Below are 57,671 nucleotides of genomic sequence, written 5' to 3' on the forward strand. Positions count from 1 at the left end.
CAGCACCGCGACCCGGTCCCCCTTGCCCACACCGCTGGCAAGAAGGGCGTTGGCGAGACGGTTCATCCGGGCGTTGAAGTCGCCCCAGGATACCACCTCCCCGGCGCATACGAGCGCAGGGGAGGCTGGGCGATTGCGCGCGTGACTCGCCCAGATCTCGGGTAGAACGGTATCCGCAATATCAAATGACGTCATTGACCTGACTCTCCCAACTGGTTCGGGAGCCCGCTTCTTGCAGGTCACCCGGCGGAACCGTGTCCGGTCCCTTTTGCGCGTGCATCCCGGTCAGGGAAGCGTGCATTCGAAACTTGCCGCAGCTTGCGGATCGCCCGATCCGAGATAGCGTGGGTAGGCGGGATAGCGGCACAGCGGGCGGCTGCGCCCGCTGGTTTCGGAGGCGCCGTCGGTGCCGATCGGGTCCTGTGGGGCGATGCCCTGTTCGACCCAACGATCAAGCGCGCCCAGGGCATCCCACTTGAGCGTGAACGTGCCATGTCCATGACCGAATCCCGGCACGAGGTAGTAGCGCACGAAGTTGTCCAGACTGGTGCCATAACGGCCCTCGAGACTCTGGAAATAGGCGCTGGTCTCGGCGGGGGGTACGGCCATGTCGGTGCTGCCCTGCACCAGCATCAGCTTGCCCTTTCGGGTACCCTTCGCATCCTTTCCATCTGGGCCCCGGAAGGCGTCGATGTCGGGATTCTTCGCATCCCAGATCCTGGAAAGCTCCTGGATCCGTTGCGACCAGCGGGCCTCGTCGAAATCCTCCACGCGGGCAGAGGGATCGCGGGTAATGAAGTAGCGGATCACGCCGGAATTGAAGCCGTAGTAGGCCGTCTTCGTCCCGTCCTTGCCGCTCTGGTCCATGTAGAAGCCGCCGAGATCGCCGCCCTCGAAAACCGGGAATGGCCCCATTTGGGAGATCCCCTGGGCGAAGGCAAAATCGAAGTGAACGGGGTTTGCCGCCACGCGCAGCGCCTCGATCTGGCCCGATGAAAGGCAGGGCGTGCCCCCTGCCCCTCCGTCCGGGCACAGCAACCGGGTCACGTCAAACGCCTTGGCGCACGCCTTCGTATTCCCCACGATGCCGTCCTCGAGCCCGTCAAGGCCGTCGCAACTGCGCAGCACCGCACCTTTGAGCAGGGCCTGCTGCGCGCTGTCGAGCGCGTGGCCGGGGCTGCCGTAAGCCGCCTGCCACAGCCGCTGCCAGACAGGCGTCAGCAACTGCGCGGGGTAATAGGCAACGATCCCATCGTAGTCCGATCCGTACCGCTGCGCGGCGACGAGGGCCTCGTGCCCGCCCTTCGAGCCGCCGATGAAATAGGTTCGTGCTGGTGCCTTGCCATAATAGAGTTCGGCAATCGCGCGGGCCGCATCGCGCGCGCGCTTGACGCTCTCGCCCAGGTAGTTGCGCATCGCGGTCTCGTTCATGCCGAAACTACCGTCGAAACCCGAAGCCCCGGTATGGCCCCCGTCGCTTCCATAGGTCAGATAGCCTGCAGCAAGCGGGGCCGCGTCTTCGGGACCGTTGGCGATGGCCCCTTGCGCGCCGACCAGTGTGCCATCGAAACCGCCGCCGCCGAACTGCACGGCCTTGCCGTTCCAGCCCTCGGGCAGATTGACGCGGAAACGCACAGGCGGATCGCCGTCTCGGACCGAAACGACGGCGCCGGTTACCTCGCAGAACGGCCGGGTGCCCTCTTCGATGCGGCGCGCTTCCACGATTTTGATTCCGCGCGAGGGCAGCGCGATGGCCTGCGCTCCAGGCGCGCGATCCCGCAGGGATGCGCAATCCGAGACGGTACGAGCCGACGGCGCCCCCCTGCCCAGCGCGACGCCGTCATCCGTCGCCGAAGGCGCGGACGTTGCGCAGCCTGCCAGTGCACCTGCTGCGAACAGGGCCGGCAGGCCTCGCGCCATGACAGGCAGAGGCCGCGCCAGATTTGCGGACCTGGGAAGGTTGCGCATCATGCGCCTCACGCCGATGCCCGGCGGCGGACGATGGTGCGCGGTACGGTGTATTCCACAAGCCCTTCACGCCCGCCCTCGGTGCCGACACCCGACTGCTTCCACCCGCCGAACGAGGCGAAGGGGGAAAGGTACTGCGTCTCGTTGATCCATACCGTACCGCTCTGGATCCGCGCGGCAACGGCCGCGGCGGCCTCCTCGTCGCTGCCCCATATCGAACAGCCAAGGCCGTATTCACTGGCGTTGGCGCGCGCGATTGCCTCCTCGACATCCTCGTAGACGAGGATTGGCAGAACCGGGCCGAACTGCTCTTCCTGGACGATCCGAGCCTCTTCGGGCGGGTTGTCGATCAGCGTCACGGGAACGAAATAGCCGTTGGCCGGGACGTCGCCGGCCGCCTCGAATAGGAAGCTGTGCCCTTGCGCCCGGCTGTCCTCGAGTAGGTCCCGGACCCGATCGAACTGCGGCTTGTTGTTGAGCGGACCGAGCCCTACGCCCTGCTCGGTGCCATCGCCGAGACGCACCGTCCTGGCATAGGCAACGAGGGCCTCCTTGAGGCGCGGGTAGACGCTGCGGTGGACGTAAAGGCGCTTGGTGGCGATGCAGATCTGTCCGTTGTTGCGAAACGCGGCCCAGAACAGGTCCGGGGCGATGCGTTCGACATCGGCGTCGGGCAGGACGATTGCGGCATCGTTCCCACCCAGTTCGAGCGTCACGCGCTTAAGCGTCGCGGCGGAGGAGCCCATCACCCGTCGTCCCGTCGCCGTGGAGCCGGTAAAGCTGATCTTGTCGACCCCCGGATGCGCGGTCATGGCCGGACCGAGGCGGTCCTCGCCGCAGATCACGTTGAGCACCCCGTCGGGCAGTATCCCGCGCGAAAGCTCGGCCATGCGCAAGGTCGTGAGAGGCGTAAAGGGCGAGGGCTTGAGCACCATCGTATTGCCCGTGACGAGGGCCGGACCGATCTTGAACATCGCCAGGAGCAGTGGGAAATTCCACGGCACGATCGCGCCGACCACTCCCAGCGGCACGCGCTGGGTCACACTGAGGCGGGTTTCGGTGTCCTCGTTGACTTCTTCGGGCAGGTCGAGCGCGCAGACCCCCTTGAGCCAGCCCGCGCAGCCCATGACCTCGCGCTCTGCCTCGTGGAGGGGCTTGCCCTGTTCCTGTGTGAGCAATCGCGCCAGCGGCGCGGTCTGGGCAAGAATCGCTTCGGCGAAAGCTACCAGACGGGCACGACGTTCGTTCAGGTCGAGCGCCGACCAGGCGGGGAAGGCGGCACGTGCAGCGGCGATGGCCTCGTCGAGCTGTTCGTCGCTGCAATCGGGCACCCGGGCGATTTCTTCGCCGGTCGCGGGGTTCGTCACCCCGCAGGTGCCCTGCCCCGTTGCCACGCGCTTCCCGTCGATCAGCATCGCGTAGTCGCTTTCCGAATTCATGGTCCTCGCCCTTTTCTTCGCGTTTCCCGTGTTTAAGCCTCCTCCCATCCCGGCATGCCCCCTCCCAAAGGAGGGGCAAGCGCGGCAAGTGAAGCGATAGGCCTTTTCGTCAGCAAGATGGGGCATTCATGCCCGACACCAAGGAGAGGTTCATGGAAACGCGCGCAGCGGTGCTCGAAAGAGCAGGTGACGAATTCGTCCTTCAGGACGTGATGGTGGAAGAGCCACGCGCCGACGAGGTCGTGGTCAGGATCGAGGGTGTGGGGCTGTGCCACTCGGACATCGTTTTCGCCGAAGGTCACAGGCCCTACCCCATGCCCGCCGTGCTCGGCCACGAAGGTGCCGGAATCGTCGTTTCCATCGGCAGCGAGGTCACCGATTTCGCTCCCGGCGACGCCGTGATCCTGGGCTTCTCGAGCTGCGAGGCCTGCCCCCGCTGCGACGAAGGCCTGCCCGGTTACTGCGCGGATTTTGCCCCGCTCAACTTCATTGGCTCGCGGCGCGACGGGACCACGGCCTACCGGCGAGGGGATACCAAGGTCGCCTCGCACTTCTTCGGCCAATCCTCGTTCGCGCGCCACGCGGTCACGCGTGCGGGTAACCTTGTAAAGGTACCCGAAACATCGCTCGACCTGTCGCTCCTTGGTCCGCTGGGCTGCGGAATCCAGACCGGTGCAGGCGCAGTCATGCGCGCATTGGCGTGCGCGGCGGGTTCAAGCCTCGTCGTCGTGGGCGGCGGTTCGGTCGGGCTCTCTGCGCTGATGGCGGGATCGGTGCAGGGCTGCGCGAAGATCGTCCTGGTCGAACCGATGGCAGAGCGGCGTGCGCTCGCAATGGAACTGGGGGCCAGCGCGACGATCGACCCGCTTGCCGGGCCCCTCACCGAGCAGATCCTCGCACTCCTTCCGGGCGGCGCCGACTACATCGTGGATACCACCGGCCGTCCCGACGTGGCCACAGGCGCGCTCGATTCGCTTGCCGTGCACGGCACGCTGGCGCTTCTGGGGGTTCCCCACGATGCCGCCGCGACCATCCCCCTGCCGCTCTCGCGCACAATGCTGCGCGGGCACCGCGTGATCGGCGTGGTCGAAGGCGACAGTGACCAGAAGACCTTCATCCCGGAACTGATCGCACTGCGCGAGGCGGGACGCTTTCCCTTTGATCGACTGATCCGCACTTTCCCCCTGTCACAGATCAATGAGGCGATCGCCGCACAGGCCCGAGGTGAATGTATCAAAGTCGTGCTGCTGCCCGATGCCGATTGCGCCGAAGAAAGTTGACGCGATGAAACTCTTCCATTCCAATTTCACCCGCTCCTTCCGCGCCCTCTGGGCGCTGGAGGAAGTGGGCGTGGCATACGAGCTGGTCACGATGCCCTTCCCGCCCCGCGCGACGACGCCTTCCTTCAAGGAGGAAAATCCGCTGGGCACGATCCCACTGCTGGTGGACGGTGCGACACGGATGACCGAATCCGCGGCGATCTGCCAATATCTGGCCGAGCGGCATCCCGACGCGGGACTGGCCGTGGCGCCGCATGACCCGCGCTATGGAGACTATCTCAACGCACTCCACCACGGCGAGGCAACGCTCACCTTCCCCCAGGCCGTCTACCTTCGCTATTCGCGCTTCGAACCGGCCGAGCGCCGCCTCCCGCAGGCCGCCGAAGACTACCGTCTGTTCTTCCGCTCGCGCCTGCGCTGGCTCGATGGACAGTTGCAGCGGGGAGCCCATGCTGCCGGTGCGGATTTCACGATTGCCGACATCTCGACGGGTTATGCCCTCATGCTGGCACGCCGGATCGGCATCGATGAGGTCCTCAGCCCTGCCCAGGTTGACTATCTTGAGCGTTTGACCGCACGGGACGCCTTCCAGCGCGCGCTGGCACGCCAGGAAACCGAATAGCCCACCATCCCAGTTCCGGCTTCACGTCGAGAGCCGGCACAGAACGATAGAACGAAGGCCGCAGCTGAGTAGCTCCGGCCTTCGCTCTGTGCGCCACAGCCCTGCCGGGCGTGAGCGCGGTTCAGACAAACGCGAACGTGTTGATCCCATCCTCACAGGTGACGCGGATCGTGCGCCCGAGGGGATCGCTTTCGTGGGCTACGTGCGCCGCGTCGCGCCGGTCGGTGGGGCTACGCGCGATAAGGCGTGCGCCCTCCGCGGTCCGCGCAACGACGACGGCATAGGCTGGACCTTCGCGATCGTGCTGAACCGTATAGGTTTCGACCTGCGCGTCACCGGCGTAGGTTTCCAGGGGGACGAGCCCAGGCACCGCATCTAGGTCCGCCTGGAGCTCCCTGCTGTCCTGCGCCAGCCACCCGCGCGGTTCGGTGCTGTAGATCCCGGCGCTGTATTTGGACAGGTAACCACCGTTCGCACCGACAAGCGCGGCACATCCGGGCGCGCGGCGTGCGAAGGCCACGGCTTCGGCAATGGCGTGCAGCGAATAGCCGTTGCCCGGCCCTCCGAAGAACGGCAGACCCCCGGTCAAAGTGAGCCCACGAGGGTCGTCAGGGGCAAGGCCCAGCCCGTCGAGAGCGGCGTTGGACACGGCGATCGGGAAGCAGCTGTAGAAATCGAAGCCCGCCACCTCTCCGACTGCAATTCCCGCCTGCGCGAGTGCAGTGCGGCAGGCCGCAACGGCCGAGGGGGCCGCGCCCATGTCGGGACGGCTCAACAGGGATTTTTCCACCCCGCGGGCATGGCCGTGAAGATAGACCATCGCCTCCTCGCGCACGCCCATTGCACGCGCGGCACCGCGCGAAGCCAAGAGCAGCGCCGCCCCCTGATTGACGAGATCGCGGGCCACGAGTTGCAGCGTGTAGGGATCGGCGATCCAGCGGTTGTGCGCGTGCGCTTCGCCAAGGCGGGCCGCATCGACATGGCCGACGACCGCTGCGGAATACGGATTCGCGCGCGCAACCGGGACGAACGGGGCAAAGAGCCCGGCCATCGCGGTGGCATAGTCCCCCCGGCTCTCCCCACGCGCCGCGCGCCGCGCGTTCTCAGCAAGGGCGTAGGCAAGCGTCGGGCTCGCCACACCATGACGCGCGGCCAGCGGATCGCGCCAGCCCTCCAGCCCCGCGCCGCGATCCTCCACCTCCCCTTCCGGAGCCTCCGTAAAGTCGAGCTGCGCCCCGGTCTTCCGGGCATGTCGCGCGGTCGAGATCGCCTCTCCCCCCGCGAGCAGAACGAGATCGGCCTGCCCCCCCGCGATTTCCGCGCAGAATTCGCCGACGAGGTCCTGGGGCGTGTTGCCGCCCGCCTTTTCCCAAACCGCCCGGGCCGGGTTCGCTCCGAGACGCTGCGCAACCGAGCGCGGATAATTCGACGACTTGCCGAAGGGGGCCGGCAGGCCGAGCGTATCCTCGAAGGTGCGCGTGGTCGCGATCACATCAAGGCGCGCCGCGAGCGCCGGGTCGAGACCGGCATCCGCAAAGGCCAGTCGCGCGGCCTCGGCGGCGAGATCGACGCCGGACCAGGCATGGTAATCAGGTGCCTCGATGCGATCGACGCTCTGTCCCGCGCCGATGAGAACGGGCGTCCGATCATCGAGCCGAGCGGTGGTCGACGCCATGTCAGCGCCCCTTCCAGACCGGCGCGCGCTTCTCGGCGAAGGCCAGCGCGCCCTCGCGCGCGTCCTCGCTGGTCCGGATCGCCGCCATCTCACGGTGGGAAAGGGCCCAGTCCGCGGCCTCGTCCGGCACTCCCTCCGGCATGTAGCCGCGGGCGATGCGCTTCGTGGCCTGCACCGCCAGCGGCGCGTTCGCCGCAATGCGGCGGGCGATCGCAAGAGCTTCGCCCATTACCTCCTCACGCGCAACGACCCGGTTGACGAGGCCAAGGTCGCGCGCCCGGTACGCGTCAATGGTGTCCCCCGTCAGCAGCAATTCCATGGCCGCCTTCGAACCGATCGCGCGCGGCAGACGGAAGGCGCCGCCGGCGGCCGCCAGAATACCGCGCTTCACTTCGGGCAGACCGAAATTCGCGGTCTCGGCGGCCACTGCGATGTCGCAGGCCAGCACGATCTCCGTTCCTCCCCCCACCGCGAAGCCATTGACCGCGGCAATGAGCGGTTTGGACAGCGGATGCGAAACGATCCCGGCAAACCCCCAGGCCTCACGCTCGCCGGGCGGGACGGGCCGCTCGCCGCGCGCCGCCGCTTTGAGGTCCATGCCCGCGCAGAAGGCACGCTCACCCGAGCCGGTCAGCACGATACAGCGCACTTCGGGATCGGCTTCGGCTGCCTCGAGTGCTTCCCCGACCTGCAAGGCGACATCGGCCGTGATCGCGTTCATTGCCTGTGGGCGGTTGAGAGTAACGACCATGACATTCGCCTCGCGCGCGACGAGGACCTCGCACGAGGATGGCGGTAGGGTGGACATGCGGGAGTTCCTTCCGGGGGATTGGCGGTTGGCCGACGGGCCGTTCAGATAAGACCGAACCGGCGCGCCACGGTAATGGCCCCAGTCCGGTTTCGGACGCCGAGCTTCCCGTAGACGTTCTTGATGTGCCACTTGAGTGTGCACAGCGAGACGTCGAGCCGATCGGCGATGTCACGGGCGATCATCCCGCTGTCGAGCGCCATCAGCACTTCGGCCTCGCGCGCAGTCAGCTTTTCGAGCGGGGCCGCTTCGGCATCTTCGGGCGGGGTCATGCCCATGCGCGCCATTACGTTGGCCATGAAATGACGCGACTGGGTGCTGATCTGATCGTCGACGACCATGTGCGCGATCATCGCGCGCAGCGCCCATTCAAGATCGAGCACGGTGCGCAGCAATTGGCCTGACGCCGCCACCGCGATGGCACGCGAGAAGCAGCGCCGCGCGGTTCCCAGTTCGCCCAGCGCCCATTCGCAGGCGGCGCGCAGCAACATCAGCGACGTCATCCAGCGGCGTTGCCCATGGAGTTCGGCGAAATCGATCAGGGGCAGAAGCAATTCGCGGGCCCCGGCCGCATCCCCGTGCGCGAAACGGAGCCAGGCTTCGACGGCCTGGAAATCGAGTTCCATGCGCGCATCCATCCGGTTAGCCATCGCATCGCGGACCGCATCGAAACGCGTGCTGGCTTCTTCCACGCGGCCTGCACGGATCAACATCCGGACCCCGAGCAGCTGGCCCATATGCGAATAGAACCAGCCATGGATGCCGTCCTGGTGCACCGATAGGAGCGCGGCGTTGATGCCCTGGCTGTGCTCGACAGATGCCGTCATCGCCTCCTGCGCAGCGATGTGCAGGCGCGGCAGACCATAGCTGCTGGTCGCATAGCCGTGGTCAAGCCCATCTTTCACCGCCTCGAAATTGTCGAGTTCGAGCTGGACCGTCGCAGAAATCAGCCCAAGCATCTTGGCCACGGTCGAATTGCGTCCGCACGCGCTCTGGGCATGGCTCTCGGCCCGCTCGATAATGTCGAGCGCCAGTTGCGCCCGCCCGCCATCCAGCTCGGTCAGCGCCTCGATCCCCATGGCCCAGACGTTGCCCGCCTCGTTGGCGGACTGGGTCGAATAGTGACGCGCCATGAGCAACATGCGGCGACAGGCGCGTTCGTCGAAGGCATAGCCGTGGGCAAGGGCGTACATGATCGCGACGCCCGCGGCCTGCAGCGCATCGTCGTTGGCCCAGCGGTCGAGCCAGTCCTGGGAGAGTTGGCGGGTCTGCTCCGCGTCCCCGCGTCGCGCCGCCACGGTGATGCGCAGGCGTTCGGCGAAGGCCATCGCGGCATCGTCGCCTTCGGCCAGTTGCGGCACGATCCGTTCGAGCCGTGCCTCGGCCTCGTCGAGCCGCATCGAGAAGGCCAGCGCGCGCACGTACCACAGTTGCAGCTCGTGCCCGAGGTACCCGCCCTTATGCTCCACGCTTTCCAGCCAGCCCAGCATCTTGGGACTATCCCCCTGCTGGCGCCGGATGCGTGGGGCGTGGAGAGCCAGAAGCCGTGCGGCCTCCTCGGCGAGATCCATCCGCAGGAGATAGTCGATCGCGACATCTTCCAGGCCCTGCGCCTCGTGCCAGCTGATCGTGGCCAGAAGCGCCTGCGCGTCGTCCTCAGGCGCGACCGGGTGGACGCGGTTGAAGTGGCGCCGCAACGCCGGAGGCAGCTTCAGGAACCCATCCCGCTCACTTGGCACAAAGAGCATGAACTCGTCGCGACAGCGCAGAAAATCGGCGGCTCCCCGTGTGCTGAAGGCCACTTCGACAAGATCCTTGGAAAGCAGGTCGAAGACCGCGCACCGCGACAGGAACGCCACGAGGTCAGCCGGAAGCACATCGTCGACGAAGGTGCGGAAGAAACCGCGCGCCGCCGCACCCTGCAGCAAGGGAGCGGCAGGATCGGCCCCGCGATCGCGCGATCGCAGGATCTCGACACCGGCAAGCGCCGCTGCGGGCCAACCAGCGGTGTCCTGGTGCAGACGGCGGGCGAGATCGTCGCTTCCCGAAACACGCCCCTCCAGCAAAGCGGACGTTTCGCCAAGTCCGAGGCGCATATCCTCCACCCCGACAACCTGCGCCTTGCCGCTCATCTGCAACGAGAGCCAGTCGATCGGAGGCAGGTTGCGGCTCGCAAGCACGACACGTTCGCCAGTCTCGCCCTCGCCAATCAACGTGTGGACGCGTGCGGCGTCAAGATAGGCGCCATCGTCCACGATGCGGACGCCGGGCCCCCGGCTGACGGGCCCCTCGATCCGCATGCCCAGGCTATCGGCGAACGATTGAAGCAACGCCGATTTGCCATAGCCCGCCGGGGCCGCAACGACGACCAGGCGCGCGCGCGCCGCCATCAACTTGTCCAAGGCGCTCTGGCTGGACGCAGGGCGCAGTTCCGCCTCGATCCGCATCTGACTCTCCCGTTCTTGTTCTCTGGCGATGCATCTGAAACCAGGTAATCATGAATTGCAAGCAACCACCCCTCCCAAAGGAGGGGGCAGGCGGTGTGAAGAGCGGCGATCAGGTCACTCAAGACTGTGCGAGCCACCAGCACGCACCGATGGGGATGAGGAAAGACCGCGCCGCGAAGCACCTTCGCCGGCCCTTCCCGACCGCCTCGTTCCATCGCCGCTGGCCGAAGCACCCGGGCCCATGCCCAAAGACATTACAGCAGAGAAGCGGATCGAAAGGACCGGCTCGGACATGAAGCAAAAAGCGATTCTCGAGGGGATCCGGATCACGGACATGACGAGCGTGATCTTCGGCCCTTATTGCACGCAGATCCTGGCTGACCTCGGCGCCGACGTAATCAAGGTCGAACCACGCGGCGGCGATGCCTCGCGCAACATCGGCAAGTCGTCGCACACCAAACTCATGGGCGGATTGCACTTGCGCATGAACCGGGGCAAGCGGTCAGTCGACTGGGACATCAAGACGCCGAAGGGACGCCATGCACTCGAACGCCTGATATCGACGAGCGACGTGCTGATCCACAACATTCGTCCCGACGCCACCGAACGCGCGCAGCTCGATTACGAAACCGTGCGCGCGCTGCGTCCGGACATCGTCTACGTGCAATGCACCGGCTTCGATACGCGTGGCCCGAGTTCCGGTCAGCCGGCCTATGACGACATCATCCAGGCGGCCTCGGGCATCGCCTCGCTGCTGCCGATGGTGGACGCCAATCCCGCGCCTCGCTTCGTACCGATGGCCATGGCCGACAAGGTATCGGGCCTGCATGGCGCTTATGCCGTCCTCGCCGCGATCATCCACCGGCTGCGCACCGGTGAGGGCCAGATGGTGGAGGTTCCGATGCTGGAATCGCTGGTCAGCTTCAACCTGCTGGATCACCTCTACGAGGAGACCTTTGTGCCGCCGATCGGCCCGATCGGCTACACCCGCCAGCTCGATCCGACCCGACAGCCCTTGCCCACCAAGGATGGCTACATCGTCGTCGCCCCCTATCAGGACAACCGCTGGATCCGTGTCTTCGAACTTCTCGATATGTCCGAGATTCTCGAGGAACCGGGACTTACCGACCTCATGTCACGACGTGAAAACGCCGACCGACTCTACACCGCGCTGGCCTCGCGCCTGCCCGAGCGGACCACCGCGGAATGGCTCGCGCTGTTCGCGGAAAACAGCATTCCGGCCAGCCGGATCAACTCGCTGCACGACCTGCTCGAAGACCCCCAGCTGGCCGCTTCAGGCCTCTTCCGCGAGCGCGAACACCCCAGCGAGGGCACCTACCGCGAAGTGCGCGGGCCGGTCCGCTTCTCCGCCGGATGCCCCGAGGAGGTTTGCCATGCACCGCGGATCGGCGAACATTCGGCCAGCGTCGCGCACGAACTCGGCCTCGAACCGGAGCAGATGCCATGATCCTCACCGATGAACACCGCCTGATGGCCGAGACCGTGCAGCGTTTCGTCCGCGAAGAGATCAACCCCCACGTGCCCGAGTGGGAGCGCGCCGGCATGTTCCCCGCGCACGAATTGTTCCCCAAGCTGGGCGAACTGGGCCTGCTTGGCATCAAGTACGAGGAGGACTACGGCGGGCTTGGTCTCGACTTCACCTATTCGCTGGTCATGGCCGAGGCGCTGGGCGAGGCCAATTGCGGCGGCGTGCCGCTGGGCATCGGGGTGCAGACCGACATGTGTACGCCCGCCCTGGCCCGCTTCGGCTCGAGCGAACTCAAGGCCGAATACCTTGCCCCGACCATCGCCGGAACACTGGTGGGCTGCATTGGGGTAAGCGAGCCTGGCGCGGGATCGGACGTCGCCTCGCTGCGCACCAGCGCCCGAATTGACGGCGACGACTACGTCATCAATGGCACCAAGATGTGGATCACCAATGGCCTCCAGGCCGACTGGTGCTGTCTTCTCGTCAACACCGGCGATGGACCGGTCCACCGCAACAAGAGCCTGATCATCGTTCCCCTCGACCTGCCCGGCATTACCCGGGCCAAGATCGACAAGATGGGCATGCTGTCCTCGGATACGGCCCAACTCTTCTTCGACGATGTGCGCGTGCCGCGCCGCAACCTCATCGGCGAGGAGGGCAAGGGGTTCGTCTACCAGATGCAGCAATTCCAGGAGGAACGCCTCTGGGGTGCGGCGCGAAACCTGCGCACGCTCGACCGGATGATCGACGAGACGATCGAATACACCCGCCAGCGCAAGGTCTTCGGCAAGGCCCTGCTCGACAACCAGGCGATCCATTTCCGCCTCGCCGAACTGCGCAGCGAGGTCGAGGCGCTACGCGCGCTGACCTATCGCGGCGTGGACGAGTACGTCGCGGGTAATGAGGTGACGCGGCTCGCCTCGATGGCCAAACTCAAGTCCGGGCGCCTGATGCGCGAAGTCAGCGATTCCTGCCTCCAGTACTGGGGCGGCATGGGCTACACCGCCGACAACTACGTCTCCCAGTTCTACCGCGACGGGCGCCTGAGTTCGATTGGCGGGGGCGCGGACGAGATCATGCTGACCATCATTGCCAAGCTGGAAGGCACCCTGCCCCGCAACTGACGTCCGTCCTTCCAGGGAGCCCCCCCCAATGCTCGACCGCTCCGAGAGCCTACTCTTCGACGAAGACCTTCACGCCTTCCGCGCGAGCATTCGGCGCTTCCTCGCCCGAGAATTCACCCCTCGCATACCCGAGTTCGAGGCGTGCGGACGCATCGCGCGCGATTTCTGGCGCAAGGCCGGCGAGGCCGGAATACTATGCCCCGGGGTCCCTGCCGAATACGGGGGCCTCAACCTCGACTTCCGTTTCAACACGGTGGTCAACGAGGAGGTGTCCTATGCGATGATGGCCGACGGCATCACGCTGCAATCAGACATCACCATGCCCTACCTGCTTCACCACGCCGGGCCTGAACTCAAGGAACGCTGGCTGCCGGGCATGGTCACAGGAGAAGTGATCGCGGCGATCGCCATGACCGAACCCCAGGCCGGATCGGACCTCAAGGGTCTGCGCACACGGGCGCGACGCGAAGGATCGGACTACGTGATCAACGGCGCCAAGACCTACATCACCAACGGTCAGAACGCCGACATCATCTTCGTGGTGTGCCGGACCGATCCCGAAGCCGGCGGCCAGGGTTTTTCGCTGATCCTGGTCGAAGCGGACCGCCCCGGCTTCACGCGCGGTCGCAACCTCGACAAGATTGGGCACTGGATGGCCGATACGTCCGAACTTGCCTTCGAAAACGTGCGCGTGCCGGTCGGAAATCTCGTGGGGGAGGAAAACCGTGCGATGGCCCACCTCTTCGACGAATTGCCGCAAGAGCGGCTGAGCATCGCCGTTTCCGCGCAGGCCGCCGCGCAGCGCGCCTTCGACGAGGCGCTGGCCTTTACCCGTGAGCGCACCGCCTTCGGGCAGCCCGTTCTCGATTTCCAGAACACCCGCTTCACGCTCGCCGACATCGCAGCCCAACTGCAGGTGGGCTGGGCCCACCTGGACTGGCTGGTCCAGCGCCATCTGGCCGGCCGTCTGACCGCGGAGGAGGCCGCCGCGGCCAAGCTGTGGCACAGCGAGATGCAGTGGCAGGCCTGTGACAACGCTCTCCAGGCGCATGGCGGCGCTGGCTACATGAACGAGTTTCCCATCGCCCGAATCTGGCGAGACGCGCGCGTGCGGCGGATCTATGGGGGAAGCAGCGAGATCATGCGCGAGATACTTGGCAGAGGCCTTGCGCGCACTTGATGCCGGGATATCGATCCATCGATCCAGTTCCTTTTGCCTTCCATTGTCCGCTCCAGCAGAAGCTCTGATCCAGTCCCCGGCGTTCCCTGCCCGCTCTTGTGCTGCATCTGCTGGCGCAGCGGGCTGATCGAGACAGTCATGGCAGGTTCCTTTCCGTTCAAGGAACTGCCCGCCTCGTCCCGCTAAGGCCCCACGTACACCGCGCTCAATCGCCCCATGCACCCTCCCACGCAAGCAGGTTTGAGCATGGGGCGATACGGGCCCGTGCGATCCTGGCGAGCGGACATCCGCGCCCAGACGTCTCGGACGGGTCCTGAGCCTAGAAACGGACCCGTGCGCCCACGGTGAAGAAGCGGCCGACGATGTCGTACAGCGCCCCGTCGTACATCCGCGCAAAGCCCAGATTCAGCGAGTTGGTCTGGCCTACCCGCGGCGCCTGGTTGAACAGATTGTTGACGTTCATGAACAGTTCGGGACTGCCCATCCGCTCGTCCTCGAAGCGATACCGCAGGGTCAGATTGGTGTAGAACACGCTTTTCACCGTGTTGTCATCGACCGTCGTGGGAAGGACCACCCGCGTCGTCTTGCCGACATAGCGTTCCTGCACGGTCATCGTGAAGCCACCGTTCGTATAGCTGGCAAGGAAGTTCGCACGCCAACGCGGCAGGGTTGGAGTACCCGCCTGCTCGACCGTGGCCGCCCCGGGGTTCGAGAATCGGTATTGATCGAGATAGGTGCCCAGTGCCCGCAGGTTCAGGTCTCCGTTGCCCACTTCGGTCTGGTAGTTGGCCTCGAAGTCGACGCCCGAAACGCGCGCGGACTGCACGTTCTGCAGCGGCGCATTGATCTCGACGATCCGCCCATCCGAGCCGCGCGAGATCAACGAACAGAACAGCGCGTTGCCGACACCGCACTGGTCGACCACCGTCTGGAAAGCGACCTGGGTGATCGCGTCGGAAAGCTTGATGCGATAGTAGTCGACCGACAGGCCGAAGCCGGGAAGCCAGTCGGGCCGGTACACCGCACCCGCCGTCAGCGTGCGCGCCTTCTCCGGCCCCAGATCGGCGTTGCTGCCCGAATAGCTGAAGATATTAAGGAAGGTCTCTCCGTTGAAATTGGGGTCGCGGACGGTCGTGACGCCGCGCACGACGCCGCCGAACAGCTCGTTGATGTTGGGCGCACGAATGTCCTGTGACAGGCTGGCGCGCAGGCGGAAGCCATGGAACACTTCATCGGTGAGGCCGACCTTCCACGTGGTGACGGCGCCGCTGGTGCTGTAGTCCGTCCGCCGGATCGCGGCGTTGAGACTGAGGTCCTGCGCCAGCGTCACGTCCCGCAGCAGCGGCACCTGCAGTTCGGCGAATGCCTCCTTCACGTTGTAACTGCCGGAACTGGTCTTGAGGTTGCCGGCGGTAAAGCCGTTTGCCTGCCCGATCGGGTCGGCCACCTGATCGAGCGAGACCTTGCGGTATTCCACGCCCACGGCGCCCGTGATGGCTCCTGCCCAGGCATCCACGACATCGCCGTGCAGTGACAATGCCGCCACGTCCTGCTTGGTGGTGGAGCGCGCGATCGAGGTGGCGGTCAGGTAGTCACGCTGGGCTTGCGTGAGAGGGGTTTCGCCAAACGGATTGGTCGGTACACAGCCATTGCCCGGATCGGTGAGAGACGAGCGGCACACGATCCCCCCATCGGGGGCAAACACGGCATCGGTTGCGAGCCGCGAGCGGGCCTGGATGCGATTGTTCTGCGCACCGTACCGGGTTTTTGACACACTGTGCGAGCCATAGATGTCGAGCTTCCAGTTGCCCCACAGGTTGGCGTTGGCTCCGATCGTCGCATTCCAGGTGTCGCTGTCGAAGAAGGTGACGTTGCGGCCGTAATTGCGGTCGATCTTGCCCAGCTGGATCGCGCTCAGCCCCTGCTCGTCCATCAGGGCTCCGATCGATTCAGGCAGATAGGCGTTGTCGCGGCGTACGGTATAGGCCCCGTTGGCGCCCAGGTTGAAGAAGTAGAGATTGGGCGATGTCGAACGGGCGTGGCCGAAGCTGCCTTCGGCGAAGACCTCGATGTCGTCGGTCAGGGCGTACTTGGCATGGCCATAGGCGCTCCAGTTGCGCGTGCGCGCAACCAGGGTCGAGGGATAGCTTGCCCCGTCGCCACCGACTTGCAGCGCGCCGGTGCTCTCGGTCCCGGGGGTGTAGGGAACCGGATTGCCCGCAGCATCGAACCGGATCGTGTTGAGGCCGGGCGTGATGATCCGGCCACCAAACGTGCCTGTCGCGATGGTCGCGTTTTCACGGTAGATAAGTTGGGGCTGCCCGGGCTGCCCGGCCAAGGGGTTGGGGATCGTGGCGGCACTGATGAGGTTGTAGTCGCGCTGGTCGGCCTCAAGCAGTTGCTGCCCGTTCATGTTGAAGCTTGCGACCACGTGGCCCCGGCCGCCCCCGAAACTGGTGCCTCCCGCCACTTCCACGGCGTACGATCCGGCATCGCCGTAGGTCGAGATGCCATGGCGGGCTTCGGCGGTCAGGCCCTGGTAATCGGTGTCGACAACGTAGTTTACAACGCCCGAGATCGCGTCCGAGCCATAGGCGGACGAGGCACCGCCCGTGACGATATCCACGCGCGAGATCAGCGCCTGCGGAAACACGCCTGTATCGACCAGACCCGATCCGCCGAAGATGGCCGGTCGCCGCCCGTTCAGAAGCGTCAGCGTGCGGTTGGCGCCAAGGTTGCGCAGGTCGGCGGTGCTCTGTGTGCTTGGCCCGCCGCCGATTGTGGGGTTCGGGGTCGCGGGCGTACCTGAAGCCGTCAGCTGGGGGAGCTGGCGCAAGGCCTCGGCCAGGTTGGGCGCGGTGTTGCGCAATTGCTGGCTGCTCAGGACCGTCACAGGGGTGGGGGCCTGTTCCCCGTTGGTGATCGCGCGCGATCCGGTCACGACGATTTCGGCTGCAGGCGCGGCCTCCTTCGCCGAACTGCCAAGATCGGTGGCTTCGGCCTGGGCCAGAGCGTTCACAGGCGCAATGGCAACGGAAGACGCAAGTAGGGCATGGATTAGTTTCACGATGGTTTCCTCCCCCGGTATCGGGTTTATTTTTGTCCAGGTTCGAATACGCCGTTTGCCCTGCCTTCTGCCCCTTCTTTGGTAGGGGCCGCATTTTTCCTTTTCGGGTCGGGGACTCTTGCGCGCCGTGCTGCGTGGAAAGCCATGGCCCCCACCACCATCCTCACGACAGGCTGTTCGTTTCGCACCGAAATTTCGGAGCCCCATCCTATAGGAGGGTGTCGTGGAGTGGCGGGGCGGGGATTTCAGGCCCCGAAGAAATCCGTAAATCCGGCGTGGCCGCAAGAGGCCTCCCTGCCAATGCCGCCCTTCTCAAGGGCAGGCGTGCCGCGCGGGTGGCGCGGCGGAAAATCCGAACAGGACGGGCCGCAAGTGCCCGCGCACGAAGATGGGAAGGAATGCACGATGAAACCCAAGGCCCGACTTCTTCTAAGCCTTGCCGCCGTCGCGCTCTTGGCCCGAACCCCAAGCCCGGCACGGGCGGATGAGGCGCGCGATGCGGCCTCAAAGGATGCCTCCGAAGCGACGCGCCGATATTTCGAGGAGACCACCGGCTCGCTGGCCTGGGAGGATCGGGAGGACGAGGCCCTGGCCACGCGCGGCCTGGTCGCGACGATCCCATCGCGCGAGATCCGCGATGCGCAGGGTAATCTCGTGCGTGACCTGCACGATACGGACATCCTTGAAGGAGAGCGCCCGGCGACCGTCAATCCCAGCTTGTGGCGCAACGCTCGGCTGCTGGCGAACGCGGGCCTCTTCAAGGTCACCGACCGGGTCTATCAGGTCCGGGGTATCGAACTTGCCAACCTGACCGTCGTTCTGGGCGACAAGGGCAATGTCGTTATCGATACACTGACCACGGTCGAGGCGGCCCGCGCGGCGATGCAGCTTGTCCGCGATACGCTTGGCGACCGGCCGGTTACCGGCGTGATCTACACCCATTCGCATATCGATCATTTCGGCGGCGCTGCGGGCGTCATCTCTCCCGAAGAAGCGAAGGCGCGCGCGATACCAATCGTTGCCCCGAAGCACTTCTATCAGGAGGCGGTGTCCGAAAACGTGATCGCCGGACCGGCGATGAGCCGGCGCACGATGTACGCCTTCGGCCATCTCATCGGTGTGGGGCCAAGAGCGGACATCAGCGACGGCATCGGCCCCGCCTTCAACCGCCTGCGTCCGGGCACCAACCGTATGCTGCGACCGACCCTTGAAATCGGCGAGGCCGCAGACGACGGCAAACCACTCACCATCGATGGCATCGATTTCGAATTTCTGTACCTGCCCGGCACCGAGGCGCCCGCGGAAATGGCAATCTACATGCCGCAGCTGCGCGTGCTCGACATGGCGGAAGTCGCCAATGGAAGCCTGCACAACATCCTGACCCTGCGCGGTGCACAGGTGCGCGATGCAAAGTCATGGGCGGACGGGCTCACCCATGCCCTGCGGCGTTTCGGCAGCCGTACCGACACCCTGATCACGTCGCATTTCTGGCCGCGCTGGGGCAATGCCAAGATCCTCGATTTCCTGTCTTCGCAGCGCGACACCTACAAGTACCTGCATGACCAGAGCGTGCGGATGATGAATGACGGGCAGAACGGACAGGAAATCGCCGAAGCACTCGCCCTGCCTCCGGCGCTGGGGCAACGCTGGTTCAATCAGGGCTATTACGGCACCCTCAGCCACAATTCCAAAGCGGTCTACCAACGCTATCTTGGCTGGTACGACGGCAATCCCGCCCATCTCAACCCGCTCCCTCCCGAAGCGTCGGGACGCAAGCACGTCGAAGCATGGGGGGCGCGCAGGCGGTCCTTTCAAAGGGGCGGGAGGCCATGGCCGCGGGCGACTACCGGTGGGCTTCCGAGCTGCTGTCGTACCTCGTCTTCGCCGAACCGGACAACGAGGCCGCCCGGTTTGCCCTGGCCGACAGCCTCGAACAGCAGGGGTACCAGGCCACCAGCTCGCAATGGCGCAACCAGTTCCTCTCCGGGGCCCGAGAGCTGCGCGAAGGTATCCGGACAGGCCAGTTCGATTCTCTTGCGGGAACGATACCGAACCTGCCACTGAGCGACATACTCGATCTGATGGCAGTCCGCCTCGTTCCGGACAGGGCCCTTGCATCCCCGATGGCCTTCAATCTGAAACTTACCGACGAGACCGAGGCCGAGACAGGCGAACAGATTTCGATCCGCAATGGCGTGCTTGTCCATCAACCGCTCGGATCGGACCTCCCCCAAGCCCCTCTTTTGCAGCTGACTCGCGCGCAATTTGTGGCGGCCATCACCCATAGGCCGGTTCCCGGCGAGGTGCCCGAGGCCGAACAGAAGTTGCTCACGCGATTTACATCCCTGTTCAAGGCGCCATCCGGTAACTTCGGCCTGGTGACACCGGGACCATAACCAGGCCGGCGGTCTCGCCCGCCCATAAGGGCCACCTCGGTCTGCGACACGACTTGAGTTCAATATTTCGCAGTCTGAAAGTGCGCCGCGAAGTGTCGCTTGCCGATGCGCGCTGACGAGCCCGCGAAATCAGGAGACTTGGCGCAACTCGGTCACGAACTCGTACCGATCACCGCGATAGACCGAGCGGGTGAATTCGATCGCGCGCCCATCCGTCGTCGTCGTCGTGCGCTCGATGCGCAGGACTTCGGAATTGTGCTCGATACACAGTATACCGGCCTCGGTGGGTGTCGCCAGAGAAGCACGCACCCGCTGGGTGCCCGAGACAGGCCGGTGGCCATGCGCTTCAAGCGCCTCATAAAGTGAATCCCCCAGCCCTTCGAGATCGGGCAGGAATTCGGCCGGAAGCACGGCGTTCTCGATCGCAAGCGGTTCACCACCGGCAAGTCGTACCCGGCTGAGCCGTACCACACGCTCCGAAGCGGTGATGCCCAGAACACTCGCTTCTTCCTCCGTGGGGCGGGCGTAGGAACGGCTGATCCAGACCACCCCCGGATTTTCGCCGCGCAATCGTGTTTCATCGCTGAAACTGCTCAACTTTTCGCCCGGCGCCTCGATACGGCGGGCGACGAAGGTACCGGACCCCTGCCGCCGCACGAGAACGCCTTCATCGATAAGCTGTTCGATACCCTTGCGAACCGTCACCCGCGAAAGCCCCGCCAACGCACAAAGATCGCGCTCGGACGGCAAGGCGCTTCCTGCTTCAAGAACGCCTTTGCCGATCTGCTCGCGCAAGGATCGCGCAAGTTGCAGATAGAGCGGTGTGCCCTCGTCGCTTCGCGTCCAGACAAATTCCCCCATTGTCAGCTCTCTCGCCGTTCGAGCGCCGGGAGTATCCGACGCAGGTCCCCTCCCGAGGTGGCGAGCTGTCGGGCGCCTTCCTCCGCCGAAAGCCCCTTCGCAACCAGAATGCCCAGCCGGATATCGTTCCTCGCCAAGTCCAGCGCGGCCATCGCAGCAGCTTCATCCACCCCAGCGATATCCTGAACCATAGAGCACCCGCGTTGCAACAGTTTCTCGTTGGTGATGCGCATCGCCACCATGCGGCCATCGTAGACAAGGCCCATGCGAAGCATGATCGCCGTCGAGAGGAGGTTGAGGATCGCCTTCTGCGCGGTTCCCGCCTTCATGCGCGTGGAGCCGGCCAGGACCTCGCTGCCGGTGACGGCAACGATCGCATGCTCGGCGCAGGCGGCCAGAACCGATCCTGCGTTGTTGGCTACCGCGATGGTGAGCGCACCGGCAGCACGCGCGGCTTCCACTGCCGCGATGGTATAGGGCGTGCGGCCGCTCGCCGCGATACCGATCACCACGTCCTCACGGCAGATCCTGGATTGTGCGATTTCGGCGCGCGCGGACTCGCTGTCATCCTCGGCACCCTCATAGGCTTCGGTCATGGCATCGAGACCGCCCGCCATCAGGAACACGAGACGTTCCATCGGCCAGCCGAAGGTCGGATTCAGCTCCACGCCGTCCTGCACGCCAAGGCGTCCCGAGGTCCCGGCCCCCACGAACACGAGACGTCCGCTCGTCCCCAGCCTTTCCGCTGCGGCCTCTGCCGCCGCCGCAATCGCCGTGGTCTGGGAATGGATTGCGGCAACGGCCGCCATCTGCCCTTCGAGCATGGCCTCCACCGCCTGTTGGGTGGGCCAGAATTCGAGATCGCGGTAGCGCGGATCGAGCGCTTCAGTTTTCATCATATCCTTGTCGTATTCGCATGAGGGGCAGGACTGTCAGGCGGGAACGGGGCGCGGGGCTTCCCCGGGCACGACGGCACAGACACAGAAGGCGACCAGCGAGGCGATGCAAAGCTGGAAGGGGAACGAAAGACCCAGGAGAACTGCGGGCAGCCCCAGCGTCCCGGCGATACCCGGCTGCAGGAGCAGCACCGTGACGAAGCCGATCAGAAGTGAGGCAATGACCGAACCCGTGCTCCCGCGCCGCGTGAACAGCGCCGTGAAATAAACACCGATCAAGCCTGCGTAGGTGAAAACCATAACCTGCAGCGCAAATTCCAGCAGGCCCATCTCGGTGTAGCGCTGCCAGTAGAAGGACACGATCGCCATCAGGAACATGGCAAAGCCGATCACACCCATGCCCGCGCGCCCGGCCTGCACGAAGTGGTGCTCCTCGACAGAGCCACGCGTCTCGCGCCAGGGCCGATAAAAATCCTGGATAAGCACCGAAGACATGGCGTTGAGCGCCGAATTGGTGGTCGCCACCGCCGCCGCACAGATCCCGACCGTAACGAGGCCGCGCAGGCCAGCGGGCAGCTGGGTCAGGATATAGTGCATGAAAATACTGATCTTCTCACCGCCGAATTCGTTGCCGGCGATCGCCGTTGCGCCGCCCATCAGGTCCGGCCGATCATAGAAGACGTACAGCAACAGCCCGATGACAATGAACATGCCAACCACGGGCACGGTTGCAAACACCGAAAGATAAAGGCTCCTGGCCCCTGTCCTTGCATCCTCGCAGGAAAGCAGGCGCTGGGTCGTATCCTGGTCCATGCCCGCATTGGCGATGTAGAGAAGCGCAAGGCCCGTCACGACACCCAGCATCGAGAAGGGATGCGAGGGATCGAGCGAAAAATCGAACAGCCGTAGCTTGTTCACACCTTCCGGTGTCTGCATCAGCCCCTGCACGATCTCGCCGGTCGAGGCCGGAATCGAGAGGCGCAGGAAGACCAGCACCGCGATGGCCGAGCCAAGATAGACGATGAACTGGATAAGGTCGTTCCACAGGACCGACTTCAGGCCGCCCACAAACGTGAACAGCACGCTTGCGATCACCAGCACCGCAGCAGTGATCATGATACCGCTGGCATCGACCGTGCCGCTGATCACCATCGCCAGCGCGATGGCAGCCAGATAGACGCGCGCACCACCTGCAAAGACACGCCCGACGAGGAACATGCCTCCGGCCCAGCGCGTAGCCTTCTCGCTGAAGCGCAAGGTCAGCAATTCATAGGCTGTCGTCGCCTTGATCGCATAGAAGCGCGGGATCATGATGTGGGCCACGAAGATAGCCCCGATCAATCCGCCGATATTGCCGCTGAGATAAGTGAGGTCCCCATGGTAGCCGTAATCCGGCCCGCCGAGGAATGTCGCCGCCGACTGCGTCGCTGAAAGAACTGAAATTGCGGCGAGCCAGGCCGGAACGGTCCCGCCTGCAAGGAAATAGTCGCGCGCCGAAGCGGTCTTGCGCGGCGTGAAAATCCAGCCTCCGGCAACCAGGAGGAAAAGGTAGGCGGCGATGACCAGCCAGTCCAGAAACGAAAACGGCAACGACAAACTCTTACTCCACTACCCGAGGGGACATGGCCTTCGGCACGTACCGGCACCGCGCGGCGCCGGTACGTGCCTGCAAACGTATCCGGCACCCGGCCTGAGGAGGAGGGCCCGGTGCCGGAACGCGCTGCTATTCTCAGATACGGGCGCTCAGCGAGAGGCCGATGGTTCGTCCGAGAATGTCATAGGTGTCCGGGAAGGTATTGAACACGCCCCCGCTCGAAACGAACGGCGGATCCTTGTCGAACAGGTTGTAGATACCTGCCGTCATCGTGATCCCCTTTTCGAATTCGTACGAGGCCGAAAGATCGAAGGTGTTCTGTGCGGAGATCGTGGCCGTCGAGCCCGCTGCGCTCGAACGGACCTTGCTGATCCGCTGCCAGTCAAACTGGATCAGCCCCTTGTCGAACAGCCACGAAACGCCGGCGGTGTGACGGTAATCGGGCTGAACGAGCGTGGTACCATCGCTCGAGCAGGTGGCCCCGAAGGTGCCCTTGCACTGCACCGCATCCACGGTCGCGTTCGCCTGGATCTTGTAGGAGGTGACGATATTGCCCTGATAACGCAGGCGCAGGCCGTCACCCGGGATCCAATCGGGCGAGAGCGTGTAGGTCACGCCGATATCGATCCCGCGCTGGAGAATACGGCCCAGGTTCTGGTTATTGACGTAGGCATCGCGGAACGAGCCGTCGTCGTTGCGCGTAACAAGCTGGCACAGCGGATTTCCGGCACTCGGATCGGTGATGTAGCAGCTTGTGATCGCAGCGATCGGCTGGATGACGCCCACGGCACCGCGAAGGTCCAGCTCGTACCAGTCCACCGTCGCGGTGAGGCCGGGCAGGAACGTCGGCGTCAACACCGCGCCAAGGGTCTTGGTGTGCCCGGTTTCCGGCTGCAGATCGGGGTTGCCGCCATAGTAGTAGTTGCCTGTGAGGTAACCCGCTGCAGTCGAATCCACCGAACCGGCGGCCGGCGCTCCAAAGCGCGCGCACTGTGCAGCATCGCCGGTTCCAAGGACGCACGGGTCACCGCCGTAACGCGGACGCAGACGATCGACGGTCACGAGGCTGCTGAACGCAAGCGAAGAGGTGCCGCCCGCAAACTCCCCGAAGTTGGGCGTACGCAGAACGCGCTGGTAAGTGCCGCGCAGACGCACGTTGGAATCGACCTTCCAGTTCGCCTCGATCTTCCAGGTTCCGTGCGTTCCCCATTTGTCGTACTTCGAGAGACGGTACGCGCCGCCCACATCGAACTTCTCGATCAGCGGAATGTCGTGCAGCACGGGCACGAGCAATTCGCCGTAGAGCTCGGCCACATCAAACGAACCACGGTAGGCCGCCTGCACGCCTTCGCGGTAGGTCGTGCCGTTAAGCAGCGCGGAATCCTGATCGATGCTGGCAGTCTCGCGGCGGTATTCCACGCCCAGCGAGAAGCCGATAGGACCTGCCGGAAGGGTCAGGAAATCGTCGAGCGTACCGCTGAGGTTGGCGGCCGTGACGAACTGGTCGCGGTCACGATGGAAGCTGCTGAAGTCGCTGAGCAGAGCATCCTCGAGCGAGCCATCCTGTGCAAAGATGTTCGTGCTGTTGGCAATCGTGGAGAACATCGAGGCACCCGACGGGGCGTTGCGAATGCCGTCACCCGTGATGTCGGTGGATTCGCTTGAACGGCCGTATTGCGCGTAGATGTTCCAGTTCGTCGCAGGCGTCAGCCCGCCGCGCAGACCCGTCTGAGCCTGGAAGGTATCGCGATCGGTGTGGTACATCACGATCTGGTTGAGCGACCGCGACACGTTCACCGCCGCCGCTCCGTCGACGAAGGTCAACTGGTTGCGAATGTCGTCGGTGAGATAGGGATTGGATTCCAGGATCGAGACCGTCTCGTTCAGCGCAACCGGCGTGGCGCCGACGGTGCCCGTCTCGGTCGAGCGGACGTTGGTGTACATGACACGGCCATAGACTTCGATGTCCGGCGTGATCTCATATTTGTAGAGCGCGGTCGCGTTGAAACGCTTGAGTCCCGAAACGAGCGGATAGCGCGCGCTAATGTTGGAGGTTGCCGAAGGGGAGGTCGTGAACGCCCCGGCGTCGGTGTAGCCAAAGGTGTTCCCACTCGCGACATCGGTGTATGTGCCGCCGAGGCTGGGGAGCGTCGTTCCCGGCGTCTCGGCCCAGTCACGGTCGCCCGCGCGGATCATGTCGCGCTGCGTGTAGTCCATCGCAAGGACGATGTGCCCGCGATCACCTACCCCGGTTCCGAGAGTCAGGGCACCGCCGTATTGCGCGCCGCCATGCTGCGAAAGACGGGTGGTCGCGGTGCCCTTCACACCTTCAAATTCGTCGTCGAGCACGAAATTGACGACGCCCGCCACGGCATCAGCACCATAGACGGCGGCCGCACCGCCTGTCAGCACGTCGACACGCTTGATCAGCGAGGCGGGGATCGAGTTCGCATCAATCGAGTTGCGGAAGCTGAACGGCGTCGCTCGGGTGCCGTCGATCAGGACGAGCGTGCGGCTCTGACCGAAATTGCGCAGTTCGAGGACATGCGCGCCAAATGCATCACTTCCCTGCGAGCCCTGACGAGCACCGCCGGAAAGCTGGGGGACCTTGGTCGAGAAATCCTCGATGGTCAGGGCCGACTGAAGCTTGATCTGCTCCTGGTCAGTGGTCGCAACCGGGCTGCTCGAAACAAGACCGGGCACGGAAATGCGCGTGCCCGTGACGATGATGTCATTGCCTTGTCCGCCAGCGTTGTCGGAAGAAGTGGCATCCTCAGCCTGCGCGAAAACCGCCGTGGGGGCAGACGCAAGCGCGACAGCGAGCGCGGTCCACGCAACCGCGTGCCGTGGTGACTTAATCATTATGATTTTCCCCTTATTCTCTATCCCTGAACCCGGCTTGCCCCGCCAGGGAATCGGCGATGCGAGCACATCCGGATGCGATGGAGAGCATGGCATACCTGTTTCATACATGCAAACATTGGTATCTCACTGGTACTATTTACAGTGTCGCAGCAGCCCGGCACCCAACAGACGGGGCATCAGCCAAGGGTATGCGCCCCCCCCCCGGCTGCCAGAGCCGCCCGCCCGTCGACGCTGTGCGCACGCCAGTCGTCTCCGGCCAGGTCAGCGGCAATCCTGCCAGACTGCGCGCGGCCAGATAGGCCATGGCCTCGGCCTCGATGTAATCGCCACGAAGGCCGAGATCGCTGGCAAGGCGACACGCGCCAAGACGCTGGCGCAGCGCATCGACCATAGCGGGGTTATGCGCCCCTCCCCCACATAAAACCCATAGATCAGGGGCTTCGGGGATATGATCGAGTGCCAGGCACACAGCTTCAGCCGTAAAAGCCGTCAAGGTTGCCACCACATCTTCCAGCTTGCGCCCTTCCGCCCAGTCCAGCGCGAAATCATATCGGTCCAGCGACCGCGCACCTCTGCCCCGGAAATAGGGATGCTCCAGTAGCTTCGCGAGTCGCTCCTGATCGACCCGCCCCGCACGGGCCAGACGCCCGCCATCGTCGTAACGACCGACGCCGCATGCCTGCACCACCTCATCAATAAGACCATTTCCCGGCCCGGTATCGAATGCCACCAGTGCGCCATCGCGCCCGATCCAGGTCAGGTTCGCCACACCGCCGATGTTGAGGAACGCCACGGGGCCAGGGCACCCGAGACTTCGGGCCAGCGCCGCATGGTAGGCCGGAACCAGCGGTGCGCCCTGCCCACCTGCCTGCAGATCATCCTGGCGCATCTGGGCAACCACCGGCACACCCAGTCCATCGGCGACGACTTGCGGGTCTCCGATCTGCAAAGTCAGTCCCCGTTCGGGACGATGCAGCACGGTCTGACCATGGAAGCCAATGAGATCGACCGGCCCGCAACGGCTGAGCAGGTCGCGCCCCGCCAAAACGTGCGCCGCCTCGATCACGCCAGCGGCACCCGCAAGGCTGGCGGGCTGGTCGCCATAGCCATTCCAGGCCAGGGCGTCGCGTGTCGCTCGCGCAAGAATGGCGCGCTCTCCATCCGAAAACGCCGCGAAGCCGGTCGCCCCCTGCACCACGTCATCTCGGCCGTCTGTTTCGATGATTGCGACGTCAACTCCATCCAATGACGTGCCGCTCATGAAGCCCATGACCCGCATCAGATATCCCCTTCCCAGCGGCATACAAGCAAGCTCGCATCGTCATGAATCTTGACGCGCGGAAACCGGCGACGACTTCCCGGTGCACATTCGAGTGACCGCAGCCGGTTCAGCCAATCCGTCCAGCCCCGAACATCGCAAATGGCCAGATGGTCTGCTGGATCCGCCTCGCCGAACATCTCGATCAGGCGCAGAAACCCGTCACTCGCGATGGCAAATCGCGCACCTGGCGAGAGAGGGATTCGCATCTGCCATAGGTGATCGGCGGCTTCCGGGCTGGTGCCCAGCACCCAGTAGCCCCCATCCCGGTTTATCGTGCTCCGCATGGCCTGCAACCCGGGCAGGAGCCGTCGGCCAAGTTCATCGGACGACATTTCGGGATCCACACCAAGGTGGTTTCGAATTTCCTCGACCAACTCCGCTCCGCGCGCATCCAGCGGCGAGCTTCCGAACAGAGCCGCCTCGCCGTCGCGCGCTTCCGCGACAATTCGGCAGTCGGCAAGCGTCGTCAACTCAGCCTCGTCCCCGATGACCCGAACCATTGCGAAGGCTGCCGAAGGAAGTTCGTGCGCCGCCGTGGGCAAGCGTGTCGCGATGGCGCCCAACCGCTCCGCGCAGCCCGTCGTCACCTCACGGATCAATTCGACGGTCGGGATCTGCGGGTCTCGCACCAGTATCTGAGCAAGAAGGTCATTCGCCGTTCTCGCCAGCCAGGCGGCATCACTGGGCGCGTCGGTCAGGCGACCTCCCACACCTGTTGCGCCGTCGATGACCCAGGCTGCCGAGCCGCAGTGGCCGACGCAGTCCTCATTGACATCGCCCTGACCATCCGAGGCCGCAATCTCAATCGTGAGCAACGCAAAGGCTCCTTCAGACGTTCCATTCCTTGGGCCGCTCCCGAGCGCCCGACACAAATCAGATAAAACCATTTTAATGCCACTTGAGTCAAACACAAAGAATGGTATTAACGCCGCCATGCACTCGAAACGCCCCGATCTCACCACGCAAATGGCGCGCGAAGCCGCCGAAGCTCCTCACCGTGCCAGCGAACAGCTCCACCGCAACGCCGCACTGGTTCGTGAAGCCGGTGCCCGGCTGCGCCGACTGGCACCACCTTTCGCCGCCACTCTTGCGCGCGGCAGTTCGGATCAGGCAGCAGGGTTCGGCAAGTTCCTTCTCGAACGTCACGCCGGGATTCCCGTTCTGAGCCACGCCCCCTCGATCGGCTCGCTCTACCACGCGACATCGCCGCACTTTCAGGGCATCCCCGTTCTTGCGATCTCACAGTCGGGCCGCAGCCCAGACCTTTTGGCCGCCGCCGAAGACGCGAAGAAGCAGGGCGCGCTCATCGTTGCGCTGGTGAACGATACGGCCTCCCCCCTCGCCGAACTGGCCGAGATTGTGATCCCTGTTCACGCAGGTCCGGAAACCAGCGTCGCGGCGACCAAGAGCTTCATCTGCACGCTGGTTGCGCTGATGCACCTGACCGCAGAGTGGAGCCAGGACCCGGCCCTCCTCGCCGCGCTCGACGCGACCGGCGATGTACTGGAAGAGGCCGCACGCGCCGACTGGAGCGATGCGGTCGCGCTGGTTCGCGATGCCACGCAGATGCTGGTGCTGGGCCGCGGCCCGACGCTGGCCATCGCGGGCGAGGCCGCCTTGAAGCTCAAGGAAACGTCGCGCCTCCACGCCGAGGCTTTCAGCAGCGCTGAAGTCGCGCACGGCCCGATGACGCTCGTGGGCGACACGGACCCGGTTCTGGCACTGGCCCCGCTGGACGAGGCCCGCACCGGCCTTCGAGAACGCCTTGCCGATTTCACCGCGCGCGGCGCGCAGGTCATCGCGGCTGGCCATGCCGAAGACATCGAGGCCGCACGCCTGAAGCTTCCTGCAACGACCACGGCACACCCCGTGCTGGCCGCCATCGCACAGATCCAGAGCTTTTACGGCTTTGCCAACGCTCTCTCCATCGCAAGAGGCCACGACCCCGATAGCCCACCCCATCTCAACAAGGTGACGCGCACGCTATGACCCGACCAAGCGCCCCTGACGCGGCCCTTACCGGGGCACGGATCGTCACGCCGTCCGGGATCCTCGATGCGCATGCCCTCCTTATCGAGGATGGGCGGATCGCCAGCCTCGTACCGGACAGTTCGGTTCCGGACGGCGTCCTCGTGCAGGACCTTGGCGGCGGTTATCTGCTGCCCGGCTTCATCGATACGCAGGTGAACGGAGGCGGAGACGTCCTGTTCAACGACGCGCCTACGCAAACGGGCCTGCGCACGATCATCGCGGCGCATCGACGCTTCGGGACAACCGGCCTCCTGCCCACCCTCATCACCGACCACCTCTCGGTCGTAGATACGGCTCTTGCCGCGGGTGAAAGCGCTCTTGCCGAAGGGATGCCAGGCCTGCTGGGCCTGCACATCGAAGGACCTCACCTCAACCCGGCCAAGAAGGGCATTCACGATGCAAGCCGCATCGTGCCCATTGACGGGGGCATCGTCGAACGGCTTGCCGCGCCGACGAAAGGACGCCGGATCGTCACGCTGGCGCCCGAACTGGCACCGGTCGGAGCCGTGCGACGCCTTGCCGAAGCGGGCGTGCTGGTCTGTGCCGGACACAGCCTGGCGACCTATGAAGACGCTCGCAACGCGCTGGACGAGGGCCTTGCCGGTTTCACCCACCTCTTCAACGCGATGACGCAGTTCCTCAGCCGCGAGCCCGGGCTCGTGGGCGCGGCACTGGAAAGCCGCACGACGCATTTCGGCTTGATCGCCGATGGCCGCCATGTCCATCCCGCCAGCCTTCGGGTCGCACGACTGGCACGCGGGGACGACGGCATCATGCTCGTCACCGATGCCATGCCCCCGGTGGGCGGCACCAAAGGCAAATTCACGCTGATGGGCCGCGAGATCATCATGCGTGACGGCACCTGCAAGGGATCGGACGGGACGCTTGCGGGATCGGCGCTGACCATGGCCGAAGCTCTGCGCAACGCGATGGACTTCATGGGCTGCGATCTGGTCAGCGCTTCGCGCATGGCGAGCGGCAATCCCGCCCGTTTCCTGCGCCTCGACGAGGAGGTAGGCGAAATTGCGCCCGGCCTTCAAGCCGATCTGGTCCACCTCAACGACGAACGGCACGTGCAAGCGACCTGGATTGCGGGCACGCGCGAGGACCATTGCGAATGACCCCCGAACTCGGGCTGATAGACGGACGCTTTGGCCGTCCGTGGACCGCGGAGGAGCGGCGCCATGTCGCCCGCACGCTCGCGGAAGGCGGCTTTGGCTTCTACCATCACGCCCCCAAGGCAGACCGCGCCCTGCGGCGGGAATGGCAGCGCGCGCACAGCCCCGAAGAGACCGCGGAACTCTCCGAATTCTCGGCCTTCTGCAGAGGCCTTGGCCTGCGTTTCGGGATCGGTCTCACCCCGATCGGCGCCACGCATCCTTTCGATGGCGCGGCCCGCGACGACCTCGCCCGGCGCATCGCCGAACTCGACGCCATCGGCCTCGACGATCTGTGCATCTTCTTCGACGATCTTCGAGGAGATCTGCCGGATCTTGCCCGGCGCCAGGCGGACGTAGTCAACTTCGCGGCCGAACGCACTAGGGCCGGGCGGATATTCACCTGCCCTACCTATTATTCCGACGATCCGGTGCTCAATGTCGTCTTCGGCGCGCGCCCGAAGGACTATCTCTCGAATCTCGGCCGGCACCTTGCACCCGGGATCGAGGTCTACTGGACCGGCGAGGAAGTGTGCTCGCGGGCAATCGAGCCCGCGCATCTGGCTCGGGTCACGCGGGAACTGGGCCGCAAGGTCACGCTGTGGGACAACTATCCGGTAAACGATGGCGCGCGCATGTCGCGCTTCCTGCACCTGCGTGCCTTCACCGGACGGCCTGCGGCAAACGCCGCGCACATCGCGGGCCATGCCGTCAATCCTGCGATTCAGGCCCATTTGTCCTGCCTTCCCGCACTCACCTTGCCGATGGTCTATGCCGAAGCTGAAGATTACGCCTATGGCGCTGCTTTCGCCGAAGTGGCTCGCACGCACCTCGGGCCCGAATTCGCAAAACGCCTGATGGAGGATCTTGCCGCCCTGCACGACATCGGCCACGAACGCCTCGGCCCACGCGCCGACCGATTGCGCGAGCGCTACGCATCGCTCGATCATCCCGCGGCACGTGAAATCATGCGCTGGCTGGATGGCGAGGACCTGATGCGCGATGACGAGGTCCAAACCCAATGACATCTGTGATACCGGCCCTGCCGAGACCCGATACCGGCGACCTCCTGAGCGCCTTGCGCGCCGTGGTCGGGCGTCGCCACGTGCTGACATCCTCGCGCGCTACGGCACGGTACCGGAAGGGCTATCGCACAGGCAATGGTCCGGCAATCGCTGTTGTGCGGCCCGGAAGCCTCCTGGAATTGTGGCAGGTCGCCAGCGCCTGCGTCGCCGCCGATGTCTCGATCATCATGCAGGCATCGAACACGGGCCTGACCGGCGGCTCGACCCCGGACGGGGGCGATTACCCTGGCGGCCTCGTCATTATCTCAACGACGCGGCTTGGCGACCTGCGGGTCATTCGGGACGGCGCCCAGGTTCTCTGTCAGCCGGGGACGACGCTCAACCGGCTGGAACGGGCGCTGCGCCCGTTCGGCCGCGAACCCCACTCGGTGATCGGCTCTTCGTGTCTTGGCGCTTCGGTCGTCGGCGGGGTCTGCAACAATTCGGGCGGCTCGCTGGTGCGGCGCGGCCCGGCTTATACCCAGCTTGCCCTCTACGCGCGGGTCCAGCCAGATGGCACGCTGGCCCTCGTCAACCATCTCGGCATCGCGCTTGGCGACACGCCCGAAACGATTCTCGCGCGCCTCGACCGAGGCGATTTTTCCGAATCCGACATCGATCCCGCCACCCGAAGCTGGGCACATGATCACGCCTATCTCGACCATGTGCGCGATATCGATAGCGCCAGCCCGGCGCGCTTCAACGCGGACCCGCGCTGCCTGTTCGAAGCTGCCGGTAGCGCGGGCAAGCTGATCGTCTTCGCCGTACGTCTCGACACTTTCGCACGCGAGGAGGAGACCACCACCTTCTACATCGCGACGCGCGATCCTGCCCGTCTCACCCGGTTGCGCCGTGCGATGCTCAGCGACTTTGAACTCCCCCCGATCGCGGGCGAGTACATGCACGAGACGGCCTTCGACATCGCCGATGTTTACGGACGTGACATGTTCGTCGCGATCGAGCGGCTTGGCACCGACCGACTGCCCGCCCTCTTTTCGGCAAAGTCCCGGTTCGACGCCGTCTTCGGCGACGGCCGCTCGGACCGGATGATGCAGTGGGCGGGACGCTTCCTGGGCGATCACCTGCCTACGCGCATGCGCAAGTTCCGCGCCCGCTTCGAGCATCATCTTATCCTGAAGGTGAGCCACGACCAGGTCGGACCGACCCGCGCCCTGCTCGCCGAACTGTTCCCCGGCGACAGCCAGGCCGACCACTTCGAATGCACCGCCCAGGAAAGTGCCAAGGCCTTCCTGCACCGCTTCGTTGCAGCCGGGGCGGCCGTGCGCTACCGCGCGGTCCATCCCGAGACCGTTGAAGATATCGTCGCTCTCGACGTCGCCCTGCCGCGCAACACGCTGGAGTGGGAAGAACACCTTCCGCCCGAACTGGAAAGCAAAGTCCTTCACACACTCTACTACGGGCACTTCTTCTGCCAAGTATTTCACCAGGATTACATCGTGCGCAAGGGCACCGACCCGCTGCGTTTCGAACATGCGCTCTGGGATCTGCTCGACACGCGCGGAGCGCAATACCCGGCGGAGCATAACGTTGGCCACCTCTACATAGCCAAGCCCGAACTGACCGAATTCTACCAGAGCCTCGATCCACGCAACCAGCTGAACCCCGGCATCGGCCAGACCGCGCGTGGGCGTCACTGGTCCTCCCCATCCCCCCACGGAGACGGCTGCACATGACCTACTTTCTCGGTATCGACGCGGGCGGCAGCAATTGCCGCGCACGCCTGATCGACGCGCAAGGAACCGTGATCGGAGAGGGCCGTGCGGGAGCCGCAAACGCGAGGATCGGGCTGGAGGCGCTCTACGAGACACTCAATGCCACGATCAACGAAGCGGTCGCTCAAGCCGGGCTGACGACGTCCCAGCGCGCCGCGATCGCCGGCGGCATGGGGATCGCCGGGATCACCCGCCCCGGCGTGCAGGACGGCCTCGATGCGTTCGATTTCGGCCTCGCCTCCTGCCGCTATGCCACGGATGCCCAGATCGCGAACCTGGGCGCCAATGCCGGAGAGGATGGCGCGATCCTCATTATCGGAACCGGCAGCATTGCCCAGCTTCGCATCGCGGGCGAGGACCACACCATCGGCGGATACGGCTTTCCTATTTCGGATGAAGGCAGCGGCGCGGCCCTTGGCCTCTCCGCGATGCGTCACGCCCTTCGCGCGCTGGACGGGCGCACCCGCCGCACCGAACTGAGCGCCGCGGTCACTGAGCGTTTCGGGCACGACACCGCGCAGGCCATCGCCTGGATGGATAATGCAACCCCGCGTGACTACGGCACATTCGCTCCGCTCGTGATGGACTACGCCGAAGCTGACGATCCAATCGCGCGGTCCATCATCGAGGACGCGGCCAGCCACATTGAACGTTTCATCGAGACGATCTTTGCTCGCGGCGTGACGCGCTGCGTACTTGTCGGCGGCCTGTCCCACCGTATGAAGCCCTGGCTGCGCGCACGCACCGTCGAACGCCTGAGCGAGCCTCTGGGCGACGCTCTGGATGGCGCCCTGCGCCTCTCTGGGTACCGTAGGTCCTAGTTTGCGCGCGCGAACCGTTCAATCGGCTACTCCGTCGGGCCGCCCTTTCAGGATCGAGGGCGCCCGAGGCATTTTCTCAGAAGACATGCTTCAAGGTGAGCCCGTAGGTACGCGGGTCGCCCGGTGTGCCCACGATCAGTCCGGTATTGCCGCCGGGCACCTGCAGCTGCTCGAAATAGCGGGTATCGAACAGGTTGCGCACCCATCCGAAGATCTCGAAGCCGGCCTCACCACGAAAGCCCAGGCGCAGGTTGGTGAGCGCATAGCCTTCGACCCAGGTGTAGGCAGAGGGCGTGGGATTGCTCGAGAAGCGCGAGCGGTAGCTGCCGTCGATCCCGAGATAGACGGCACCCTCCTGCCCGAGCAGCGTGACCGGCACATTCCCTTCGGCCCCGTAGGCGAGCGCCAGTTTGGAGACACCGGGCAGCCGCGCGCCCGATATGTCGCAATTGATGGGGCTGATCCCGCCGGGGGTTCCGGGCTGGTCGGGCTCCTGTCCTGGCTGGGGCGAAGCTCCTCCAGACAACTCGGGCGGACACGGTGCATCTGTAAAACTACGGTAGGTGGCGTCGGTCCAGGCCGCGTTGGCATAGGCATTGAAGCGCAGGCTCGGCCGTATCGAGAGGTCGGCCTCCAGCCCTTGAGTACGCACCTGCCCGGCATTGGCGAGATAGCCACGCAGGACACCCAGGCTGCCGTTCGTCACGAGCGCCTGGTAGTTGGCAATGTCGGTGCGGAAAGCCGCGAGGTTCAACGTGGCGCGGCGATCCCAAAAGCGCGCCTTCACGCCGATTTCATAGTGGTTGACCGTTTCCGGGGCGACCGTCGCGGCCTCCAGGATGGGCCGACCATCGGCATCGGAGGGAACCCCGTTGAGGTTCACCCCGCCCGACTTGAAGGTATGCGCATAGGTTGCATAGACGAGCACCTCGTCCGAGACTTCGTAGCTGGCGGTCAGGTCGTAGCTGAAGTTCCAGTCCTCGTAGTCGACGGTGAAGGCCTGCGGCGCGAGCACCGCACGCTGCGCAACGATCCGGGGATCCGTGCTCTGGTACGTGACCCGTTGCCCCTCCCCATTGGTCACGACCGAGGCGTAGTCCCCGTCCTTGCTGTCGTAATTGAGGCGCACGCCCGGGCGTAGCGTGAGGCCCGCCAGCGGTTGCCAATTGACCTGGCCGTAGAGTGCGGCGCTCGTGTTATCGAGGCCGATGGTGTTGGTCGCGGTCAGTCCGTCGAGCACGCTCGGGTCCGCGCTGAGTGGATTGGAAGGGTTGATCAGCCAGGCGCTGGCTGCGGGCCCCTGCTGCTGGCTGCCTTGTGTGTCGACGCTCTGCTGAAAGAAGAACGCGCCCAGGGTGTAGCCAAGTGCCCCCTCCCCGCCCGACAGGCGCAGTTCCTGGGTATACTGGTCCTGCTGGGATGGGTTCTGGCTAAGGGTGGTGATGCCAAGGCCGGTGAAGTCACGATCGTTCTCGGGCTTCCAGTCCCAGAAACGCCAGGCGCTGACCGAGGTAAGCGTGCCGATGCCGGTGTCCCACACTGCCTTCAGCGACGCGCCGCCGACCTTGTTGCCCGCGTTGAGCGACGCGTCCAGATCGGTCAGGCGGTCGAAGGCATCGGTGCTGGGCGGCGCATAACCCTGCGCGGCGGCTAGCGCCTCGTACTGCCGGTTGAGCGTGCGCTGCGTCCGGCCGGTCCGCACGTAGACCGTCCCGCAGCACTCCGGGTCCTGCTGCGAGTAATCTCCGGCCAGCGTGATCGAAAGGCTTGCGCTTGGCTGCCACAGGAGCTGTGCGCGCAGGCCCAGATTGTCCTGCGCGTTGATCCAGCGTCCGCTGGTCGTGTTCCACAAGGTTCCGCGCCGACTGGTCGAGGAAAGCGCGAGGCGGGCCGCCACCGTTTCGGAGAGCGGCCCCGAGACAGCTGCCTTGGCCTGGCGAAAATCAAGGTTTCCTACGGAAACTTCGGCACGCCCCTCGAAGTCGAAGGTGGGCTGGCGCGTGGCGATGTTGATCGCGCCGGCCGTGGTGTTCTTGCCGTAGAGTGTCCCTTGCGGACCTCGCAGCACCTCGATCCGCTCGACATCGAGGAAGTCGAAGGTCGCCGAAGCCACGCGCGCGAAGTAGACATCGTCGACGTAGATGCCCACGCCCTGTTCGATGCCGTCGTTGGTGAGGCCGAACGGCACGCCGATGCCGCGGATGTTCACGGCCGTGTTGCGCGGATTGGTGCTGTAATACTGCAAGGTCGGGGTCAACTGCTGCAGGCGTCCGACGTTGAAGGAGCCCGTGGCGTCGATGTGCTCGCCGCCGACGACCGAGATCGCGATCGGGACGTCCTGCACGGTTTCCGTGCGCCGCCGTGCGGTCACGAAGATCTCGCCATGGTCCGCCGCGCCGGTGCCGACCGACGTGGGATTATCCGGCCCTGCACCCGCCTCTGCGCCTTGCGGTGGCGCTTCCAGGGTCTGGGCCATGGCGCTCACCGGGAAGGTCAGGATCAGCGCTGTGGCAAGAGCGGTCGATGCAAGGTGGTTGGAGCCGGCAAGTCCGGATCGGCGCGAAGTCAGATGCATTGGGTCCCTCATGAAGTGTGCCCTGCATCCGGCGGTCCGGTCTGCGCGATCGAGGCCATTGATCGTGTTCTGGAAAAGCCGCGCCCGCACGCTTGCGGGGCACCGGCAGCCGTGCGGGAGACAGGATGTGCCCGTGCACTCTCCCACCTCCCCTCGGAGAATTTGTACTGCGTCCGGATGCCTCCGGCATCCCGGACGTGATGCCAGATATCAGCGTGGCGAGCGCGGGGCCTCACCCTGCCCCAGCAACGTGGCCAGCGCGCCAGCCTCCAGCAGGGGGCGCGGCGGGGGCGTTACTGCCGCGATCAGGCGCTGGACGAGGTACTTGCCGTAAGGCCAATCGCGCAGGCCCGAGGCCGCATTGATATGCCCCATCGGCCCCGCATCGACCATAGGCGCCCCCCAGATCCGCGCCATCCGCCGGGCATGGCCATAGCTGGCGTACGGATCATTCCGGCTTGCTACGAGCAACGCGGGAAAGGCGAGACGCTTGCGGACAACCGGGCCGAAGGGGCGGAGCCGTGGATCGATCGGAGCATACTCGACGTCGGGCGGGGCGACGAGCAAGGCGCCTGCCACGCGAGACAGCAGTTCCGGTTCAGCCGCATTCCACCAGCCCACGGCGTGGCAGCCCAGGGAATGGGCGATCAGGATGACCGGCCGTGTCGCGGCGGCAATGGCGCTGTTGAGGCGGCTCACCCAGGCCTCCCGGCCGGGCGCACTCCAGGCTCCCAGTTGAACGCGTCGGCAGGCCGCATCCTCGCGCTCCCAGATGGTTTGCCAGTGGCCGGGGCCGCTGTTGTCGATGCCCGGCACGGTAAGCAGAGCAGGCGCCAAGGCCGCATTTGCAAGATCGTTCATGAGCATTCCCCTCACGAGCCTGCCGCGTAAAGGACTAGGCCAAGCGTGGCCCAGGCTGTCAGCGAAATCGGCAGGGCCAGAGCGAGGCCGCGAAAAAAGGGGCCAGGCTCCATGCGCGGAATTGGGTCTACATGCAGGAAAGTCCCCGCCTCATGCAGCCGTGACGCGGAGGCATGGGGACCAGGACCAAAGTGGATCGAGCCTGCCTGCCGTAGACGAGGGACGGCGGCGCGACGGCGGGTGTGCTGCCGCGAGGTATGAAGGGATCTGAACGTGCATTGCATCGTATCACCTCAAGATTTGGGACGTGAGGGGAACACGAGGCCTGGCGTTGTCGCCCGAGCATCGCGCGCTTTAGCGGTTGGTAACGCGGAGCAAGCTGCTTCCCGATCAAATGCCGCGAGCCGGGAGAAATCGGGGGCGTCCCGGCCAGTCGCCCTTTGTAGATTTAAACCCTGCCTTTTAAGTAGGGAAAATGTCAAGCCGATCTGGATGGCGGACGCGCGAACGCCTCACTGGCCCTCACATGAGGTGCGCGCAGGCCACCACCAACCACGCCGCCGGTACGAAAAGCACCTGTGCCAGCACCGTCCCACAGACTCGGCTTAAAGCGAGCAGGACCACGGTGCGCCGGAAAACGCCCTCTCCGACACTTCCGGACACGACATCGTCGGTCATGACCGAGAGCTGCGGATCAATCAGCACGAACAAGAGAATTGTCGCAAATCCGTTGACGATGGCCGACAATTGAGAGGCCGTGACCCGGTATTCGGGGACCAGATAGCCCGCGTAGAGCGAGGCGAGGACGCCCACCCCCAGCAAGGCCTGCGCCAGGACATTGAGCGCGATGACCGAAAGACCGACGCCGTGCAGGCCGCAAAGGCCGCGCAAATGTGAGGCACGGGGGCGCGTCCCGGCCCGCCACAGAAAGGCCAGACCACGCGGTGAGGCAGCCACTTTCACGAGCGTCAGAACCGATCGATGATGCTGAAAATCACCGATGGCGCGAGAAAACCACCGCTGTGCGGTCGGAATGAACAGCGTGCCCAGGACGCTCGCCGCCGTTGCCGCAGCCAGGACCAGCCGAAAGTCGAAAAGCAGCCCATCGCCCGAATCGGCCAGCAGCGCGCTTTCGATTCGCTTGGCAAGGAACGGCCCGAGAAAGCCGTTGGACAAACGCGAGAGCAGCACAAGGACGTTGAAAAGCGCAAATGCCAGCGCAATTCGCTGCGTTCGAACCCCGGCGATCCGGGCGGCATAGGCCAGCGCTCCGACAAAATTGATGGCGAACGTCAGCAAGCAGATCGTCAGCAGTTGCAGATCCAAGAAACACGCCTCGTATGGGGGGACGACGCCTACATAGACGGGCCAAAAGATTTGGCCTACTAAATTAATCGGGATATAGGGCGAACCCGTCGGCCCCGACGCCCGGGTGGCGTCGGGCCAGGCTGTTCGATCAGGAAGAATACGGCATGACGTTCGCGCAATGGGCAATCCTGGGCATCCTCCTGGCCATGATCGTGGCCTATGCGTCCGAGCGCTTTCGCGTCGAGCTTGTCGCCATGGCCGGTCTCGGTGCCGCCTTCGCACTGGGCCTCGTGCCGGTGCAGGCGGTCTTCGCCGGATTTGCCAATCCGGCGGTCATCACCGTGGCGGAAATCCTGCTCGTGGTTGCCGCACTTGCGCAATCGCGCGTGATCGACACCTTCGCACGGCGCATCGTCAGCCGCGTGCACGGAGAGACCGCGATCCTCGCCGTCCTGTGCAGCCTTGCCGCGCTGGCTTCCACGGTCATGAACAACATCGGCGCGCTGGCGCTCTTCTTCCCGGTCACACTGTCGGTCTGCGCGCGCCTCGGACTGCCGCCGGGGCGCATGCTGATGCCGCTCTCCTTCGCAACCTTGCTCGGGGGCACCTGTTCCCTCACGGGCACGCCTGCGAATCTTGTCGTCAATGACTGGATGGTATCGCAAACGGGCGCAAACATGGGCTTCTTCGGCCTCGCCAAAGTCGGCTTGCCGGTCATGGCAGTGGGCCTTGTCTGGCTGGTTCTCGCCGCCCCACGCCTGCTGTGCGCGCCTGCGAACGCCCCTGCCGGGAACGATCTCGGCCCCGCCTCCTTCCTCACCGAAGCACGCGTACCCGACGGTTCTGCGGCGAAGGGCCTGCATCTGCCGGACGCGGAAGCCCGCTTCGACATCCTCGTCCACGGCGTCGTGCGCAATGGCGCCCATGTCTTCGCGCGCCGGGCAGATATCGTCTTGGCCCAAGACGATATTCTCCTCCTTGAGGCCGACTTCGCGCTGATCGACCAGCTCCACCTGGAAGGTGCCCTTGCCGCTGCGGAACGCCACGAGGGGACCGCCACGCCCGAACGCAGCGAGGCCGTAGTCATGCCGGACAGTTTTCTCCTCGGCTCACGAATCGGCGATATCGGGCTGTTTGCCGAGCACGCGATCCGCGTGGTCGGGCTCGCGAGCCGACGCCACCGGATAGAGGGGCGCTTTGCGGATCTCCAGATTGGGGTCGGCGACGTCCTCATCCTTGAGGGCGATCGCGAGGCGCTGGGAACGACCCTGGCCGAGGACGCGCTCCTGCCCCTGTCCCGGCACCGCCCGCCCCGTCTCAACGCCCGTGCGGCGACGGGTGTCGGCGTCTTTGCGACCGGCGTGCTCGTCTCCGCCTTTGAACTGATCCCGGCCGAGATCGCCTTTGGCGCGGTCGTGTTCCTCCTCGCCGCGACCCGCTGCCTCAACCTGCGCACCGCGTTGCAAGAGCTGAACTGGCCGATCGTAATCCTGCTCGCCTGCATGATCCCGCTTGGCCTGGCGGTGCAAGATACAGGAGCCGCGCGGGTGATCGCCAACGCCATCGTCGCCTGGCTCCCCGGGGAACAGCCGCTCGGAGTGATCGCGTTGGTACTGTTCATGGCCATCGCCATCACCCCGTTCATCGACAACGTGTCGACCGCTATCGTGCTCAGCCCCATCGCCACAAGCATCTCCGCGCGCACGGGCGTGGCGCTGGAGCCCCTGCTGATGGCCGTCGCGGTTGGCACTTCGCTCGACTTTCTGACGCCGTTCGGCCACCACAATAACGCGGTCGTGATGGGCGCAGGGGGCTATCGCTTTCGGGACTTTCCCCGCTTTGGCGCTCCACTCCTGGCGCTGTGCTGTCTTGCCGCGCTGCTTGCGTTGGGCCTGATGGTCTAGTTGTATCCGCGCCCTTGGGGGCGTAAAGTCCAGTTCTGTTGTAGGGAAGTTGCACCCAGGTCATGATCTCGAACAAAGCCAAGTACGCCCTGCGTGCCCTTCTTGCCGTAGCCGCCCAGCCTGAAGGCGAGGCCATCACCAGCACCGAGATCGCCCGCAGCCACGCGATTCCGCACAAGTTCCTCGAGCAGATCCTGCTCGATCTGAAGAAATCCGGCATCCTGGAAAGCCGCCGTGGCAAGGCTGGGGGCTATGTCATGTTGCGACCCGCGGATACGATCAGTTTTGGCGAAGTTCTGCGCATTTTCGATGGTCCGCTTGCGCCGTTGCCGTGCCTGTCGCGCAACGCCTACCGTCGCTGCGAGGACTGCGAGAACGAGGCCCGGTGCATTATCCGTCGCGAGCTTGCCCGCTCCTACGAGGCGAGCCGACAGGTACTGGAATCGCGCACGATCGCGGATGCCCTGCGCGAAGGCCAGGAACCCGGTTTCATCGCACGGGAGCGCAGGGCTAGCTAAGCCCGTGCGCTTTTGCGCCTTTACAATCCCTATCATCCAGATAGGAATAATGCGGTAACGAGTCGCTCCCGCTTTTCCGTCCACACGGGCGGAGGGAAGGCATCCAGGAGACCGCGTAATGAAACCTGCCCTGAGGACACGCGCCCGGCGCGCCGCCGTCCTGCTGCTGGCCCCCTTCGTCCTGTCCGCCTGTTCGCAGGCTGGTGATGGTGCCGCGGGCGAGACCATCGAACTTCTGAACGTCTCCTACGACCCCACGCGCGAACTTTACGAAGCGCTCAACCCACGTTTCGCAGAGCATTGGAAGGCCAGGACCGGCAAGGACGTCTCCATCCGGATGAGCCATGGCGGATCGGGCAAGCAGGCCCGCGCGGTAATCGACGGCCTTTCGGCCGACGTGGTGACGCTGGCGCTCGCCTACGACATCGACGCGATCGCCGCGCGCACCGGCGGCAAGCTGCCGGAAAACTGGCAGGCCCGCCTGCCCCACAACAGCACGCCCTACGCCTCCACCATCGTCTTCCTCGTGCGCAAGGGAAACCCCAAGGCCATTGCCGACTGGAATGACCTGGTGAAGCCGGGCGTCGCCGTGATCACGCCCAATCCCAAGACCAGCGGCGGAGCGCGCTGGAACTTTCTGGCCGCTTGGGCCTACGGCAAAGCGCATGCAGGTGGCCGCGATGCGGGAGCGCAGGAGTTCGTGCAGCGCCTCTATCGCAACGTGCCCGTCCTCGATAGCGGCGCGCGCGGGGCCACCACGACTTTCGTGGAGCGCGGCATCGGCGATGTCCTGCTGGCCTGGGAGAACGAGGCCTATCTCGCCCGCAAGGAACTGGGCGAAGATCGCTTCGACATTGTCACGCCCTCGCTCTCGATCCTTGCGGAACCCCCCGTGGCGGTGGTCGATGGCAACGCGCGGCGTCACGGCACCGAAGAGGTCGCCCGGGCCTATCTCGACTATCTCTACTCCCCCGAAGCCCAGGAAATCATTGCGCAGAACCATTATCGCCCGATCGACACCAACGTGGCGCAGCGCCATGCGGATGACTTCCCCACGCTCAACCTCGTGACCGTCAACGGCGAATTCGGTGGCTGGAAAGCGGCGCAGGAACGCTTCTTCGCCGATGGCGGAGTGTTCGACCGCATTTACGCCCCCGGCGGACGGTGACGGCCATGGACATGACGACTTCGGTGGTGCTCGACCACCACACGCGGCCTGCCCGGTCCGACAGGATTCCGCCGCCACGCCCCAGGCCCCGCCCCCGCTCGATCCTGCCCGGCTTCCGGCTGACCATGGGCCTGACCCTCCTGTGGCTGTGCCTGATCGTTCTGATCCCGCTCAGTACGGTATTCCTCGCCAGCGCCGGAATGGGCTGGGCGCGTTTTGCCGAGGCGGCCTTCTCGCGCGCGCGCTGGCGGCCTACCGGATCAGCTTTGGCACGTCGCTAATTGCAGCCAGCGTCAACGCGGTGTTTGGACTGCTGACCGCCTGGGTGCTGGTGCGCTACACCTTTCCCGGCCGGCGCCTCGTGAATGCGCTGGTCGACCTGCCCTTCGCGCTCCCGACCGCGGTGGCGGGCATCGCGCTCACCGCGATCTGCGCGAGCAATGGCTGGCTCGGCCGCGTCACGGCGCCGCTTGGCCTGCCGCTTGCCTACAACCCGGCGGGGATCACCCTGGCGCTCATTTTCGTGGGGCTACCCTTCATCGTGCGCGCGGTCGAACCGGTACTCGAAGACTTCGACCGTGAGGTCGAGGAAGCGGCGCTCTCGCTGGGCGCAGTCCCGGTGCAGGTCTTTGCCCGGGTGATCCTGCCCGAGATCCTGCCCGCGCTCCTGACCGGTTTTGCACTCGCCTTCGCGCGGGGACTGGGTGAGTACGGCTCGGTCATCTTCATCGCCGGGAACATGCCCTTCACCTCGGAGATCGCCCCTTTGCTGATCGTGACCCACCTTGAGCAGTACGACTACGCCGGTGCCGGTGCGATCGCCACCGTCATGCTGATGGCAGCTTTCGCCATGCTGCTGGTGATCAACCTCATCCAGGCCTGGAGCCGCCGCAGGAGCGTGCGATGACGTCCCGTCTCCGTTCTGCAGGCCCGGCGGTACTGATCCTTGCCGCGCTGGCCTTTCTCGCCCTGTTCCTGCTGCTTCCACTCGTGGTGGTCTTCGTCGAGGCGTTGAAACATGGTCTCGCCGCCTACGGGGCCGCACTCGTCGATCCCGATGCGCGCAGCGCGATCCGTCTGACCTTGCTGGTGGCGGCAATCAGCGTGCCGGTGAACGTGATCTTCGGGCTCGTTGCGGCCTGGGCCATCGCCAAGTTCGACTTTCCCGGGCGCAGCTCCTCATCACTTTCATCGACCTGCCCTTTTCGGTCTCGCCGGTGGTGGCAGGCCTCGTCTACGTGCTTCTTTTCGGGGCACAGGGGTGGCTCGGACCCTGGCTCGACAGACACGACATCCAGATCGTCTTCGCGGTGCCGGGGATTGTCCTTGCGACCATCTTCGTGACCTTCCCCTTCGTCGCCCGCGAACTCATCCCGCTCATGCTGGAACAGGGACGCGACGACGAGGAGGCCGCGCTCTCGTTGGGAGCCTCGGGCCTGCAGACGTTCCTGCGTGTCACACTGCCCAACGTGCGCTGGGGCCTGCTCTACGGCGTGCTCTTGTGCAACGCGCGGGCGATGGGCGAGTTCGGTGCGGTCTCGGTGGTGTCGGGGCACCTGCGCGGACTGACCAACACGATGCCGCTCCACGTCGAGATTCTCTACAACGAATACAACTTCGTGGCCGCCTTTGCGGTGGCCTCGCTGCTGGGCGGCCTCGCCCTTGTCACCCTGGTTCTCAAGACCCTGGTCGAGGCGCGGTTCCAGCATCATCAACGGAGGAATGCCTAGATGATCGAACTTTCCGGAATAGCCCAAAGCTACGGCGCGCAGACCGTGCTCCAGGATATCGACCTGTCGGTGCGCGATGGCGAGTTCCTTGCCCTCCTGGGCCCCAGCGGTTCGGGCAAGACGACGCTCCTGCGCATCATTGCCGGGCTCGCCTTTCCCGAGCGAGGCACCGTGTGCTTCAACGGCGAGGATGTGACCGATCTCAAGGTCGCGCAGCGCAAGGCAGGCTTCGTCTTCCAGCACTACGCGCTCTTCAAGCACATGACCGTGGCCGACAACGTGGGCTTTGGTCTGTCGGTGCGCGGCCGCCGCGAACGCCCCTCCCGAGAGGCGATCCGGGCCCGCGCCGAGGAACTTCTCGACCTGGTCCAGCTGGGCGGCCTTGGCGCACGCTATCCCGCACAGCTTTCTGGCGGCCAGCGGCAGCGCGTAGCGCTCGCCCGCGCCCTTGCCACGGAACCGCAGCTGCTTCTCCTTGATGAACCCTTCGGCGCTCTCGACGCGCAGGTGCGCAAGCATCTGCGCCGATGGCTGGGAGACCTTCACAAGCAGATGGGTCTGACCACGATCTTCGTCACCCATGATCAGGAAGAGGCGCTCGAACTGGCGGATCGTGTGGTGGTGATGGAGGGCGGACGGATTGAGCAGGTCGGCTCACCTGAGGAGATCTACATGGCGCCCGCTAGCCCCTTCGTCGCCCGCTTCGTCGGCGAAAGCACGCGCCTGCCGGGTGGCCACCTCGTGCGTCCGCACGACATCGAGATCGAGACGTCGGGCGACGTGGGACATCCCGTGCAGGTCGCCAATGTCTTCCGCAAGGGCGGATTCTGGCGGATTGAGGCACACAGCGAGGAGCTTGCCGGGCTCATCGAGTTCGATGCCGATGGGCGTCGTTCTCCGCCTGCCGCGGGCGACACGGTCCATATCCGCCCGCGCCGCTTTCACATCATTCACGGACTGGACGAGGTCGCGTCATGACGGCCCCGTCGCTTACCAATGCCCCCGCGACGGGTGACCACGCGCTTGAAACCAGCCTGGCGAGCGTGCGCGAGGCGCTGAGCGGACTTAAGTTCGGCAGCGTCTCGCTGACCGTTCACGAAGGCCGCGTGGTCCAGATCGACGTGACCGAGAAGCGGCGCCTGGTGCCCGTACGCTAGGTCCGTCCAAGGGTGCCAGGCCTGCCGTCATTCTCCGCGTGTCAAAGCTACGAGGCGGTGGCCGTCCTCGCTCGGCTGGAATGTCCATGAGCTTTGGCACCCTACGTAGCCAAGGCTTGCACAGAACGAGCCTATCGCGCAAACTTGGGATATGACCGTAGAAAGCAGCTGTGCAACGCCCGAGGCGACCGCCGCGTCTTCCACAGACCTGACCTCAGGAATGGTGCGCATCGAAGGGGGCACCTTCACGATGGGCTCCGAGGACTTCTACCCGGAGGAAGCACCCCGGCGGCAGGTCCGGGTGGACAGCTTCTGGATCGATGAGATCCCGGTCACGAACCGTGAGTTCGCCCGCTTCGTGAAGGCGACCGGCCACGTGACGTTTGCCGAGATCGCGCCGGACCCCAAGGACTATCCAGACATGCTTCCGGGCATGGACAAGCCTGGATCCCTGGTCTTTCGCAAGACCAGCGGACCTGTCGACATGGGCAATCCCGGCAACTGGTGGCATTTCGAGTTCGGGGCGGACTGGCGCCATCCACTTGGTCCCGGGGCCGACATCGAGGAACTCGGGCTTTGGGATCATCCGGTTGTCCAGGTCGCCTATGGCGATGCGCAGGCTTACGCAAAGTGGGCGGGCAAGGAATTGCCGACCGAAGCCGAATTCGAATACGCCGCACGCGGCGGGCTGGACGATGCGGCCTATGCCTGGGGCGATGAGCTGGCACCAGATGGCGCGATGATGGCCAATTACTGGCAGGGCCTGTTTCCCTTCGCCAACACCATGGCCGATGGTTGGGAGAGGACCTCGCCCGTGCGCAGCTTTCCGCCCAATGGGTATGGGCTCTACGACATGATTGCCAACACCTGGGAGTGGACCTGCGACTGGTGGTCGCAGAACCCGGGCGCGGGGTCCCTGGCAAAGAAAAGCAAGGGAAGCTGTTGCACCATCGCCAATCCGCGCGGCGGCAAGCTCAAGGAGAGCTTCGACCCGGCGCAACCCAAGATCAAAATCGGACGCAAGGTGTTGAAAGGCGGCTCGCACTTGTGTGCGGCAAACTACTGCCAGCGCTATCGCCCGGCCGCGCGCCATCCCGAGGCGATCGACAGTTCAACCACGCACATCGGCTTTCGCTGCGTCGTGCGCGGGGGCTGAACCCGAAGAATCCGACCGGGCCGGCAGGAACGACCTGCCAGCCCGGCTCACATAATTATCCCGCTCAGGGTTTCAGGTGCGTCTCGAAGAAATCGAGCGTGCGCTCCTGCACGTCGATCTGGTGCGCGCGCTGCTGGATGGAATGCCCCTCGCCCGGATAGTAGACGAGCTCCACCGGTTTGTTCAGCCGCGTGAGACCGGTGTAGTACTGCAGCGACATGTCCGGCGGCACGCGGGTGTCCGCCTTGCCGTGCAGCAGCAGGACCGGGGTTTCCACCTTGTCCAGCAGACGCACCGAGGACACCGCGTCGAGATCGGCCAGATGCTCCTGTGCCTCTCCGAAGTAAGCCGCTGAGAAATCGGGGATGTCGGTCGTGCGGGCGAGAACCGCCATGTCGACCGGGGCTGCCCCGATCACGGCTGCCTTGAAGCGATCCGTCTGCGTCACGCTCCAAGCCGACATGAAGCCACCATAGCTCCAGCCACCGATGCCCAGGCGCTCCGGATCGGACGTGCCATCGGCCACCAGCTTGTCGATGCCGTCCATCATGTCCTGGTAGTCGGCGCCGCCCCAGTCGCTGCCGACCGCACGCGCGAATTCGGTGCCCTGCCCGTCCGAGCCGCGGATGTTGGGAAGCAGGACGGCATATCCATGGGTTGCGAGCATCTGCGCCCATTCATGCCAGCTTCCCAGCCAGCCGGACCACCAGGCCCATTCCGGGCCGCCATGGATCTGCACGACCGTGGGGAGCGCTCCCTTGCCGTCGTATCCCGGCGGCGTGACGAGAACACCGTAGATCGTGCGGCCATCGACCGTGCTGGTCCAGGAGACCTCGCGCACATCGCCAATGGTCCAGTCGGCCACCTGCGGGTTGATCCGGGTAATGGCCGTGGCCTCGCCGCTGGGCGTCAGCGTCCAGATATCGGAGGGGCGCTCAGGGCTGCTCAACGCAACGGCAATGCGCTGGCTGCTGGCGTCGAGAGCCAGGTCGTGCGCTTCCCCGTCCAGCTGCGCCAGCGTGTTGACATGACCATCCAGTTTGATCTGGACGACCTTGGAGCGGGTCGCCTCGAAGGTCGTCGCGAGGATCGAGCGGCTGTCCGGCGCCCAGGTGAAATGGGTGAAGAGGCCGGGATACTGATCGCCCAGATTCAGCGTCTTGCCGCTGGCGAGGTCATACACCCGGACAGCCGAACCGATGGGATTGTCTGCGCCCACCACCGAGGAGAGCACCTTGCTCCCGTCGGGCGACCAGCTGATCGGACCGCGCGAATGGGCGATCAGGGTTTCGCCAAGCTTGCCGGTTTGCGGATCGAGCAGCGCGACACCGGTGCCGTAGAAGAAGGTGTTGATGTCGGTGTTGTCCGCCGTGCTCACCGCGATGTGCGAACCATCGGGCGACCAGGCCAGCTCCGAGATGTTGAGGCCCTCGGGCGAGACCCGGCGCGCATCGCCTGTCTCCAGGTCGAGGATCCACAGGCGGGTGAAGTGGCCCGGCTCTCCGTAGACGACCTCGTCGCGGCCCGCCTCGGCATCGGCCTGCTCTTCCGGCGTTTCGGGATCGGCCGCGAGGAAGGCAAGACGGCGGCCATCGGGCGCGAACGCCAGCTTGGTGACAGATGTGCGCATGGCCGTAAGCGGGACGGCTTCACCACCATCCGCGAACGTCATCCAGGCCTGCGTCGTGCCTTCTGCCTCGCCCTTCCCGGCACGGGCGCCTTCGACCTTGGTGGTGAAGCGGAATTCGGTGTTCTCGTCCTCGACCAGCGGATTGGCACGGTCGGAGAGGAAGGCAATCCGCTGGCCATGCGGGCCCCACTGCGGCGACGTGCTGATCCCCTTGGCTCCGGCGAGCAGCTTGGCAGGCCTGCGGCCATCGGTCGGGACGAGCCAGATGGACTGGCGCTGTGAGCCTGCCGTCGCGATCTGGTCGGTCACGGTATAGAGGATGCTCTGGCCATCGGGCGACATGGCGATTTCCCGCATGTCCTTGAGACCCACGATATCCTCGGGCGAGATCGGGCCGCCCTCTTCGGCCTTCAAGGTCTGTTCGGATGGCTCGGCAGGAGCGGCGAAGGCGACGGCCGGCCCCATCGCCAGAACGGCGGCGAGGACGGAACGGATCATGTAGTGCATTGGCGTACCCTTGTGGCGCCCCGGCTTCGTTGCGCAGGCTCGGCTGCGACGGGGCGGCCCCGCGCATAAGACCGAAACTTACGCGATGTGAAGGGTAAGCAGGCGTTTTCAAACAGATCCCGCATCTTGTTCACAAGCTTGCCCGCTCTGCGCCGTGTCGGATCCGCATGAGGGATGCGAAATTGGGCACATGACACACCGCCATGCGTGCACTAGAAATCTGGCGAGAGGGGGAGTGCCGCAGGTGAACAATTCAAGCCACATTGCGCCAGAGGTGGGCCCGGTGCCCGGCCAAACATATGCTTTCCGGGCGCCGCAATGAGCTTGTCCAGTGCCATCTTCGCCTCTCTGGGGCTGGTCCTCATCCTGTTTGCCGTTGCAGGAACCGTGGAGCGCATGGCGCGCCGTGGACGCCTCCAGCGCCGTGCCCGGCGCGGGGCCTACACCCTCGCGCTTGGCGTCTACTGCACCAGCTGGACCTTCTACGGATCGACCGGCACCGCGGTGCAATCGGGCTGGGCCTTCCTTCCCATCTATGCCGGACCGATCCTGCTGCTGCTGCTCGCACCGGGCTTTCTGCATCGCCTGGGACGCGCGGTGCTGCAGGAGCGCGCGACGACCGTCTCGGACTTCATTGCCGCACGCTTTGGCCATGACATCGTGGTTGCCCGGCTCGTCACGCTGATCGCGCTCCTCGGGAGCATTCCCTACCTCGCCTTGCAGCTTCGCTCCATCGGCAACGCGCTCTCCCTTGTGTCGGGATCCGCGATAGCTGTCCCGGTCATGGTTGCAGCCAGCGTCCTCCTGACCCTGTTCGCGCTCCTCTTTGGCGCACGACGCTTCGAACTGGCGGGCCGCAGCGAGGGCCTGCTCTTTGCAATCGGGCTGGATTCCGCGTTCAAGATCGTCGCGCTCGGTGTGGTGGCCGTTCTGGCGCTCATCCTGCTTGCAGGTGCAGAGCCCGCGCGCATTGCGACCGGGGCCGCGCAGATGCGCACCAATTTCGCCCCCGGAAACATCAGCCTAGATGTAATGACCGTTCTCCTCGTGTCGGTCTTCGCCATCGTGGCGCTGCCTCGTCAGTTCTACATGAGCTTTGTCGAGGCGCGCGCGGAGGACGACATGCTACGCGCGCGCCACGGCCTCGCCGCCTACCTAGCCGCCATGGCGCTGATGATTGTCCCCATCGCTCTGGCCGGTCATGCCCTGCTTCCGGAAGGGACATCGCCCGATCTCTACGTGCTGCGGCTGCCCGATTGGGTCGGATCCGAACTGGCTCTCGCCGCGGCACTCCTTGGCGGCGTGGGAGCGGCCGCCTCGATGGCGATCGTGGATACGACGGCGCTTGCGACCATGGTGTCGAACGACCTGCTCGCGCGAGCGGTCTTTGCCGCCCCCGGAGCCGAGACACGGCGTCAATCGGCCGGGGGTATCGGGCGGCGGATGCTGGCGCTGCGACGGCTCTCCATTGCAGCCATCATGGCGCTCGCGCTGGCGTTCGCCCTCCTCGTGAACCGCGACCAGTCGCTGGCCTCGATGGGCCTTGTTGCCTTTGCCGCCATGGCCCAGTTCACGCCGCACCTGATCCTTGCCACCAACGGCCGGGACCGCGATCCTCTCGCCGCGCGGGCGAGCCTGGCTGTCGGCCTTGTCGTATGGGCCTACACGCTGGCCCTGCCTCCGATCCTCCCCGCAAGCTGGATCCTGTTCCTGGAGAGCGGCCCGCTGGCGCCGGAACATCTCTTCGGCATCGCGGCAACGAGCGCCTTTGTCCACGGCGTACTCTGGAGCCTGGGGCTGAACCTGGCCGTCTATGCCCTCATCGCCGCGCGCAAGATGCCTGCACCGGCCCTGCCCAGCCTCTTTGCCCCCTCGCACCGGGTCACGAACCTGGGTGAGCTGGAGCAGTTCGTCGCCAGTTTCATCGGCGAGGAACGGGCGCTTCGGGAATTCCCTTCCGGTGAACACGGCCAACCTGTCGATCGCCGCACGGCCCACCGCGCGCAGGCTCTGATCGGCGAAGTGGTGGGGGCGGCCTCGGCTCGCACCCTGGTCGCCTCGGCTCTTGCCAGTGGACAGATGTCGATTGCCGATGTGACCCGATTGCTCGACGAGGGCGGGCAGTCGCTGCGCTTCTCGCGCCAGCTTCTGGCCGCGACCTTCGAGAACATCGATGCTGGGATCAGCGTGGTCGATGCCGAACTCAATCTCATCGCCTGGAACTCACGCTACGAAGAGATCCTGAAATACCCGGCCGGGCTGGTGCGCGCGGGCATGCCCATCGAGATCCTCATCCGCCACAACGCCGAGCGCGGCGATTTCGGTTCGGACGACGTGGAGGCGGCCATCGTGCGCCGGCTCGACCATCTGCGTGCGCGGCAGAGCCACAGCTTCGAGCGGCGGCGTGACGATGGACGCGTGGTCAAGACCGTGGGCGGTCCGATGCCGGGCGGCGGCTACGTCATGTCCTTCACCGACGTGACCGAGGAAGTGCGCGTACGCGACGAGTTGGAACGCACGCTCGCCGAACTTGAACACCGGGTCGAGGAACGCACCCATGAAGTGCGCGAGGCCAACCGCCTGCTGGCCCGCGCGACACAGGACAAGACGCGGTTCCTCGCCGCGGCCAGCCATGACCTTCTCCAGCCGCTCCACGCAGCCCGTCTGTTTACCGCGGCGCTAGGGCGCAAGGCACACGCCGATGTGGAGCCCCTCGTCGGGCGGGTCGACAGCGCCATCGTCGCCGCCGAGGAGCTCCTGCGCGCGCTGCTCGACATCTCGCGCATCGATGCGGGCGGCGTCATCCCGGACCCCGAACCCGTCGCGCTCAAGCCCTTTCTCACTGATCTTGCCGAAAGCTTCCGGCCCAGCGCGGAGACAAAAGGGCTCCGGCTCAAGATCGGATCGCTCTTCGGGCAGGTCGAGACCGACCCCGGCCTTCTGCGTTCGGTCATGCAGAACTTCCTCTCCAACGCCATCCGCTACACGCAGCGCGGCGGGGTCGTGCTGGGCGTGCGGACGCGCGGTGACTGGCTGCGCATCGACGTGGTCGATACCGGGGTCGGCTTTCCGCAAGAGGCCGCCGAGACGATCTTCGGCGAGTTCACGCGCCTCGGCACGGTCGAAGCCGAGGGCCTGGGGCTGGGCCTCGCCCTGGTCGAGCGGATCGTGCGCCTTCTGGGGGGGCGCATGGAAGTCTCGTCCAACGAGGGGCGCGGAAGCCGCTTCAGCCTGCTTCTCCCGATGGCGGAAACCGTGGCCTCTCCCATGCCCGAAACATCCTTGCCGCGCGAGATCACAGGCCCTGTTGCACGCCTGGCCGTGCTGGTGGTCGACAACGATACCCGGATCGTTGAGGCAACGGTCGCCCTGGTCGAGGAACTAGGCCACCGCGCCGTAGGCGTCACGGGCGTAAACCAGGCCCTGCCCTATGCAGGCGAGATCGACGCGGTCCTTGCCGACTATCGCCTGGACGGGGACGAAACCGGTATTGCTCTGATCGAGGCGCTGCGTGCCATTCGCCCGACCCTGCCCGCCGCCATCCTGACGGCCGAGCCGCAAGGGCCGGTTCGGGCTGCCGCTGAAGCGCTGGGCGTCCGGGTTCTCGCCAAGCCGGTGGAACCCGGCCTTATCGAAGGCTTCCTGGCCAGTGTCTCAATGGCTGAGGTGCAGGCCCAGTGAGCGCGCGACCAGTGCAGCCTGAGTGCGGTTGCTGACATCGAGCTTGCGCATGATCGCGGTCATGTGCGCTTTCACGGTCGCCTCGCTGACGCCCAGGCTATGCGCGATCTGCTTGTTGAGCTGGCCGTCGAGAACCGCGAGAAGTACCTTGAGCTGGGTCGGCGTGAGCCCGGCAACGCGCTCACGGATCGGGTCGAGATCGCTGGGCTCGGCCTGTTTGCGCGGAGCCGGGGCCGCTCCTGAGAGCGCCGCTGCAATCGCGGCTTCGATCTCGGAAAGGTCCGCGTCCTTATGAAGGAAGCCCTTGGCCCCGAAGGCGCGTGCCTCTTCGGCGGCGCTCGCGCCTTCTGCGCTGGACACGACAAGGATCGGGACATCCGGCCGCTCGGCATGGAGCAGCGCGATCCCTGAGAAGCCGACCGCGCCGGGCATCTTGAGGTCCAGCAGGATCAGGGCAAGATCAGGGTGAGCCGCAACAGCACTCGAGGCGGCCACCAGGGTGCCCGCCTCGAGGATCTGCGCATCGGGCGCGACCTGCCCCACCGCCAGGGCAAGGGCCTGGCGGAAAAGCGGATGATCATCGGCAATAAGGACGCTGCGAGTCATTCCCTGTGCCTAGCACCGGCCTTTGCGCCCTGCATCCCTCTTGTGGCAGAGCCTGTCAGGCCGTGGCCGGCTGCGGGCGGTTCTCGATCAGGTTGTCGACCACCGAGGGGTCTGCCAGCGTCGAGGTGTCGCCCAGGCTCGAAACATCATTCTCGCCGATCTTGCGCAGGATGCGGCGCATGATCTTACCGGAGCGGGTCTTGGGCAGGCCCGGCGCGAACTGGATCACATCGGGCGTTGCGATCGGGCCGATCTCGTGGCGCACCCACTTGATGAGCTCGCGGCGCAGGTCCTCGTCCGCTTCGACCCCGCTGTTCGTGGTCACGAAGGCGTAGATGCCCTGCCCCTTGATCTCGTGCGGCATGCCCACGACCGCAGCCTCGGCGACCTTGTGATGGGCAACAAGCGCGGACTCGATCTCGGCGGTCCCCATACGGTGGCCCGAGACGTTGATGACGTCGTCGATGCGGCCCGTGATCCAGTAATAGCCATCCTCGTCGCGGCGACAGCCGTCGCCGGTGAAGTAGAAGCCCTTGAAGGTGCTGAAATAGGTTTGGAAGAAGCGCTCGTGATCGCCCCAGACGGTGCGCATCTGCCCCGGCCAGCTGTCGGCGACGACAAGGCAGCCCTCGCCCGCCCCCGTCATTTCCTTGCCGTCGTTGTCGAGCAGCATGGGGCGCACACCGAACATCGGTTTGGAAGCCGAGCCCGGCTTGAGATCGGTTGCGCCGGGAAGCGGGGTGATCATCACGCCGCCCGTCTCGGTCTGCCACCAGGTGTCGACGATGGGACAGCGCCCCTCACCTACCACATTGTAGTACCAGGACCAGGCCTCGGGGTTGATCGGCTCGCCCACCGAGCCCAGCACCTTGAGGCTCTTGCGGCTGGTGGCCTTCACGTAGTCGTCGCCTTCGCGCATCAGCGCGCGCAGAGCGGTCGGCGCGCCGTAGAAGATCTCGACCTCGTACTTGTCGACGATCTGCCAGAAGCGGCTCGCGTCCGGGAAGCTGGGCACGCCCTCGAACATCACCGTGGTCGCGCCGTTCATCAGCGGCCCGTAGACAACGTAGGAGTGGCCCGTGACCCACCCGATGTCGGCCGCGCACCAGTAGATCTGCCCGGGACGGTAGTCGAAGACGTACTCGTGCGTCATCGAGGCCCAGACCGAGTAGCCACCGGTGGTGTGGAGCACGCCCTTGGGCTTGCCGGTCGATCCCGAGGTGTAGAGGATGAACAGTGGGTCTTCCGCGTTCATCTCCTCCGGCGCGCAGTCGACCGATTGCTCGGCAACGCTGGTCGTCCAATCGATGTCACGGCCCTCAACCATGGGCACGTCCGCGCCGGTGTGGGCGAGAACAACCACGGTCTCGACGCCGGGGCAGTCCTCCAGCGCTTCGTCGACATTGGCCTTGAGGGGGACGCGCTTGCCGCCACGCAGGCCCTGGTCGGCGGTGAGGACAATGGAGCTGTCGCAATCGGTGATGCGCCCTGCCAGCGCGTCGGGCGAGAAGCCGGCAAAGACAATGGAGTGGATCGCACCGATGCGCGCACAGGCAAGCATCGCCACGGCCGCTTCGGGCACCATCGGAAGGTAGATCGTGACTCGATCCCCCTTCGTGACGCCGCGCGCCTTCAGAAGGTTGGCAAAGCGGCACACGTCCTCGTGCAGCTGGCGGTAGGTGATGCGGCGTTCCGGGTCCTTGGGATCGTCCGGTTCCCACAGGATCGCGATCTGGTCGCCGCGTTCGGCAAGGTGCCGGTCAAGTGCATTGGCCGAGAGGTTGAGCGTACCATCGGGGAACCAGGAGATGCCGAAATCGGCCTCGTGGAAGCTCGTCTGCTTGACCACGCTGAAGGGCTTGATCCAGTCGATCCGCTGCGCCTCGTCACGCCAGAAGCCTTCCGGATCGTCGAGAGAGCGCTGGTACTTCTCCATGTAGGTGTCTTGGTTGATGAGCGCATTCTTTGCCCAGTCCTCAGGGACGGGATAAAGGGCCTCGACCATGGGTATCTCCTCTCCGGTATGTTGCGCGCCGGTTAATCCGGGTTTGAGTGTCCTCTAGCACATTCCACGTTCTCCACCGACATTAGACAATGGTCGTAGTACTGCGCCAAAGGTCGGGATGGTGCCCGTCTCTCTTCTTCCAGAACATAGCAGGGCCCGGGCACGTTCCCAAGAGAATGGACACGGCCGGGGCACTGGAGGAGAGGAGAAATGTCCATGAACAGGCGCTGGACCTGTGCCCTGCTCGCAGCGACGAGCCTGGCGGCCCCGCACGTGGCCCAGGCCGCGATCACCGAGCGCGAAGCGGCCCTGGAAGCCCGGCTCGAGCGGCTCGAGGCCGAGATGCAGCAATTGCGGGCGGACCTGGCCGCCGCGCGCGAGGACCAGGCCGAAGCCGACACCCGCACGCAGGAGGCGCTGGCAAGCGTTACCGCCCAGAATGCCGAAGTGGCGACCCGCGTCGCGGCCGCCGAAACCGCCCGCCCCAAGACCGAGAATGGCTTCACCGTCGGTGCCACCCGCTTCACGCTGGGCGGCTACGTTCGCGTCAACGCGATTGCCTCGCGCTGGAGCGAGGGCGATGTCGGCGTCGGCGCGCTGGGCAAGGAGTTCTACCTTCCCCAGCACATTCCGGTCGGCGATGCGCCTTCCAGCACCGACATGACCATGATGGCCCGCCAGACCCGCTTCTCGCTCGGCGCGGCGACGCCCGTCGGGGACAAGGAGATCAAGGGCTACCTGGAATTCGACTTCGCGCTCGCCACCGCACCTGCGGGCGCGCAGCGCGCGACAAACCCCTACACACCGACCTTGCGCCGCGCGTTCCTCCAATACGATCACTGGCTGATCGGGCAGGAATGGTCGACCTTCCAGAACACCGCGGTCCTGCCGGAGTCGACCGACTTTGCAGGGCCCATCGAGGGCACCGTGTTCAACCGCCAGACGCAGATCCGCTACACCACCCGGCTGAGCCCCGGACTGGAGCTGGCGGTTGCACTGGAGAACCCGCAGACCGAGATCCTGTCCAGCGCTTCACCGGGTTATCTCGATCTCGATGAGGACCGTCTGCCCGATCTGGTCGGACGGCTCAACTGGGCGAATTCGCTGGGCAGCTTCACCCTGGCAGGCATCGTGCGCGAACTGCGCTCGGAACTGGGAGGCGACAAGCACACCGCCGCAGGCTGGGGCATCTCGGGCTCGGGCAAGATCCCCTTCGGCCCCGACAACCGCCACGACCTGCGCTTCATGGCAACCTATGGCCAGGGCATCGGGCGCTATCTCGGGCTTGGCTTCGTAGGCGACGTGATGCAGCCCCAGGCAGGCGACGATCTGGCCGTCATCGACAACTTTGCCGCGCTGGCCGCACTCAAGCTGGGATGGGGGGGAACCCTGCGCTCGACGTTCATGGGCGGCTACCAGAGCGCCGACTACCCCAGTGGACTGCTGGTGCACGACATGGTCAACAAGCGGGCCTGGAGTGCGGCGGCCAACCTGTTCTGGACGCCGGTCGAGCATTTCGACGTCGGCGTCGAATACCGCCACGCCCTGCGCGAGACGGTTTCGGGTGCGGACGGCGCGCTCGACCGCATGGAGTTTGCCGCCAAGTACAGTTTCTAAGAGGGACAACACGCGGCTGCCCGGCCCGCCCTGACGCGGACCGGCGGCCATCACGGGAGAGTTTGCAATGGCCACGACATACGAAGAATACGATGGCTTGCCCAAGCACCACAAGGCCACGGGCAAGGAGAAGCTGGTCATCACCGCGTCCTCGCTGGGCACGGTGTTCGAGTGGTACGATTTCTATCTCTATGGGCTTCTCGCCAGTTTCATTTCCCGCACGTTCTTCTCGGGCGTGAACGAGACCACCGGCTTCATCCTCGCACTCGGCGCGTTCGCGGCCGGTTTCGCGGTCCGCCCCTTCGGCGCGCTCGTGTTCGGGCGCGTGGGTGACCTTGTCGGGCGCAAGTACACCTTCCTTGTCACGATGGGCCTGATGGGCGTCTCGACGTTCGCGGTCGGCCTCCTGCCCGGCTACGACACGCTGGGCATTGCCTCGCCGATCATCCTGGTCGCGCTGCGCGTGGTCCAGGGCCTGGCGCTGGGCGGTGAATATGGCGGCGCGGCGACCTACGTGGCCGAGCATGCGCCCTCCAACAAGCGGGGCCTCTACACCAGCTTCATCCAGATCACGGCCACCTTCGGCCTGTTCGCCGCGCTTCTCATCGTACTGGGCGTGCGCACCGGCATGGGCGAGGACACCTTCGCAGGCTGGGGCTGGCGCGTGCCGTTCCTGCTCTCGGCGATCCTCCTGGGCGTGTCGATGTGGATCCGCCTGCAGCTCAACGAGAGCCCCGTCTACCAGAAGATGAAGGAGGAAGGCACGACCTCGAAGGCCCCCATTACCGAAGCCTTCGGCCAGTGGGGCAATCTCAAGTTCGTGCTCATTGCCCTGTTCGGCGCGGTCGCGGGCCAGGCCGTCGTCTGGTACACGGGCCAGTTCTACGCGATGTTCTACCTTGAAAAGATCCTCAAGGTGGATGGCGCGACGACCAACTACCTGATTGCTATCGCGCTGGCGCTGGGCACCCCGCTCTTCGTCTTTTTCGGCTGGCTGTCGGACCGTATCGGGCGCAAGTACATCATCCTGGGCGGCTGCCTGCTCGGCGCGGTGAGCTACTTCCCCGCCTTCCACGCGCTGTCCGAAGCCGCTAACCCGGCTCTGGCCCGTGCGACCGCCTCGGCCCCTGTCGTGGTGACGGCGCACGAAGGCGAGTGCTCGTTCCAGTTCGATCCCATCGGCAAGAACAAGTTCGACGCCAGCAGCTGCGACATCGCCAAGGCATTTCTCGCCAAGAACGGTATCAACTACACCAATGCCAAGGCTCCCGCAGGCACCATCGCCTCGGTCTCGGTGGGAGGCACCTCGCTTGTCGCGCCCGATCCCGCCCGGATCCAGGGTGAGGCGCGCGCGGCCGCCATCACCGCCTACCAGGGCCAGGTTGACACCGCGCTTGCCAACGCAGGCTA

At 65.2% G+C, this 57,671-nt stretch carries 42 protein-coding genes and 1 pseudogene (2 of these 43 cut by a window edge); 24 read left to right on the top strand and 19 right to left on the bottom strand.

All coding sequences use genetic code 11. The features are described from left to right. From MBENS4_RS18810 to MBENS4_RS18820, 3 genes are all read right to left on the bottom strand, one after another. Positions 1-195, bottom strand: partial view of a class I adenylate-forming enzyme family protein gene (locus tag MBENS4_RS18810; protein ID WP_084592240.1) — the beginning only. Its footprint begins 1,401 nt before the window's first position; only the first 195 of its 1,596 coding nucleotides appear in the window; the start codon lies at positions 193-195; the stop codon falls past the left edge of the window. 90 nt (positions 196-285) lie between these two features. Further along, a complete protein-coding gene (locus MBENS4_RS18815; RefSeq protein WP_159108100.1) occupies positions 286-1,722 on the bottom strand; it encodes a tannase/feruloyl esterase family alpha/beta hydrolase in 1,437 nt (478 codons plus the stop codon). Between the two features lie 254 nt (positions 1,723-1,976). Then, positions 1,977-3,407: an aldehyde dehydrogenase family protein gene (locus MBENS4_RS18820; RefSeq protein ID WP_039393664.1), complete on the bottom strand. Its 1,431-nt coding sequence runs from the start codon at positions 3,405-3,407 to the stop codon at positions 1,977-1,979. Between the two features lie 152 nt (positions 3,408-3,559). On the opposite strand from MBENS4_RS18820, the gene MBENS4_RS18825 reads away from it, so the two are divergent. Together MBENS4_RS18825 and MBENS4_RS18830 are read left to right on the top strand one after the other, a co-directional pair. Further along, positions 3,560-4,687, top strand: coding sequence for an NAD(P)-dependent alcohol dehydrogenase (locus tag MBENS4_RS18825; protein WP_039395501.1), 1,128 nt, complete (start codon positions 3,560-3,562; stop codon positions 4,685-4,687). A 4-nt stretch (positions 4,688-4,691) separates the two neighbouring features. After that, complete coding sequence (locus tag MBENS4_RS18830) at positions 4,692-5,309, top strand: glutathione S-transferase family protein (RefSeq protein ID WP_039393666.1); 618 nt, start codon at positions 4,692-4,694, stop codon at positions 5,307-5,309. A gap of 121 nt (positions 5,310-5,430) precedes the next feature. On the opposite strand, the gene MBENS4_RS18835 is transcribed toward MBENS4_RS18830, so the two are convergent. From MBENS4_RS18835 to MBENS4_RS18845, 3 genes are read right to left on the bottom strand one after another with little or no spacing between them, the layout of a single operon-like run. Then, on the bottom strand, positions 5,431-6,984 hold the full coding sequence (locus MBENS4_RS18835; protein WP_052322543.1) for a hypothetical protein: 1,554 nt from the start codon (positions 6,982-6,984) through the stop codon (positions 5,431-5,433). A gap of 1 nt (position 6,985) precedes the next feature. Next, entirely contained in the window at positions 6,986-7,792 is an 807-nt protein-coding gene (locus MBENS4_RS18840) for a crotonase/enoyl-CoA hydratase family protein (RefSeq protein ID WP_039393668.1), read from the bottom strand. A gap of 44 nt (positions 7,793-7,836) precedes the next feature. Continuing rightward, positions 7,837-10,239 (bottom strand): LuxR C-terminal-related transcriptional regulator, encoded by a 2,403-nt coding sequence (locus MBENS4_RS18845; protein WP_039393670.1) that lies wholly within the window; start codon positions 10,237-10,239, stop codon positions 7,837-7,839. 292 nt (positions 10,240-10,531) lie between these two features. Between MBENS4_RS18845 and MBENS4_RS18850 the strand changes: the two genes are divergently transcribed. Genes MBENS4_RS18850 through MBENS4_RS18860 form a run of 3 tightly spaced genes read left to right on the top strand, consistent with a single transcriptional unit; the run spans position 10,532 to position 14,032 of the window. Next, positions 10,532-11,707, top strand: coding sequence for a CaiB/BaiF CoA transferase family protein (locus tag MBENS4_RS18850; protein WP_039393672.1), 1,176 nt, complete (start codon positions 10,532-10,534; stop codon positions 11,705-11,707). After that, the gene (locus tag MBENS4_RS18855) at positions 11,704-12,852 is read left to right on the top strand and encodes an acyl-CoA dehydrogenase family protein (RefSeq protein ID WP_039393674.1); all 1,149 of its coding nucleotides are present in this window, start codon (positions 11,704-11,706) and stop codon (positions 12,850-12,852) included. Before MBENS4_RS18850 ends, MBENS4_RS18855 begins: the two co-directional genes overlap by 4 nt. A gap of 28 nt (positions 12,853-12,880) precedes the next feature. Further along, a complete protein-coding gene (locus tag MBENS4_RS18860; protein WP_039393676.1) occupies positions 12,881-14,032 on the top strand; it encodes an acyl-CoA dehydrogenase family protein in 1,152 nt (383 codons plus the stop codon). A gap of 319 nt (positions 14,033-14,351) precedes the next feature. On the opposite strand, the gene MBENS4_RS18865 is transcribed toward MBENS4_RS18860, so the two are convergent. Then, positions 14,352-17,099 (bottom strand): TonB-dependent receptor domain-containing protein, encoded by a 2,748-nt coding sequence (locus tag MBENS4_RS18865; RefSeq protein WP_159108101.1) that lies wholly within the window; start codon positions 17,097-17,099, stop codon positions 14,352-14,354. A 405-nt stretch (positions 17,100-17,504) separates the two neighbouring features. Here MBENS4_RS18865 and MBENS4_RS24920 point away from each other — a divergent pair. Next, a pseudogene (locus MBENS4_RS24920) lies at positions 17,505-19,048 on the top strand (alkyl/aryl-sulfatase); the annotation flags it as partial. Positions 19,049-19,180: 132 nt separating this feature from the next. Next, entirely contained in the window at positions 19,181-19,495 is a 315-nt protein-coding gene (locus MBENS4_RS25540; protein WP_144401002.1) for an alkyl sulfatase C-terminal domain-containing protein, read from the top strand. Positions 19,496-19,624: 129 nt separating this feature from the next. Here MBENS4_RS25540 and MBENS4_RS18875 read toward each other — a convergent pair whose 3' ends face one another. The 6 genes from MBENS4_RS18875 to MBENS4_RS18900 form a co-directional block, all read right to left on the bottom strand. Then, positions 19,625-20,356 (bottom strand): GntR family transcriptional regulator, encoded by a 732-nt coding sequence (locus tag MBENS4_RS18875; protein ID WP_039393679.1) that lies wholly within the window; start codon positions 20,354-20,356, stop codon positions 19,625-19,627. A 2-nt stretch (positions 20,357-20,358) separates the two neighbouring features. Then, positions 20,359-21,252, bottom strand: coding sequence for an N-acetylmuramic acid 6-phosphate etherase (locus MBENS4_RS18880; protein ID WP_199904454.1), 894 nt, complete (start codon positions 21,250-21,252; stop codon positions 20,359-20,361). Positions 21,253-21,288: 36 nt separating this feature from the next. Next, positions 21,289-22,842, bottom strand: coding sequence for a sodium:solute symporter (locus MBENS4_RS18885; RefSeq protein ID WP_242405015.1), 1,554 nt, complete (start codon positions 22,840-22,842; stop codon positions 21,289-21,291). Between the two features lie 139 nt (positions 22,843-22,981). Beyond that, positions 22,982-25,708, bottom strand: coding sequence for a TonB-dependent receptor domain-containing protein (locus MBENS4_RS18890; RefSeq protein ID WP_039393685.1), 2,727 nt, complete (start codon positions 25,706-25,708; stop codon positions 22,982-22,984). Between the two features lie 139 nt (positions 25,709-25,847). Beyond that, complete coding sequence (locus tag MBENS4_RS18895; RefSeq protein WP_052322546.1) at positions 25,848-26,990, bottom strand: anhydro-N-acetylmuramic acid kinase; 1,143 nt, start codon at positions 26,988-26,990, stop codon at positions 25,848-25,850. Beyond that, on the bottom strand, positions 26,990-27,847 hold the full coding sequence (locus tag MBENS4_RS18900; RefSeq protein WP_039393686.1) for a protein phosphatase 2C domain-containing protein: 858 nt from the start codon (positions 27,845-27,847) through the stop codon (positions 26,990-26,992). The genes MBENS4_RS18895 and MBENS4_RS18900 overlap by 1 nt, the downstream gene beginning before the upstream one ends. 118 nt (positions 27,848-27,965) lie before the next feature. On the opposite strand from MBENS4_RS18900, the gene MBENS4_RS18905 reads away from it, so the two are divergent. Genes MBENS4_RS18905 through MBENS4_RS18925 form a run of 5 tightly spaced genes read left to right on the top strand, consistent with a single transcriptional unit; the run spans position 27,966 to position 33,838 of the window. After that, positions 27,966-29,021 carry an SIS domain-containing protein gene (locus tag MBENS4_RS18905; RefSeq protein ID WP_039393688.1) on the top strand — a complete coding sequence of 352 codons (1,056 nt, stop codon included), beginning with the start codon at positions 27,966-27,968 and terminating at the stop codon, positions 29,019-29,021. After that, on the top strand, positions 29,018-30,184 hold the full coding sequence (nagA, locus tag MBENS4_RS18910) for an N-acetylglucosamine-6-phosphate deacetylase (RefSeq protein WP_039393690.1): 1,167 nt from the start codon (positions 29,018-29,020) through the stop codon (positions 30,182-30,184). Before MBENS4_RS18905 ends, nagA begins: the two co-directional genes overlap by 4 nt. Continuing rightward, entirely contained in the window at positions 30,181-31,245 is a 1,065-nt protein-coding gene (locus MBENS4_RS18915) for a beta-N-acetylglucosaminidase domain-containing protein (RefSeq protein WP_039393692.1), read from the top strand. Before nagA ends, MBENS4_RS18915 begins: the two co-directional genes overlap by 4 nt. Continuing rightward, positions 31,242-32,978: a D-lactate dehydrogenase gene (gene dld, locus MBENS4_RS18920; RefSeq protein WP_039393694.1), complete on the top strand. Its 1,737-nt coding sequence runs from the start codon at positions 31,242-31,244 to the stop codon at positions 32,976-32,978. Before MBENS4_RS18915 ends, dld begins: the two co-directional genes overlap by 4 nt. Continuing rightward, positions 32,975-33,838 (top strand): BadF/BadG/BcrA/BcrD ATPase family protein, encoded by an 864-nt coding sequence (locus MBENS4_RS18925; RefSeq protein WP_039393696.1) that lies wholly within the window; start codon positions 32,975-32,977, stop codon positions 33,836-33,838. The genes dld and MBENS4_RS18925 overlap by 4 nt, the downstream gene beginning before the upstream one ends. A gap of 76 nt (positions 33,839-33,914) precedes the next feature. Here the strand turns inward: MBENS4_RS18925 and MBENS4_RS18930 are convergent, their stop codons facing one another. From MBENS4_RS18930 to MBENS4_RS18940, 3 genes are all read right to left on the bottom strand, one after another. Continuing rightward, a complete protein-coding gene (locus MBENS4_RS18930; protein ID WP_242405016.1) occupies positions 33,915-36,413 on the bottom strand; it encodes a TonB-dependent receptor in 2,499 nt (832 codons plus the stop codon). A 210-nt stretch (positions 36,414-36,623) separates the two neighbouring features. Further along, positions 36,624-37,274, bottom strand: a complete 651-nt coding sequence (locus tag MBENS4_RS18935) for an RBBP9/YdeN family alpha/beta hydrolase (RefSeq protein ID WP_039395513.1) — start codon at positions 37,272-37,274, stop codon at positions 36,624-36,626. 522 nt (positions 37,275-37,796) lie between these two features. Continuing rightward, on the bottom strand, positions 37,797-38,600 hold the full coding sequence (locus MBENS4_RS18940) for a lipid II flippase Amj family protein (RefSeq protein WP_039393698.1): 804 nt from the start codon (positions 38,598-38,600) through the stop codon (positions 37,797-37,799). A 146-nt stretch (positions 38,601-38,746) separates the two neighbouring features. On the opposite strand from MBENS4_RS18940, the gene MBENS4_RS18945 reads away from it, so the two are divergent. The 9 genes from MBENS4_RS18945 to MBENS4_RS18980 all read left to right on the top strand — a co-directional run bounded on the left by MBENS4_RS18945 (position 38,747) and on the right by MBENS4_RS18980 (position 46,215). Continuing rightward, entirely contained in the window at positions 38,747-40,486 is a 1,740-nt protein-coding gene (locus MBENS4_RS18945) for an SLC13 family permease (protein ID WP_039393700.1), read from the top strand. A 62-nt stretch (positions 40,487-40,548) separates the two neighbouring features. Further along, positions 40,549-41,004 carry an RrF2 family transcriptional regulator gene (locus MBENS4_RS18950; RefSeq protein WP_039393702.1) on the top strand — a complete coding sequence of 152 codons (456 nt, stop codon included), beginning with the start codon at positions 40,549-40,551 and terminating at the stop codon, positions 41,002-41,004. 118 nt (positions 41,005-41,122) lie between these two features. Continuing rightward, positions 41,123-42,172 (top strand): sulfate ABC transporter substrate-binding protein, encoded by a 1,050-nt coding sequence (locus tag MBENS4_RS18955; RefSeq protein WP_039393703.1) that lies wholly within the window; start codon positions 41,123-41,125, stop codon positions 42,170-42,172. Between the two features lie 5 nt (positions 42,173-42,177). Continuing rightward, on the top strand, positions 42,178-42,453 hold the full coding sequence (locus tag MBENS4_RS27650; RefSeq protein ID WP_242405075.1) for a hypothetical protein: 276 nt from the start codon (positions 42,178-42,180) through the stop codon (positions 42,451-42,453). Then, positions 42,453-43,079, top strand: a complete 627-nt coding sequence (cysT, locus tag MBENS4_RS18960) for a sulfate ABC transporter permease subunit CysT (protein WP_242405066.1) — start codon at positions 42,453-42,455, stop codon at positions 43,077-43,079. The genes MBENS4_RS27650 and cysT overlap by 1 nt, the downstream gene beginning before the upstream one ends. 313 nt (positions 43,080-43,392) lie before the next feature. After that, a complete protein-coding gene (locus MBENS4_RS26915; protein WP_242405017.1) occupies positions 43,393-43,902 on the top strand; it encodes a sulfate ABC transporter permease in 510 nt (169 codons plus the stop codon). Next, a complete protein-coding gene (locus MBENS4_RS18970; protein ID WP_052322548.1) occupies positions 43,903-44,880 on the top strand; it encodes a sulfate/molybdate ABC transporter ATP-binding protein in 978 nt (325 codons plus the stop codon). After that, a complete protein-coding gene (locus MBENS4_RS18975) occupies positions 44,877-45,059 on the top strand; it encodes a YezD family protein (RefSeq protein ID WP_039393704.1) in 183 nt (60 codons plus the stop codon). Before MBENS4_RS18970 ends, MBENS4_RS18975 begins: the two co-directional genes overlap by 4 nt. A 220-nt stretch (positions 45,060-45,279) precedes the next feature. Then, positions 45,280-46,215 (top strand): formylglycine-generating enzyme family protein, encoded by a 936-nt coding sequence (locus tag MBENS4_RS18980; protein WP_039393705.1) that lies wholly within the window; start codon positions 45,280-45,282, stop codon positions 46,213-46,215. Between the two features lie 64 nt (positions 46,216-46,279). Here MBENS4_RS18980 and MBENS4_RS18985 read toward each other — a convergent pair whose 3' ends face one another. Next, positions 46,280-48,352 (bottom strand): S9 family peptidase, encoded by a 2,073-nt coding sequence (locus tag MBENS4_RS18985; RefSeq protein WP_052322549.1) that lies wholly within the window; start codon positions 48,350-48,352, stop codon positions 46,280-46,282. Positions 48,353-48,670: 318 nt separating this feature from the next. Between MBENS4_RS18985 and MBENS4_RS18990 the strand changes: the two genes are divergently transcribed. Beyond that, complete coding sequence (locus MBENS4_RS18990) at positions 48,671-52,033, top strand: hybrid sensor histidine kinase/response regulator (RefSeq protein ID WP_039393706.1); 3,363 nt, start codon at positions 48,671-48,673, stop codon at positions 52,031-52,033. Here the strand turns inward: MBENS4_RS18990 and MBENS4_RS18995 are convergent. Continuing rightward, positions 52,007-52,639, bottom strand: a complete 633-nt coding sequence (locus MBENS4_RS18995) for a response regulator transcription factor (protein ID WP_039393707.1) — start codon at positions 52,637-52,639, stop codon at positions 52,007-52,009. The genes MBENS4_RS18990 and MBENS4_RS18995 overlap by 27 nt on opposite strands. Positions 52,640-52,694: 55 nt before the next feature. Then, positions 52,695-54,644 (bottom strand): acetate--CoA ligase, encoded by a 1,950-nt coding sequence (acs, locus tag MBENS4_RS19000; RefSeq protein WP_039393708.1) that lies wholly within the window; start codon positions 54,642-54,644, stop codon positions 52,695-52,697. 210 nt (positions 54,645-54,854) lie between these two features. Between acs and MBENS4_RS19005 the strand changes: the two genes are divergently transcribed. Next, positions 54,855-56,261 carry a DcaP family trimeric outer membrane transporter gene (locus tag MBENS4_RS19005; protein ID WP_242405018.1) on the top strand — a complete coding sequence of 469 codons (1,407 nt, stop codon included), beginning with the start codon at positions 54,855-54,857 and terminating at the stop codon, positions 56,259-56,261. Positions 56,262-56,328: 67 nt separating this feature from the next. Then, on the top strand, positions 56,329-57,671 hold the 5' portion of the coding sequence (locus tag MBENS4_RS19010; RefSeq protein WP_039393710.1) for an MFS transporter. 334 nt of this gene lie beyond the right edge of the window; only the first 1,343 of its 1,677 coding nucleotides appear in the window; the start codon lies at positions 56,329-56,331; its stop codon lies beyond the right edge, outside the window.

The sequence above is a fragment of the Novosphingobium sp. MBES04 genome (genome assembly GCF_000813185.1).
In the GTDB taxonomy this organism is placed as follows: Bacteria; Pseudomonadota; Alphaproteobacteria; order Sphingomonadales; family Sphingomonadaceae; genus Novosphingobium; species Novosphingobium decolorationis.

Bases quoted from the DNA above. Each gene is read 5' to 3' on its own strand.
- MBENS4_RS18820 (WP_039393664.1), bottom strand. From the start codon at position 3,407: ATGAATTCGGAAAGCGACTACGCGATGCTGATCGACGGGAAGCGCGTG.
- MBENS4_RS18825 (WP_039395501.1), top strand. From the start codon at position 3,560: ATGGAAACGCGCGCAGCGGTGCTCGAAAGAGCAGGTGACGAATTCGTC.
- MBENS4_RS18830 (WP_039393666.1), top strand. From the start codon at position 4,692: ATGAAACTCTTCCATTCCAATTTCACCCGCTCCTTCCGCGCCCTCTGG.
- MBENS4_RS18835 (WP_052322543.1), bottom strand. From the start codon at position 6,984: ATGGCGTCGACCACCGCTCGGCTCGATGATCGGACGCCCGTTCTCATC.
- MBENS4_RS18840 (WP_039393668.1), bottom strand. From the start codon at position 7,792: ATGTCCACCCTACCGCCATCCTCGTGCGAGGTCCTCGTCGCGCGCGAG.
- MBENS4_RS18845 (WP_039393670.1), bottom strand. From the start codon at position 10,239: ATGCGGATCGAGGCGGAACTGCGCCCTGCGTCCAGCCAGAGCGCCTTG.
- MBENS4_RS18850 (WP_039393672.1), top strand. From the start codon at position 10,532: ATGAAGCAAAAAGCGATTCTCGAGGGGATCCGGATCACGGACATGACG.
- MBENS4_RS18855 (WP_039393674.1), top strand. From the start codon at position 11,704: ATGATCCTCACCGATGAACACCGCCTGATGGCCGAGACCGTGCAGCGT.
- MBENS4_RS18860 (WP_039393676.1), top strand. From the start codon at position 12,881: ATGCTCGACCGCTCCGAGAGCCTACTCTTCGACGAAGACCTTCACGCC.
- MBENS4_RS25540 (WP_144401002.1), top strand. From the start codon at position 19,181: ATGGCAGTCCGCCTCGTTCCGGACAGGGCCCTTGCATCCCCGATGGCC.
- MBENS4_RS18875 (WP_039393679.1), bottom strand. From the start codon at position 20,356: ATGGGGGAATTTGTCTGGACGCGAAGCGACGAGGGCACACCGCTCTAT.
- MBENS4_RS18880 (WP_199904454.1), bottom strand. From the start codon at position 21,252: ATGAAAACTGAAGCGCTCGATCCGCGCTACCGCGATCTCGAATTCTGG.
- MBENS4_RS18890 (WP_039393685.1), bottom strand. From the start codon at position 25,708: ATGATTAAGTCACCACGGCACGCGGTTGCGTGGACCGCGCTCGCTGTC.
- MBENS4_RS18895 (WP_052322546.1), bottom strand. From the start codon at position 26,990: ATGCGGGTCATGGGCTTCATGAGCGGCACGTCATTGGATGGAGTTGAC.
- MBENS4_RS18905 (WP_039393688.1), top strand. From the start codon at position 27,966: ATGCACTCGAAACGCCCCGATCTCACCACGCAAATGGCGCGCGAAGCC.
- nagA (WP_039393690.1), top strand. From the start codon at position 29,018: ATGACCCGACCAAGCGCCCCTGACGCGGCCCTTACCGGGGCACGGATC.
- MBENS4_RS18915 (WP_039393692.1), top strand. From the start codon at position 30,181: ATGACCCCCGAACTCGGGCTGATAGACGGACGCTTTGGCCGTCCGTGG.
- dld (WP_039393694.1), top strand. From the start codon at position 31,242: ATGACATCTGTGATACCGGCCCTGCCGAGACCCGATACCGGCGACCTC.
- MBENS4_RS18925 (WP_039393696.1), top strand. From the start codon at position 32,975: ATGACCTACTTTCTCGGTATCGACGCGGGCGGCAGCAATTGCCGCGCA.
- MBENS4_RS18930 (WP_242405016.1), bottom strand. From the start codon at position 36,413: ATGCATCTGACTTCGCGCCGATCCGGACTTGCCGGCTCCAACCACCTT.
- MBENS4_RS18935 (WP_039395513.1), bottom strand. From the start codon at position 37,274: ATGAACGATCTTGCAAATGCGGCCTTGGCGCCTGCTCTGCTTACCGTG.
- MBENS4_RS18945 (WP_039393700.1), top strand. From the start codon at position 38,747: ATGACGTTCGCGCAATGGGCAATCCTGGGCATCCTCCTGGCCATGATC.
- MBENS4_RS18950 (WP_039393702.1), top strand. From the start codon at position 40,549: ATGATCTCGAACAAAGCCAAGTACGCCCTGCGTGCCCTTCTTGCCGTA.
- MBENS4_RS18955 (WP_039393703.1), top strand. From the start codon at position 41,123: ATGAAACCTGCCCTGAGGACACGCGCCCGGCGCGCCGCCGTCCTGCTG.
- MBENS4_RS27650 (WP_242405075.1), top strand. From the start codon at position 42,178: ATGGACATGACGACTTCGGTGGTGCTCGACCACCACACGCGGCCTGCC.
- MBENS4_RS18970 (WP_052322548.1), top strand. From the start codon at position 43,903: ATGATCGAACTTTCCGGAATAGCCCAAAGCTACGGCGCGCAGACCGTG.
- MBENS4_RS18975 (WP_039393704.1), top strand. From the start codon at position 44,877: ATGACGGCCCCGTCGCTTACCAATGCCCCCGCGACGGGTGACCACGCG.
- MBENS4_RS18980 (WP_039393705.1), top strand. From the start codon at position 45,280: ATGGTGCGCATCGAAGGGGGCACCTTCACGATGGGCTCCGAGGACTTC.
- MBENS4_RS18985 (WP_052322549.1), bottom strand. From the start codon at position 48,352: ATGCACTACATGATCCGTTCCGTCCTCGCCGCCGTTCTGGCGATGGGG.
- MBENS4_RS18990 (WP_039393706.1), top strand. From the start codon at position 48,671: ATGAGCTTGTCCAGTGCCATCTTCGCCTCTCTGGGGCTGGTCCTCATC.
- MBENS4_RS18995 (WP_039393707.1), bottom strand. From the start codon at position 52,639: ATGACTCGCAGCGTCCTTATTGCCGATGATCATCCGCTTTTCCGCCAG.
- acs (WP_039393708.1), bottom strand. From the start codon at position 54,644: ATGGTCGAGGCCCTTTATCCCGTCCCTGAGGACTGGGCAAAGAATGCG.
- MBENS4_RS19005 (WP_242405018.1), top strand. From the start codon at position 54,855: ATGTCCATGAACAGGCGCTGGACCTGTGCCCTGCTCGCAGCGACGAGC.